This window comes from Butyricicoccus faecihominis (assembly GCF_014648015.1).
Classification (GTDB): domain Bacteria; phylum Bacillota; class Clostridia; order Oscillospirales; family Butyricicoccaceae; genus Agathobaculum; species Agathobaculum butyriciproducens.
The window spans coordinates 1-51,178 of sequence record NZ_BMQH01000003.1; the positions used below are offsets into that span (position 1 = coordinate 1).

Consider the following 51,178-nt stretch of genomic DNA (forward strand, 5'->3'; position numbering starts at 1 on the left):
AAAGCGAAATCCGTGTTTCCGACTGATGAGAGTCTGTTCAAAATGCTGTATCTGGCAATGATGGATATTACCAAAAAGTGGACCGGCCGCCGTCAGGACTGGAGTATGATCCATGCTCAGTTGGCAATCTACTTCGAGGATCGGATGCCAGACTGAGCGATTGGCGCAACTACGTGCCAGGCTTGACTTTCGCCATAATCGGCGTTATCTTGTTACAAAGGCGGTCTCGAATTACAATGCCGCCTTGTGAATATTTTACTCTGTTTTACATCCAATGCGGAGTTTACACAGAATTCGGGATAGAGCCTCAAAAAGAGGTTCTACAGATCTGCGAAAAACACTATTTCAGGTAATGGATGTTCTTATCAAGACGATGCCACAAGATGATCCGGTATATCAGTTCTTGGATAAGAAACGAGCCCAAGGTAAACCCTACTATGTCTACATGACAGCAGGTGCCAACAAGTTCCTACGAATCTACTATGGTCGAGTGAAAGAATATCTCTCTTCTCTTCCTGATTCAGAATAGCCTCATAAACTTTTTCAGACCAGCACTGGTGTGGTGGTCTTATTTTGATACCCATTTTTCAACCTGTATAAAATTTTCAATGTTCATCAATTTAGCCTTGACTTTTTATTTGCAGGCTTCATTTTTAACCTTTCATATTCTCGAGACAGCTTGTGCCAATCTCTTCAAATTTGTTTTAGCAAATTATTATTTTACCATTTGTAATTCCTCCTGTACATTTATTGTCCCTTGTGTTTGATACTGTTTTATCATATGCATAAGAAAAAATTTTTATCAAAAGTTAGACAGATCATTCTTCATATTAAGGTGTAGTTATTATATAACGCAAGTATTTCCCCTATTAAGTTTTCAATCTGTTAAGTCAGTGAATGTCAATGATTATAGACGATGTGACAAAACCTTGGAAATATCACATATGATATAAAATCTAAAAAACAGCTGCCATCCTCTTTTGGATCGCAGCTGTTTGTAAAACTTATTTATTTTTCAGCCCATTTTATTAGTTTACCCTCTCAAACTGAACAGGCTCTCTCGAAACCAATTCTTCCCGTTGCATCTCGTCGCTTTGAACAACACCTCTCCGGCTTCTTAAAATTTCCACATCCTTTTCGTGTTCTGTTTCAGTATACTTATAACCTAACAGCAACAGCATTCTGCACAAAGAACCAATGGCTGGCACAACACATACTGCCAAAAAGATACCGTTCAAGGTAAAGTCTGTCTGCACACCGTTGGGATTGTACTGAATCAATGTCAAAATCAAACCGGTGCCCGAACCAGCCAGAGCAACAGCCAGCTTACCTGTAAAGGTCTGCCCAGCAAAGGTGATTGCTTCGCAGCGCTTACCTGTCTTTACTTCACTGTATTCAATGGTCTCCTGCAGCATCATAGATACACAGGGAATGGTCAACGCATTTAAGAAAGCAGTCAGAGCCAGGATTACCATAGTTACCGCCAGATTCTCATAGCCCAATACATACCATACCAATCTCAGCACGATATCCAGGACACATACTGCAATAAAAATATCCTTTTTTCTAAACTTCTTGGTCAGCAGAGGCAGCACCACAATCCCCAGTGCGCTAACTGTTGCAATCACACCAAATACGGACATTAATGTAGCATTTCCCAAATTGTAAGTAAAGAAGAACACGATAATGGACTGTACTACATCATAGCAGAACTTGAAAATGAATACTGCCAAGATTCTAAACAGATGTTTGTTTACCTTCAGCGCATTGATAACATCTCTCACTTTTACCTTCTCGTTCTTGGGAGGTTCTACTCTTTCTGTAATAGTAGAGTAACCAAACATCATAAAGCCAAATCCAACCAGAGAAAGGATCAGAACTGCCAGAAAATATCTGGTTTCCACTGCCTGGTTAGAAAAGACCTGAACCAGCAGAGGAATCATAATACTTGCCAGGCCAATGCCACCGGCTACACCAATGTTAGCTGCACATGCCAGATTTGCTTTTTCTTTTGTGTCGCCCGAAATGACAGCCGATACAGACCAGAATGGAATATCAGAAATGGTATAGAAAACGCCCCACATAATGTAAGTAAAGCCTGCATATAATACTTTTCCCTGAAGAGAGATATCCGGTGCAAAGAAACAGGCAGTTGTTGAAATGACTACAAAAATGGGAATAATCTTTAAGTAGCCTTTAAACTTACCCTCCTTTGTTCTTCTCATATCCATGATGCCTGCACAGACAGGATCATTTGCAGCGTCCCACACACGTGCAATCAGAAAGATAATGCTAGCCGCCGCTGCCGAAATGCCCAATATATCAGTATAAAAGAATAGAATAAACGTGCCCACCAAGCCATAGTTAAAACATTCGCCAAATCCATAACAAAAGTACCCAAAATATTCTTTTTTCGATACTCTGCTTGTGTTAGTTGTCATGCTACCCATATCTTTTCTCCTTTCTTTTATAATGCATTTTGATAAATACAGTACATATCATCCTCGTGCAGTACTTTTGCTGACCCATGCGATCCGCCACATGCTCTGGCACACTTTTTTGCCAGTAGCCTACATTCTTCCTCTGATGGATGTAGACCCAGCTCGGATAATGTAGTTGGCATTCCAATCGAATGATAAAACTGTTCCATTGCTTCAATGCCCTTTAAAGCAATTTCTTCGTCGCTTCCATTCGGCGCAATACCCATTACATTTACTGCAAACTGAACAAATCTTGGAGTGATTTCTTTATAAACATAGCGCGCCCAACTTGGCCAAATTGCAGCAAGTCCAGCTCCGTGCGTGACGTTATACATCCCACCCAGCTCATGTTCCAGCATATGTGAAGAAAAATCACTTCCTGCGTTTCCACAGCTTGTCAGATTATTGTGAGAAAGCGAACCAGCCCACATAATTTCCGCACGTGCATCATAATTTAGTGGATCATTCCGTAAGATAATAGAATTTTTCATTACAGTTCGCATAATGCCTTCAGCCAATGCATCTGTTAGTGCCATATTGCCGCCCGAAGTGAAATATCGTTCCATGGTGTGCATCATGATGTCAACACATCCACTTTGTGTCTGATAATCGGGCAATGAATACATCCATTCTGGATTCATAATTGCAAACTTCGGTCTGCAAAGATCGCTTTCATATCCTCGTTTTTCCTTCGTTTCATCATTGGTCAACACAGATGCCGAACTACTTTCACTGCCTGCAGCGGCAATCGTTAAGATGCTCCCAACGGGCAAGCAAGCCTTGGCCTCGCGTTTATTCTCATACAAGTCCCAGATATCCTGCCCTTTTTCTGCTAATCCCATTGCTATCGCTTTGGCAGTGTCAATTACAGAACCTCCACCAACGGCTAAGAGGAAATCAGCCTGCATTTTCTCCCCCAGGCAAATACCTTCTCTCACCTTCGAAAGCAGCGGATTTGGAACAACGCCTCCTAAACACTGATACTGAATATTTTCCTGATTCAGTATAGCACAAATTTCATCCAGCAATCCTTTTTCTTTTACTCTCTTGCTACCATATACAACTAATACTTTCGTACCGCTGTACTTTTTGATACATCTTCCTACTTCTTTCAATGTGTCTTTACCAAACACAATTTCAGTAGGCGAGTAGTAATTGAAATTATGTACCATTACATCCCCTCCGTTCATTATTATATTATATTGTTATGACATTTTCTCCTTATCTTGCACCTGGCTATGTATCCCGTACATAGCCAGGCAAAGATTTCTAAATTTCCATTTATATTTTAACTCATCCAACAGAATGTTCCGTACGGGCAATCAGCTCATTTTGGGCTTTCAACCCCATCTCTACAAAATATGCACTATAACCTGTTACACGCACACATAAGCTGCGATATTTCTCCGGATTTTGCTGGGCTGCCTTTAAGGTTGCAGCATCCACCACGTTGATCTGGAGCTGCATCCCCCCTTGCTGCATATAGCTTTTAAACAATGCCGCAATGATCTGATCGCCCTGTTCTCCCGTCACCGCCGTTGGATGAAGTCTGACATTCAACGGACCTCCCGTGATTTTTGAGAACGGAACCTTACTCAGAGAATTCAACATGGCTGTTACACCATCTACGTCTGCACCTTCTACCGGAGACTGATTTTCGCTCAACGGCTCTTTCTGCTTTCTACCATCCGGTGTCGCACCCACCTGTTCTCCCATCGTTGTAAAAGCGCGGTCTGTCGAATAGGTTGGCCACATCTGATACAAGTATCTTGCTCCATTATTTTTATCCACCGCATCTGTAAAGATATCGGTGACAATCTTTGCGTACTTATCCACTTCTGCCACATCATTGCCAAATTTGGGATACTTCGTACGCAACTTCATGCGCCATTCTTCATGTCCTTCAAAGTTATGTTTCAGCATCTCCACCAGTTCTGCAAGGGTGAGTTCCTGATCAATAAACACTGCTTTTTCAATTGCGTACAGAGAATCGATAACTGTCGCCAACCCGCAGCCTTGGCAAACTAATTTATGATAAGGTGTTCCGCCCTCCGTCCAGGTGCACGCTTCCTCGATCGTTCCCTTCAGGAAACAATCTTCAATACGCATCTTGCCATAGGTTGTCTCTTTTTCAATGGACAGATCGTGTTCAAAGCCCTTTCGGAATTCTTTCATCAAGTATTCCACCTGGATTCGGAACGCTTCTATTACATCATCCATCGATGCCATTTCTTCCGGTTTCTTAGTCTGTACTCCGTAGTAAGGCCCCATCATCAGACCGATCATCCGATCTTCCATCGGCCAAGCACATTCTTCCTGATAGCCTTCCGGTTTTGGTTTCATGGGATAATCTCCACTATTTAAGGCCAACTCCAATGCCTTCGCCAGATTGAACCACAGCTGTCTTAAACCACCCTCATATCCAGGTACATTGGGATCATTACATCCCCAGAAACCGTACTCATACACTTCCGGTTCTTTGACATTGTAATATTTCAATGCCGGAATCATTGTCTCATCATTATACACGACTACAGTCGCATTTTCTTTCATTGCCTTGCAGCACTTCACCCAAAACTCTTCATCAATTCCTTCATAATATCTCACGACGGTGAAGGGATTTCTCAGCTTCATTTGTGCAGTCGCTTCCAACATTAAAAACGACAACTCATTCACTCCGCCTGTTCCATCTGCATTTTTCCCTGCGAGTGTCAGATAATTCGGGTCGTCAAATGCAAGTTCCAATGTCTGTGCTGTTCCGCTCACTTCCTCTGACATATGGTCAGTTTGCTCAAACATCGCGTTGGTGTAATAGAAAAATTCAACTGTCAGATCAAAGGCTTCTTCCTTGGTCATAATGCCCTCGGCAAGATCCTTCTGATAATATGGCAACAGGTATTGATCCATTCTACTATAGTTAAGTACCCCACAGCCACAAACCTTCTGCAAAATCAAGACAACCATCCACATTACCTGTAGCGCCTGTCTGTATGTCTTTGCCGGATTCTCAGACAGCCACATCAGATCCTGTGCAATTTCTTCTAAGCCGGCCGCCTCAGCCGCCTTTGCATAGCGTTGAAAGTATTTGATAAATGCATTTAGAGAAATGATAATACCTTCAAGAAATTCTTTTTGCTTTGCATCACAGCACTGTAGTTTTCTGTGCTCTGCTTTATTTCGAATACCGACAAAGCCCTTTTCAAGAATTTCTTCCCAGTCCAATGCCAGATGTCCGAAACTCACAAACCAGTATGGACGGCACTTGAGCCAGCCATTGGAATAATAAAACAGAACTTTTTTAAAGCGTTCTTCTATCGGCATATCCCACCAACGGTGATAGGTTTTTTCAATTGTTTCTCTTTCTTCCTGCGTCGGAACTCTTGACAGCAAGCCACCCTGAATCTTCAAATCCTTGTTGATCGGTAGAGTCAAATTGGAAAGAATATAGTCAAGTGTATGACCATATTTTACAGCATAAGATTCTCCCTCAAACATAAACTCCGTTTTAAGCAATAGCTGGATTCTTTCTATTGTGGCTTCCTCGTTGCTGCGAGCAAACATCTGGTCAATCCTAGCTTTGATATTCTCCTTCACCTGCATGCTTCTGCCTCCACTCTTTTGTTATTTCAAGTTATTTTCAATCAATTGCTGCAATTCTTTTATTCGTTCTTCCGATGGCGTCTGAAAAGTCATCACTTGGTTGCCCACCGCTATGCCCTTTTCAATGCCCATGGAATGATACGGCAACAATTTGACATGTGTTACATTCGAATAGCCTTTTAAAAATCTGGCCATCTGTATCATGTTTTCGTCGCTGTCATTGATACCCACAATAACCGGCGTGCGAATTTCTATTGGAATCCCGCTGTCTAATAATTTTTTAGCATTCTCCAAAAGTCTTTCATTTGGAACTCCTGTGTATTTCTGATGCTGAGCACTATCCATACACTTTAGATCTAAAAGTACCAGGTCCGTATCATCCAGAACCTTTTCAAACTCCGAATATGGCACATTTCCTGCTGTATCCAACGCCGTATGAATTCCACTTGCTTTCGCCTTTCGGAACAACTCTCTGACAAAGTCGGCCTGCAGCAGCGGCTCTCCACCGGAAACTGTCATACCCCCACCGGAATTATGATAATAGATCCGATCCTTTTTTACAATCTCCATGATTTCTTCTGTCGTTTTGATTTCTCCGGAAAGCCGAAGTGCTTTTGAAAAACAAGCTTCCACACAGCTGCCACATTGAAGACATCCTGTCCCCTCTTGATTGCTCTGTGTTTTTAAGCGCCATTCCCACTTCATTCCCGCCATTGCAAAACGCTCTTCTTTTGTTATACGCTGTGGACAAACGCTCTCGCAATGTCGGCAGTTAGTGCAAAGATCCGGAAACACTGTAAACTGCTTTTCGCTAACATAGGATTCCTGGTTGTGACACCATCTGCATCTCAGATTACAACCTTTTAAAAAAACAGTTGTGCGGATTCCTGGTCCATCGCTCACGCTAAACCTTTGAATATTAAATATTTTCCCTTCCAGTGTTCTCCCCTCGCTTTCCTTTCGACATAATTATGTTATAACATAACAACAAAATATTCCATTCATATTTTAAACGAAAAAATACTTTATTTTTATGAATACTTAACAAATAGTATACGATAAAAACAGTTTCTCTCTTGCTCTTTTTATATAAAAATCCCGTTCCGGCATAATGGCCGAAACGGGATTTTTCAGGTGCAAATAGACGAATACATCAAAACCTACATCATCATGTAGAACACAAGCATTCCCATGGTCCTCACTTTGCTCCAATATGTGATGTTTTTAATCGTTGATTGAATTCAATTTTTTCCCCATTTACGCCTTCTATGATACAATACGCTACACCATGTTCAAAAAATGACAGATACTCAATCCCAGATGTAAGCATAGAATAATGGTTTGCACAGAGCCATTCATACACTGTCTGAATATCCTCTACATCCAGTGCAAAGTGGTCAATTGCACCGGATTTTCCCTGTACATCATCACTTTCATATAATTCCAGGCACAAATTGCTGCATTCCAAAAAGCTCACGCGATTGGAAGAATGATCAAAGGTAGTATCTAATACAGGCTGAAATCCTAGTGCCTGATAGAACGCTTTACTTTCATCCAATTTGCCAGTGGGAATGCCGATATGAGAAATGCCATTTGCCAAACATAATGGCTGCCACTTCTTCTCACATTCCATATGCTTTGAAAAAAATCACTTATTTTCAGCAATGAACTGTTCCACAATGACGTCGCCCTTACTGGTGCCAATGCGGTTTGCACCTGCTTCGATCATAGCCATTGCCTGCTCATAGGTGCGAATGCCACCTGCTGCCTTGATGAGGATCTCATCACCCACACAGGCCTTCATCAGGCGCACGTCTTCCACAGTCGCACCGCCAGTACCAAACCCAGTGGAAGTTTTAATATAAGTGGGCTTTACACGCAGCGCAATTTCACACATATGACGCTTCTCATCATCAGTGAGATAGCAGTTTTCAAAAATCACCTTGCTGACAATGCCACGCTTTTTGCATTCTGCCACAATACGTGCCATCTCATCTTCCACATAGGCCCAGTCGCCAGACTTGATCTTCACCAGATTTGCAACATAGTCCACTTCACCGGCACCCTTTTCAATGGCATCCACGGTTTCGAATACCTTTGTCTCCACAGTGCACTGCCCCAGCGGGAAGCTTACTGCAGCATCGCACAATACATCGCTATCCTTCAACAGCTCCTTACACAGCGGGATCACGGCATTATTGATGGCAACTGTCTTAAAACCGTACTTCTTTGCCACTTCGCAATGTGCACGCAGATCGTCCTCATGTGCATAGGGGCTCAGCAGGGTGTGGTCAATCATCTTTGCAAGTTCTTTCGCATTCATCTCGTAATTCTCCTTTATTATTTTATAACAATGTAATGACATATTATTTTCTTTATTTCCCGGGTTCTTATATATCTGAAAAACCCGGGAAATATAATTCTATTTGTTTACAAATACTTTTGACCCATTAAATCTGCCAGCTTCATCGCATCAAAAATCATGCGTGCAGTGACAGGGAACGGCTCTACATCCCAATAGGATTTCAGAGATTCCTCTGCAACCTTCATGACATCCTCATCAGATGCATTGGGAATGCCCAGCATCTCAAAGGTATAGGGCAGACCTACTGCCTCAAAGAAGCGATACATTTCATCTACTTCTGCCTCATCTCTGCCTTCGATCAGCAGCTGAACCAAAATGCCAAACGCAACAGCCTCGCCATGCAGCAGACGACGGCAAGCAGGCAAAATGGTAATGCCTTCTGCAATAGAGTGAGAGCCTGCACAGCTGGAATTTTGCACACCCAGACCGGACAGCAAGGTATTTGCTTCGATGACATCTTCCACATCAATGGTGCACAGCTTTTGCTCCGCAGCCATTTTTGCGCGAACACCCTTGCTCAGGATGGTCTCATGGCACATCTTTGCAATGGCCTTGACAGCCAGTGTGCTGGCAAAACCAGAACTTACGTAATTGGGAGAGTGAGATTCAAAGTTTGCCCGCGCTTCCACATAAGTGGACAGAGCATCGCCCATACCTGCAACCAGAAAACGAATGGGCGCTTTGCTGATCACATCTGTATCGATCAGCACCAGATCGGGATTCTTCGCATAATGCCGTGCTCCCAGGTGATTGCCTTCATCATCATAGATAACGGACAGACCAATGGTAGGTGCATCTGTGGAAGCGGTGGTAGGAATAATCACCACTGCAGCATGGAACTTGTCTGCCACTGCTTTTGCAGTGTCCATGGTCTTGCCGCCACCCATACCGCACACGACAGTAGGAGCAAAATCCTTTACAGAATCAGCAATGGCATCGATCTTGGATGCAGTGATCTCTCCGGAAAATTCATAGGTCTGTACCTGACCGTCATACATTTCCTTGAACTTTGCATCATATTCCTGATAGAAAAAGGTATCAATTAAGATATACACCCGATCGCCATAAAGATCGGTGTACTTCTTCAGACAGTCGATCTCATATCGTCCCTGAATATATCTGCTAGGGGAACCAAAAGCGCGTGTTTGATGTTGAATCATGGACATGATCAATTCTTCCTTTCTTTTAACCTCTTTTTACATTTGCCAACTGGTGATATACCGGAGCCAGCGCCTGATAAAATGCTTCAAACTGTTCCTTATATTCCAAATATTTCTGCACAGATTGCGGATCAGGTTCCCGTTCTCCCTGAAATGCCAGGTACTGATGGATTGCAGATACATCCTGATACACTCCAGCACCCACACCAGCCAGCACAGCTGCTCCCATGGAGCCAGCTTCATCCAGCTGTTTTGGAATGCGAACCTTTACATTCCAGATATCCGCCATCATTTGCTGCCAAACAGCTCCCTTTGCACCGCCACCAATGACTGTGACTTCCTGGATCGGAACCTTCTGGCGAAGGATGTCCAGACAGATGGACAAATTCATTGTCACACCTTCTAGTACACTCCGCAGCATATCTCCTCTGGTATTTTCCGGTTTAATTCCCAACCAGCTTCCTCGCACATCCGGATCCCATCTAGGTGCACGTTCTCCCAGAAGATATGGAAGGAAGATCACACCATTAGAACCGATGGGGCTCTGCCCGATCTGCTGATCCATATAATAAAATGGTGATTTTTTCGTTGCTTCTGCCTGGTGGCTCTCCTGCGTACAAATCGTATTCTTCAGCCAGCTATAACTGCCCCCGGCGTATTGCATGGTCCCATTTGGTGCATACAGACCAGGAACAGCATGTGCCCAAGTCACAGTTCTCATCTGTTCGTCATAAACAGGCGCCGTAGTAGTGGTGGTAATCCACGCGGAAGTTCCCAGGCAGCAATAGGTCTTACCCGGTTCGATGGAGCCACAGCCCACGTTAGCTACAACGCCATCGCCGCCGCCCATCACTACCGGTGTTCCTTCGTACAACCCTGTTAGTGTCGCAGCGCTCTTTGTCACGCCCCCCACCAAATGGGTCGATGGCACAATATCCGGAAGCTTTTCCCGATCAATCCCAGAAATCGAAATCAGCTCTTGTGACCAGTTGCACTGTTTCAAATCGAAGCACGCCATGCTATTTGCGTCAGAGGGGTCTGTGTAGATCTTGCCCGTCAGTTTATAGACAATATAGTCTTTTGCATTCACCACAACAGCCGTTTTCCGATAAATATCCGGCTGATGCTCTCTCACCCACATGAGCTTTTGCATGCCATAAGAAGGTGTGTTTCTATGCCCCGTGATGTGGTAAAAATCTCTTTGGGAGATTTCTGCTTCCAGTTTTGCTCTCTCCTCTGTGGCTCTTTGATCTGCCCAGATAATGGAAGGCCGCAGGGGTTCGCCCTCTTTATCCAAACACAGGCATCCCATCATCTGACCACTGAAACTGACTGCGGCAATATCTTTTGCACAAATGCCCGTCTGCTCAATCAGCTGTTTGGTTGTATCACAAACCGCCTGCCACCAGTCATCTGCATTTTGCTCTACCCATGTTTCGTTAAAATAATTTGCAGGATAACTCTGAATCGTCGAACCCAGCATTGCTCCATCCACAGAAAACAGCGTTGCTTTATCTCCAGATGTGCCCAAATCATGAGCTATCAGATAAGTTCCCATGAGTTCTCTCCTTATTCATCAAATGTGATGATGCCCTTCTTCATGATCTTCTTGTTCAACAGATCTTCGTATGCCTGTACGGACTGATCAAATTGATAATAATCAGAAATAAAGTCCTTGATCTTCAGTTCGCCACTACGGATCCAGGCCAGCACCTGTTCGGTTGCTTCGCCTTCTTCCTTCTTACGGGGCATCTGCTGATAGATGACACGCCAGTTATAGGGAGCTCTGTGAAAATCAATTGTAATTTCTTCCTTTTCTGGCACACCATAGCAGAGCACTGCACCACGATCTGCAATGAGGCTCATGGCCTGATTGACCACAAACGGTGCTCCAATGGCATCCAGTACAAAATCCACACCATCAGGAAACAGCTTTCTTACTTCCTGTTCCACGTCTTGTTCCTTGCTGTTGATGATATAGGTAGCGCCATTCTGATGGACTGCCTGCAGCTTTTCCTCCACGATATCCACAGCGATCACATTTTTCACTCCCAGCAGGCTGAGGAATTTGATAAATGTAGAACCTACCGGGCCACAGCCAAATACCACGATGGAGTGCTCCGGACGAATGCCAAAATACCGGATATTGCTCAGCACTTCACGGAAAGTAACAAGCATTACGGAATCTACCGGGTCAATGTCATCTGGCAGAATGGTCTGTGCATAAGCACAATCAGGAGCCTTACCCTCATCGTAAGCCTGCACATCGTGCACCACACCATATTCGCTTAATGCGCCCCAGCCAGAACCCACATTCCCGATGGGATCGACAAACGGAAGTAGCACCTTGTCTCCAATATGGTATCCCTTTACCTTTGCACCGACTGCCACAACTTCACCAATTCCTTCATGCCCTAACATGATGGGATAGATGGATTCGGGAAAGCCCTTAAATGTGCGATGTAACAGCTTCACATCCGTACCGCACATACCACAGGCAATCATCTTTACCAGGGCCTGCTCATCAGTAATCTGCGGTTTTTCAATTTCCACAATGTGGTTTGTCCCATCTTTTTCAATGACAAATGTTTTCATACGATCGATCTCCCTTCTATACCGTACAAACAACTTCTACTTTATATTTTATGCTGTTTTGTTGCTTCGTACCTTTAATGCTATGTTACTACATAGTGTCAAATAATACAATGTTTATATCGCACAAATTTATTCCTTTATTTTTTATATCCTCATCCCACCCTCATCATCCCCTTATATTTTTACTTTGTCGCTGGAAGCACTGAAATCTCAAAGGAATTTCTATCTCCACGATAATGTGCAATCGAATATTCAATTGGCTCATTCATAATGTTATATCCAATTGAGGTGAATACCAAAATAGGCTTGCCCTTTTTCATCTCCATCCATTTTTCATCCTCAGCAGTAGCCTCAGTGGCCTCAATCTTACGCTTGATCCAGGCAATCTCTGTTTTCTTATCTTCTCTTAAAAAACTATATAACGATTGATGTACCAAATCTTCCTGCAACAAGTATCCACAACGATCAAAAGGAAGATATGTGCGTAGTCTTACAATCGCTTCCTCATCAGCAAATCGACGGCGATGCAGCAAAACAACTTTACTACCAACTTCAATTTGCAAAGCTTGCGCAACATCAGCAGATGCCTTTTCTTCTATCAACTCCAAGACTTCCGTTCTTGGCACCTTCCCCAGACGCTGCATTTGCTGCTCAAAGGACTCAATTTTTGTAGCAAAGTCCTGCTGCAGCTTCGGTTCAGAAACAAATGTACCTTTACTTTTGACACGGTACAACCAACCTTCTTGAACCAATTCCGTAATTGCCTGTCTTACGGTTGTTCTGCTTACATTGAGTACCGTAACAAATTCATTTTCTGTCGGAATCATGCTACCATACGGCGATTTTCCGCTCTTAATATCCGCCAGAATAAGTTCTTTTAATTGAAAATACAATGGAATTGGGATTGTTTTATTTAACATATCTCTATGCAGTTCCATTCTCTTTCCTCCTATCATTATTTTATTTTAAACATATCTGAATATATTCCTTTGTCATGATATTATCACAAAGGACAAAATATTGTCAAGTGTCATACTTTTTTCACAGTATGTAATATCTCTTTCCGAAAAAACTCATTCTTAATAAAGCCAGTTTGTACTATCGTCAAATAAAAAAGAGCGGTACATTCATTAAATACCGCTCTTTTTATAGCTTTTTTACAATATACTCTTAATACAGCAGAGGAAGTGCTGGATTGCTCACCATAAGACAAGTATATACAATCAAAAGTAAAATGATTGAAATACATCCTACAATATAAGGAACAATCGCCTTGGAAATCTTTCCAATAGAAACTCCCGAAATACTTGACAGTACAAATAACACCATACCAACTGGCGGTGTAACCAAGCCAACCATCAACCACAACACCAGAATAACACCAAATAAAACGGGATCAATGCCCATTGATGTAATCACCGGATATAAAATCGGCGTCATAATCAAAATAGCCGGAGTAGAATCCATAAACAGTCCCAGCACCAGCAAAATCAGAGAGATGATCAACATAATAACCAGAGGACTATCAGAAACAGACAACAATGCACGTGCCACCGTTTGCGGAATTCCAGTAAATGTCAATATCCAAGAAAACAGTGTGGAGGTCGAAATCAGGAACAAAACACCTGCGCAAATATCCAATACTTCTTTTAACGCCTTGGGTAACATACGAATGGTCATTGTCTTATACGCAAAGCTCAGCGCCAATGCGTAAGCTACAGCTACCACCGCTGCTTCTGTAGGGGTAAACCAGCCCATGGTAATACCACAGCGAATAATAACAACCAGCAGGCAGGACCAAAAAGCCAGACGGAAGCTACGCCAGATTTCCACCAGAGAAGCTCTCTTTCTAACAGGGATATTTTTATCCTTGCAAATGATATAGTTAATGCCTATCATAACAAGACCCAGTAAAATACCCGGCAGAATGCCTGCATCAAAAAGATCGGCAATTGAAACCGATGCTGTAACACCATATAATACCAGAGGTACGCTGGGAGGAATAACCGGACCAATCAAAGACGAAGCGCCGGTAACAGCCAGAGAAAAATCTTCCTCGTAACCGCCATCTTTCATTGCCTTTAGCTCAATGGCACCCAGACCACCAGTATCAGCAATGGCACTACCACTCATGCCTGCAAAGATAACGCTCGCCAAAACGTTAGCATGTGCCAAGCCGCCACGGAAATGTCCCACCAGATGTTCTGCAAAGGAGTGGTCCTATGTCAAGATTTAGTACAAGTTAAAATGAGAAATTTCTCCCTATTTTAACCTGCCAGAAACTCAGCCTCAGTGTGCGTTCTTTGATACACTCGTTCGAATTCGTATGGCGACATATAGTTGCAATGGCTATGAATTCGTTTCGTATTGTAGAAAGCTTCCAGATATTCAAAAATCAACTGGTATGCCTGCGTATAATCGCGAATTTTAAAGCGATTGAGCCATTCACGTTTGATAATAGAATGAAAGGATTCAATGCATGCATTATCCCACGGAAAAGTTTTCTTCGAGTAGCTACGCTGCATATTTTCGGTTGCTTTTTTATATTCCTTTGCAACATATTGGCTGCCACGATCCGAATGGATAATTAATGGTTGATCGATATTTCGGCGAGTTTTGGCCTTGTTTATAGTCTCAATCACGCAAGATACTTCCAGTGTTTCTGAAAGCGTCCAGGCTATGATTTTTCTAGAAAATAAATCCATAATACTGGTCAGATAGACAAATCCGTCTATTGTCCAGACGTATGTGATATCCGAACACCAGACAGCGTTCGGGCGGTCAGGGTTAAACTGTTCATCAAGGATATTTTGTAATTCTGTGCTGAAATCAGAATCTTTTGTAGTGATTGTCCATGGTTTGCTCCACTGAGCACGGATCCCCATTTGGTGCATATATGTACCAACGGTTCTTTCCGAAATGACTTCACCGGTTTTTCGCAGTTCTACAGTGATTTTCGGAGCACCGTAGTTCTGCTTGGAATCATCATAAATATCCTGTATTTTTGCTTTTACAGCTTCACGACGTTTTTCTGTATCAGAAGGTACGTGGTGAAGCCATGCAAGATATCCTGAGCGAGAGACACCTAAAAATTTCAACATTCCGGAGACGGAAACCCGGCGTCCAGCCTTTTTGGCAGTTTTCGTCTTCTCAGACACTTCGAGATAAATGGCTTCCGTCATTTTCCCAGAATGTTGATTGCTTTTTTAACACATCAAGTGCATCTTGGGCATCACGTAATTCACGTCTGAGACGGGCAATTTCCTTCTGCTCATCAGATGCATAATTACCAGAACCACGAACAGGAATATCACCTGATTCCCGAAAGTCTTTTAGCCACTTTGTTAATGTACTGTAGCCGATGCCGAGATTTTCTGCACATCCACGTACCCCGAGCTCTTTATGATCCTGATAGTACTGGACTGCATCAAGTTTAAATTGTTTGTCATGTTGCTTTGCCATATGAGATCCTCCTTCAGCATGTCTCTATTGTATCATGCTTATGTGTATTTGGAATTTCTCATTTTGGCTTGTACTATTTATATTCTAGCACCAGCCTGCATATAAAGATGAACTGCTGAAAGTCAGCAAATTCATCCGCAGAAATGTTTGGGGGCAGGTTGATGATAGGATTTTGATTGAGACTCTGCACGTTTTTAACACGTTGTACTCTTTAGCAGTCGATGCTATCGGTCAAGATTTTGAAATCATCTCGGAGTATGTGGTGCAGTTTTCACGAATTATGAGCGAGTATGCAAATCTTGATATCGAGGGGGCTGCGCAGATGCTTCTTGAAAAACTGTGGCAAGACCGGGTACAAAAGACTGTCCTAAATCAGTGGATTCAGTTAGATCCTTCCAGACGAAACGAATTTGATGAAAGTGAACTTTACAGAAAAAATCTCTTACAAATCATGGACGAGCTTTGGGATACACTGTCGCCAGAAGCAAAAGAAACATTTTGCCATCCACTCAAATCCTATCCAAAACTTGTTCGTGGGCGCAAGGGAACGATGACGCAAGCAAGTGAATTGGCAGCACCGTCGCTTGAAATCATCGAAAAGTTCCATATCCTTAATCGGTGGACACCGCCAGGGAAACGCTATCTTTACCTTGTTGACGCCAGTGATCCATCGCAGAATCCTGAGAAAGTTTGCATGGAAGAAATGCGGATTTCTGAACCGACGCTTGATGTTACGATCGCTAATTTTACAGTGTGCCCTGACGCTCAGAAGAATATGATCCTTGACCTTGACTACGAGGATATAACTGTCGAAAGTATCTTTGAGAATAGTGATGCCCTGAGAAAAACTGAAAGTGCTAAAATTATTCAAGAACTACGGACCGGCATTCCTGTTAGTGAGCATAGGATAAAAAAGCAGATTAAGCGGCATGAACCGGAAACAAAATATATTGCACAAGTATTCTGCGGGCAGCTTATATTTAAGCATATCTGTGCAGCAATATTTACTCCCCTTGACGATGACACAGACAGCGACGATGCTCTGAAAGAACGGTGCTATAAGTCATTCCACGTTTTTGCTGAATGGTGTGAGAATAAAGGTTTTGCAGGAATTCGTTATCCAAGCACGCGAATGAAACTTATCAATCAAAGAGGTTCGAATATCGTTCTGTTTGATGCCGATTCAGCTATAGCTGATGAATCAACTTTCAGAATCTGTAGAAATACTTGAGTACAACAAAATGTGCCCTCACAGATGAAACTCTGTGAGGGCACTGTGTTTTACTGGATGGCATCCTTCAGACCCTTGCCCGGCTTGAACGCAGGCACCTTTGCGGCGGCGATCTCGATCGTCTCGCCGGTGTGGGGATTGCGGCCCGTGCGGGCAGCGCGCTCCCGCACCTCGAAGGTGCCGAAGCCGGGAAGCTGTACCTTGTCGTTCTGCTTCAAGGTCTCCTGCACCGTGCTGAAAAAGGCGTTCAGTACCTGCTCGGTGTCCTTCTTGCTTACCCCAGCGGTTTTGGCCACAGAGGAAATCAGTTCAGTCTTGTTCATCTTCTCGTTCTCCTTGTATTTTTTACTTGCGCGTCGTTTCGGCTTCCCATTCTAATACAGCGCCGGTAGTTGCGTCAATGGTAAATTCGTACTCAGAGCCGTCGTAAATGATCTTGCCCTCATACTCGGGGCGGCCATCATCGTAGTCCAGCTTCCATTCGTAGATGTCCTTTTCCGTCGCGCCGGACACACGGGCAAGGGCGGTCTGCTTTGCTGTCGCCTCGCTGACGGTGGCGCTGTTGCCGGTGCCGACCACGGTTTTCGCTTCGTAGCCGGAGTTGACGATCTCGCCGGTAGCAACGGCAACCTCATAGTCGTATTTTGCGCCGTTTGCGTACCACTCGATCTCGTAGACCTGGCGGCCATCATCGTAATCCAGCTTGGATTTGGTGATGGTAGCGTCCGCCGCATTCACGCCCGCATGGGCAAGGGCGATCTCCTGCGCCTTGGCCTCGTCCACCGCACTGGAGGAGGTGCTGGTGTTGGGCGCAGTCTGCGCCGGAGTGGTGGTCACGCCGGATGCAGTGGCGTCTGTCTGAGTGCTGTCCACGGGCGCGACGGTCTTATCCCGGTAACTCGCCTCCAGCACCTCGCCGCTCTCGGCGTTGATGGAGTAGGAGTAGGTATGATCGCCCGAAGTGAACTCTACCTTGTAGCAGGTCACGCCAGCGACCTCGCTGAGGGTCGCGGAAGAAATGTCCGCGTCCGCCGCTTCGATGTTGGCAGCGTCCAGCGCCGCCTCCTGCGCCTGCTCCATGCTGATCTTCGCCGCCTGATCTGCCGCAGGCGTATTACCGCATCCGGCCAGCGCCGCCGCAAGCATCAGCGCCGTTCCGGTCAAAAGCCATTTTTGTTTCATGGGGAAAACCTCCAATCGTGAGTATTGCGTGAAGTGTAACAGATAAAAACATACCTTGTCAATAGGGAAAATGGAATCCGGTATGACCGTAAACCGGCAGCATCGCTTTCTTCAGAAAAAATCATTTTCCCGAGCATGGACGCACTTTTGCGTTTTCGTTTCCGGAATACTTCCATCAAAATTCTAATATATGAATTTTTTGTTCGCTTTTCGAGTTTCATATTGCTATTTTTAGAAAAAGTGGGTATACTGAATTTGGAGGTGGTATCTGTGAATGAAACTCCTATTGTTCGCATCCAGCGGGCAAGCATCAAAAATTTCAGAAATGTCGAATCCGGTGAGATCCGTTTTCCCTGCAATTATGGCGAAGATCCTTTTGCGCCGAAAGCTGATGTCCTCGGTATTTACGGTCAGAATGGCTCCGGCAAAACAACATTTATCGATGCACTGGAAATCCTAAAAACGCTGCTGTCCGGGCAAAAGGTCGGTGCAGAACTGTCAGACTGTATTTCCTACGGACAAGAGAAAGCAGAACTGCAATTTGAGTTCAGCATCCTCAAACTGAATGAGGGCAATGCTGCGTACAGACGGCGGTTTATTTATGCCGCCGCCTTAAGCAAGGACACGATTGATGAAACCATCAAATGTGTCACATTCAGCAGTGATCCTGAAAAAACTTCTCGGCTGAAAACCATCTTTGAGTGTACACATCAGGAGGAAGATGATGTATTTACGCCGCAGGTAAAATTGGAATCGCTGTTCGGCTCTAAGCAAAGCGCAAAAATGAATGAGCTTCGCGTGACCAAGCTGCTATGCCAGAAGGAGCACCGTTCGTTCCTCTTTGCTCCGGAGTTTTTGAAGATGCTCCATGACGCAGCGCAGGACAATGATGATGAAGTTGAGCCGCTGTATGAAATGGCGCTTTACGCCAAGACCTCGCTCTTTGTCATTCTAAACCGCAACAACGGACTGATCTCGTTGGATGCAGCAATCCCCGTGAACTTCCGAACGGAAACGGCCGGTGGTATGTTCACACTGCCGATCGACCAGCCGAAAACAATACCGACTCGGTTCTTGGAGATCATTCGACAGGTTATCTCAACCATCAGCACTGTCCTTTGCAAAATCATCCCCGGCGCAAAGCTGACGCTTGTGGAGCTCGGCACGGAGCTGATGGAGGACGGCAATCAGGGAACAAAAATCCAGTTAGCACGGGAGCTACTCTGTGCCAATGGTAAAATGCACCGTTTGCCCTTGAAGTATGAATCCGAGGGCATCAAGAAAATTACCTCGATCCTGCATCTGCTGATCGCCGCATACAACGATCCGTCTATTACACTTGCGGTCGATGAACTGGATGCCGGTATCTACGAGTATTTGCTGGGCGAGCTGCTGCGGATCATGCAAAACTCCGGTAAGGGTCAGTTGATCTTCACCTCGCACAATCTTTATCCGCTGGAAACGCTGGAGAGCAATTCCATCGTCTTTACAACGACCAACCCCAGCGCCCGCTATACGCGTATCAAAAGTGTGCGGGCAACAAATAATCTGCGTTCCATGTATCTGCGTGAAGTCATTCTCGGAAGTGATGATGACGCAGCACTCTATGAAGAAACCAATGTGTCTGAAATCGCACACGCAATGAGAGTTGTCGGCAAGCGTATGGAGAGCATTTCTTTGTCGGAGGATGCTCCCTCGGAGGTGTCCAATGGCTAAAAAGAAAGTGATGCTCTTTATCGTAGAGGGACCAACCGACGAAACCAGTCTTTCTACGGTTTTGAACCGTATCTTTTCTTCCTCAACGGTAAAATTTCAGGTCGTTCATGGCGATATTCTGACCCGCGATTTCACTTCGCCGGATAAGATCGTGGCTGCCGTTTGGGAACAGGTCAAGGAGTTTATGGGCAGTATCTACAGAAAGAGCGATATTTGCCGAATCGTTCATCTCACCGATATGGATGGTGTATTCATACCTGATGATGCTGTTGTCGAAGATGATTCAATGAAGATCGATGATTCCCCTTATTACACGGAAACGCAAATTCAAACGCCGAACCGCGCTGGGATTCTTAACCGCAATCAGCGCAAACGGGACAATATCGACCGGCTCTCTGCCTGCCCCAAAGTCGCAGGCATTCCATACAGTATGTACTACTTCTCTTTGAATTTGGAGCACATTCTTCATGGGCGAACAAATCTTTCCGACTGGGAAAAGATTCGGTGCGCCGAGGAATTTGACTTGAAGTACGGCGATGACCCGGATGGATTTACGCTGTTCATGAAGGAATCTTCCTTCTCCGTATGTGATGATTACCGCAGTTCGTGGGCGTTCATCAAAACAGAGTTACATTCTCTGGAACGGTATAGCAATTTCGGCATAGAATTGCCGCCTGTAAAAGTCACAGTTCCCGACCCCATCAACTGATTTTTAGTGAGAAGAACCGAAACGAAGGATTAGCAAGCAATGGAAAGGGATATCCTTTTGGACAATTTTGCTTCGCTCATTGTCCGACAGGCTATCCGCTTTCCGCTTGTTGGGGAGCACCCCAAACCCCCGAAAAATCCTAACGGATATTTTCGATTGCCGTCCAAAGTCCGACAAGCCCTGCGCCGGTCGGCGCAAAGAAACGCCGCAGGCAGTATCGTGAGGATACCGCCTGCGGCATAGTTTTTATCTCGCCTGCGATTGTTCGCTCCGGCTCTTTTCCGCTTCACGCTCCTGCTGTGCAGCATCGATTTGAAGCAGGCTGTCTACATTCTTTTTAACATTTTCCAGCTCCTGCGCCTGCTGCTTCAGCGGACGATATTCCGCATAGGCAACACGCTTTTTCCCCAGCAGTTCCTTGTACTCAGCCTGCAAATCCTTTATTGCAGGCAGCTTCTTCTCTCCGTATTCCTCAAACGCCTGCTTCGCCGCGCGGTGCAGCATCAGTTCATCCTCATGTGCTGAGGCAAACGCCGCCTTCTTCGCGGCTGGCAGCTTGCGGTATTGCAGATAGATGTCGCGGGTCTTGGCATAGTTCACGATATGCGTCCGCAGATCCGCAATGCGCTCCATGCGCTGCTCATATTGCCGGATCGTTGTCACTGCCGCATCCCGCTTTGCGATCTGCTCCGCCGCCAGTTTTTCCAGTGCGGCATACTCCGTGATTCCGTGCTCGGTGAGGTAGGTCAGCGTCTTTGCCGCTTCTTTCAGATTATGGACCTTCAGCCAACGCTCATACCCCGGACCGCGCCCGCGCAGACGGCTCTGAATATCCACGATGAGGTTGATTTTCGCAGGGTCAGCCGTTCGCCCGGTGCGGTGTTTTGCGCGAATCGGAGGCTTGCCGACACGCTCTCGCAGCGCTTCTTCCGTATAGTCTGCGCCCAGCGTTTTTGCGCGTGTATACCGTTCCTGTCCGGCACCGACTGCGCGGAATTTCAGGTACTTGCCGTCCTGCCGGACTTCGTATCCCTCGCGGCGCATTGCAGCGAGAAAATCATCAAAAGTGCGGACGGTCGGGAGAACGCGGTCAATGGTATTTTTGAGCGCCGCCTTCCAGCTTGTTCCTCTGCGCTCATGCGCCCATTCCGCATAGTGCTGTCCCTTTTCCTTTGGTTCGGAAATGACAGACAGACCATGCTCCGCGCACAATCTGTCGCTGATTTTCCGAATTGTCCGGTAGGTGTCTTTGTAATTGTTGAACTTGTGGGTACAGTCCAGCGTCGTGCTGTTGAACTCGATGTGACAGTGGATATGATGCCGGTCCGTATGGGTCGCAACAACAAACTGATGCTGTCCCTCGGTGAACTCCATCGCAAGCTGATACCCCAGCTCCGTTGCATCCTCCGGTGTGATCTCTCCGGACTTGAAGGACTGGATCAGCAGATAGGAAATGACATCCTCTTTTGGCTTACGCGTCCGCCCGGTGATGGAGGTGTATATCTGCTTGCTGACGGTAAATTCCTTCCAAGCGGTATCAGCATTGCACTGATAGGTTTTCACCAGCAGACCATCCCGCGTCTTGTCTGGATTTTCATTGTAGTCCAAGCGGTCTTTGAGTATCTGCGCGATGGTTTTTCCCTCGCTGGCGTGTCGGGGTTTGATTTTGGATATTGCCACATGGGACCTCCTATAGTATTATGGAATCACAAAGTAGCGCGCCATCGGATATGGCGCATTGTAGAAAAGGAGTGGGCGGTCGCTGGGACCGCCCACTCCTGCTTTTCTTATATCGCTGCAATCGCGTCTTTTACATTTTCTACCCGGTCAATGATCCACTCCGCTGCCAGCGGCAGGCCGAAGGGACTGAGCAGCCATGCGGTGATGATTCCAACACCTACATTGAAATAATCCTTTTCAAACAGCGCCAAGATGCCCAACGCAAAGAACACAAAGGACACAAGGCTCAGGACGCCAGACGAGAACCAGCACATTGCGCGGCAGAACCAAACCAGCATCGACAGAACAAATACAACCGGGAACAATAAAATTTTGAATACGATCTTCATCTCTCCAAACCTCCGATCACTGCTCTATGCCCTTAATATACCACACTAAAGCGATAAAGTAAAGCTTTTTCAGAGATTTCCCATCCTGCTTAGAATCGTACTGACCGCATTCCACAGTTCACCGTACCGGATTTGTAGATCCGCTACATCCTCGGCGTAGAGGTTGCCGGTGCTGTTGACACGCTTTGCGATCTGATTGAGGTTGTTGGAGCAGATCCGCAACAGGGATACCAGCGCCTTAAAGTCTGCCATGTCGACTCGGACTGCATAACCGTCCACTGCCATCTTCCGCAGGTAAGCACGGCGGTTGTGGATACCGAGCTGTTCCATCTTCTCGTCGATCCTGGCCTTTTCTTCGGGAGATACCTTAAAGTAGAGTGGGATCGTGCGTCCGCTGTCCGGTTTCATGCAAGTTCCGCCTCCTGACTGTGGGATTGTCCCGGTGCAGCTGCCGTTGCCGCAGATTCCATGCCCATGCGTTTGAGCATTCCGCGAATAGACGGCTTTTCCTCCGTGTGCTCCGGCTGCGGTTTCTCGCCGTCATCCATGTGGAGTGCCAGTCGCAGCACATTCAGACGGTTGGTCTTGTCGGTCAATTCCTGCTCCTGTGCAAAGGGGCGCTTTACCTCCTCTTGTGCTTCTTGCTGCTGGGCGGTCAGGTTTTCCAGCGCTGTCTTGTGCTTTTCCAGATTCTTTGGGATCTCGTCCAGTACATGGTCGATGCGGGTCGTGTTGCCTACGGCATCTGCTCCCAATTCTACCTCTTGAGACAGCTTGTGGTGGAGCGTAAGCTGGAATTTTTGCGTCTGCACATTCGCCCACAGGGTAATGGGAAAGCCGCGATATTCGCCAATCGTGTGCTTTTCGGAAACATCCTGCATGGCAGTGCAGGCATCCAGAATCGCCTGACCTGCGGCTTTGCGTTCGGTGCAGGTCACACCGCCGATCTGCATGGAAAACTCGATGGGCGTATGCGCCTGAAGGTGGGCGCTGTCCTCGGTGAGTGCCCGGATAAACTCCTGCTCCCGCAGGATGGACTGCGGGAAGAATTTCAGCAGCTTGTCCTCCAGAGCGTACTTCTGGCTTTCAAAGTTCGCCTTGACCAGCTTCAGCTTCGTGACCTGTGCGTCCAGTTCCGTGTACTCGATGATGCGGGGATCGCCGGAGGCAAGCGCCTTGACCTCAGCGTAGCTCAGTGCCGCAGCGTCCACATCCTCGCAAGTACGGGACGGATTTTTGCTGCTCATCAGCTGACCGATGAACTTCTGCTTGTTCTCCAAGATGCTCCAGTTATAGGCGTCAAAGGTGCCCTCGGTGACATACTTGAACAGCTTGACTTTTTTGAACGAATTTCCGCGCCGCAGGATGCGTCCCTCGCGCTGCTCGATGTCAGCCGGCCGCCACGGGCAGTCGATATGGTGGAGTGCCGCAAGGCGTGTCTGCACATTCGTGCCAGCGCCCATTTTTGCCGTAGAACCCAGCAAAACGCGCACCTGACCCTTGCGTACCTTTGCGAAAAGTTCCGCTTTCTGGTTTTCTGTTTTTGCATCGTGGATAAACGCGATTTCTTCGGGCGGCACGCCTTTTTCCATCAGCTTTTGCTTGATGTCCTCATACACATTGAACGAGCCATCGCCCTTTGGTGTAGACAGGTCAGAGAAGATGAGCTGTGCGCCGTTCTGCTCCGCCGTGTCCTGCCAGACCTGATACACATTCTGAACGCACACATTGACCTTGCTTTCCGGGTCGTCCGGCAGTGTCGGGTCTGCAAGGCGCTGATCCAGCGCCAGCTTGCGTCCGTCCGATGTGACCTTGAGCATATTATCCTCTTTGGGTTCCACCATGCGGCGGCGAATGGCTTCGGCGCGTTCACCTAATTCGGCTACCATGTCCTGCTGATACGCGCTGGGCTTCGTCACGACCGTGATGCTCTCATGCTCCGGAACGGGCAGCTTCAGCATTTCTGCTGTTTGGATGTCCGCCGCTTCGCGCCACATTGCCATCAGCTCCGGCAGGTTAAAGAATTTCGCAAATCGGGTGCGGGACCGAAACCCTGTGCCCTCGGGGGCGAGTTCCATTGAGGTGACTGTTTCGCCAAAGTTCGCCGCCCAAGAATCGAAATGCAGCAGTCCGGTCTCCTCCAGCAGATCGTATTGCAGATACCGCATCATGGTGTAGAGTTCCGACATGGAATTGCTGACCGGGGTTCCGGTGGCAAAGACAACGCCCTTTCCGCCGGTGATCTCATCAAGATAACGGCACTTTGCGAACATATCCGAGGACTTCTGTGCGTCCGTCTGACCAATGCCGGCAACATTCCGCATTTTTGTTGCGAGGAACAAATTTTTGAACAGATGCCCCTCATCCACAAAGAGCTTATCCACGCCAAGTTCCTCAAAGTAAATGACATTATCCTTACGGCTCTGGTCATTCAGCTTTTCCAGACGGGTCTCCAGCGTTTTTCGCATCCGTTCCAACTGCTTGATGGTATAACGCTCGCCGTTCTGACTTTTCGCCTCGTCAATGCTCTCAAGGATCTGGTCGATCTGATCGTGGATGACCGCCTTTTGCCGGTCCGGTGAGAGTGGAATCTTCTCAAACTGCGTGTGACCGATCACCACGGCGTCATAATCGCCGGTGGCGATCCGGCTGCAAAAGGTCTTACGATTTGCCGGTTCAAAATCCTTTTTCGTTGCTACAAGAATGTTTGCACCGGGGTACAGCCGCAGGAAATCCGCGCCCCACTGTTCGGTCAGGTGATTCGGCACTACTACAAGGTTTTTCTTTACAAGTCCCAGCCGTTTGGCTTCCATTGCGGCGGCAATACACTCGAAGGTCTTGCCTGCACCCACGCAGTGTGCCAGCAGACTGTTGCCACCGTAGAGCATACGCGCCACCGCATTTCGCTGATGCGGCAGGAGGGCAATATCCGGCGTCATACCGGTAAAGCGCAGGTGCTCACCGTTATACTCACGGGGGCGAATGGCGTTATAGAGGTCGTTGTATTTTTTGCATAGCGTTTCCCGACGCTCCGGGTCCTTCCAGATCCAGCTCTTGAATGCTTCCCGAATCAAGTCCTGCCGCTGTTGTGCCAGGATCGTTTCCTTGGTATTCAGCTCCCGCGTTTCCTTGCCGCTGGCGTCGGTCACGGTATCATAGACGCGGCTGTCCTTAAGATTTAGGCTGTCCTCGATGATAGTGTAGGCATTACGGCGTTTGGTGCCGTAGGTCACATAGGCAAGGGAGTTATTTTCGCTGTCTGCTGTCTTTCCGGTCAAGCGCCACTCGCCGGTGGCTTCGGAGTACAGCACACGCACCTCCCGTTTCGCCCAATGAGAGGGTTTCAGCAGCTCATGCACAAACTGTGTGTAATATTCCGGTTCGATCCATGTTGCGCCGATGCGCACATCGATCTCCGCCGCTGTCAGATCCACAGGCTGTGCCTTCTCCAGCGCCGTCACATTTCCGGCAAAGGCAGGATCGCGTTCCGCTGCTTCACGGGCGGCAGTCAGCTTCTTTCGGACATTGCCGGACAGATATTCGTCTGCCGTCTGCCAACCGGCAAGAGGATCTTCTCCGGCCGTAGGGTCTTTGTAGATGACCCCTTGCAGCTCTGCGATGATGCTCTCGGTATTCTCGCGCCCCAGCAGACTTGCCATAAACGGCAGATCCACGCAGGCACGCTCTCCAATGGATACCGCCAGCGCTTCGCTTGCCGTGTCTACATGGTCAATGACGATCTCTCGGTTGATGGTGCGCTTGGTGAACATATCTGCCTTGCGTTCCAGCTTACCGGTGTCCTCATCAATAATTTCCAAAGACCGCAGCAGGCAGTAAGACGAATCCTGCTCAAAGGCTCGCTTGTTCGCCGTACTGCACAGCAGTCCGTACTTTGCGGTGAAGGTATCATAAGCATCGTTCAGGTCTGCTTGCAATTCATGGATCTCTGCATCGGTGCCGCCACGCATCTGGAGGTCGATCAGGCTGCGGGTAATATCCCGAATGGAAATCATCCCGCGAATGCGCTCCATCGTGGTCGTGGCTTCGCTGACCGGTTCCAGTTCGGTCGCGTTCTTGTAGTACAGAACGCCGTCCTGCTCGGTATAGCTGAAGCTGCGAACCGGTTCCGCTTCTTCCACAGACGGTATCACAATCTCCGGCAATTCGGCGGTGTCAGTGGAAAGAAGCTGTGTATCCGGCTGGTCGAGGTGCTGAATCGCTGTTGCAAGCTGGCTCCCCAAATCGGCACCCTCTACCGGCAGGCAGCGGGTTTCCAAATCGTTGCTGTACATCTTCTTGTCCCAGACCATCGTGCCGAGGATCATTTCCGGGTGCTGCTCAAAATAGCGGTTGACCGGCACACCGTCTGCGGTCTGGCCCAGTTCCACCCAGTCCGGCAGCTGCTCCGGCGGCTGCTCCCGTTTTTGGAGAAAAATGATGTCCGAGGTGACTTCTGTGTTGGCGTTCTTGGCAAAGGCATTGCTGGGTAAGCGGATCGCGCCCAGCAGGTCGCCTCGCTGCGCCAGATACTCACGCACAGCGCAATCCTTTTTATCCAATGTGCCTTTGGAGGTGATGAAGGCAACGATGCCTCCAGGATGTACTTTATCCAGAGGTTTTGCAAAAAAGTGATCGTGGATCAGGAAATTGTTCTCGTTATAGCGCGGCTCGGACAGCTTGTAGCTGCCGAAGGGCACATTGCCGATGGCAAGGTCAAAGGCGTTGTCCGGCAGTTCGACGCGCTCAAAGCCGTCCACAGTGATATTTGCCTCCGGGTAAAGCTGCTTTGCGATCCTACCCGTGACGCTGTCCAGTTCGACACCGTACAGCTTGGCGCTGTGATACTGCTCCGGCAGCAGACCGAAGAAATTGCCGATGCCCATCGCCGGTTCCAGCAAGGTGTTCGGCTTGACGCCCATGTGCTCCAGCGCGGCATACATGGCGCGGATCACCGTAGGCGAGGTGTAGTGGGCGTTCAGCGTGGAGCTGCGGGCGGCGGCGTATTCCTCCGGTGTCAGCAGAGTTTTCAGCTCAAAATATTCCTTTTCCCATTTTTCGTTCTGTTCGTCAAACGCCTGCGGGATGCCGCCCCAGCCAGAGTAGTGGGCAAGGATAGACTGTTCATCTGGTGTCGCTTGGCGTTGCTCTGTTTCCAGCTCTTTCAGCAGTCTGATCGCCGCCACATTGTCCTGATACTTGCTTTTTTGACCGCCAACATTGATGTCGCCGTCCGTCAGATGAAAATTTTCAGACTGTTCCGGCTCCTCCGGGAAGTCTGCCTCATGAACCGCTGTCGAATACAATACATCGAAGTCCAGAGTTTCAAGCTCGTTGTGGATCAGCTCCTGCAGACTGTCCCATTTCTCCTGTAGCACCAACACGCCGTCTGCGTAATAATTGATGGCATAGTCAATGAGGTCGGCTTCTACCTGTATTTCATGCTCATCGTTATCTCCCGCCGTGGAGTAGGCGAGCCCTACATGGTGCAGGTCGGTTTCCGGAGGAAATTCCGTTTTATCGGATCGATATTCTTCGCTCCAAAAGTCGAGGATCAAGCCTTTTGCCTGTTCCAGAAGCGCGGCATTCAGTGCGTCCTCTCCGGTAAGGACCGGGTTCAGCGGCTCCTTGCCCTCTGCGGCAGCAGTCAAGTCTGCATCCCTTTGCTGCTCCACCCATTCCCGCACATACGACACCGGCTCATTACGGAAGATAGGAAATCCCCGGTGAGATACAAAGGTATCATCCCGCAGCTCCACCTCGCCGGCGCTGTAATCCACGCTCTCCACGGTGAAGATACGCCCGTCTTCCTCCAGCTTCATCCGCAGGGGAATATACTCGCTGATGTCCAGACTTTGAATGACCTCATACTCTCCGTCTTTCTCCTGCCCAAAGGTGACGCTGTGTCCCCGCTGCTGGAGCTTGCTGCCCACAGCCTGCCAGCCCTCGGCAAAGCCGGTGACAGGGACCTTACCCATGCCGGGAATGTCCTGTTCGTAGACCTTGCGGGGATAATCGGTGACAATCTGCGTGGCATCTGCGCCGCAGAACAAGATGTACTGACCGTCCTGCACACCGATCATGTGCGTCGAATATTCTGCTTTCAGACGGAGATATGCTTCACCGTTGATATGGAACTCCGGTTCGTCTGCTGTTTCTTCGGATCGTACAGCTGATTCACTCTCGTTATTAGGAATTATTATCGTTTTATTTTCGCCCTGCTCCGTAGGAATTTCTCCATCCGACTCCTTTTCTGGTTCTGGTTGAGCCGATGTGGAGAACACTGGGGCATCCTGCGTTGCGGAAACGGTCATTTCCGTGGTGCGGGCGATCTTTTCGATCTCCGATCGCACAGCGTCCGGCACATCCTCGTAGAAAGTCACGGTCCTGTCCGGCTGGATATGTGCCACAGTCTTGTAATCGCCATCGGCCAACTCTGCTTTGTTCCAGACGGTCATGCCGTTGCCAAGATGTCCATAGCCAAGATCGTACTGCTTTTCCGTTTTCTTGCTCGGTGCGGTCAGATCGATGGTAATGGTACGCAGTTTCGGTGGTTCTTCGGTCGGCTCTACGGACGGCGTCGGCTGCGGGGACATATCCAAGGAAAGCTGATCTCCGTCCGCCAGCGGTGCAGTTCCTTGAAACAGCTTGCGGGCGGCTTCATCCAGTGCAGAGGTCGGCTTTTGTGAGGCTGTCTGCGCTTTCTCTTGCTTGGCCTGTGCGGAAACTGCCGGATCGGACTTCCAGAGGTCAAAGGTGCCGTTTCGGTAGGCAGTCAGGCTGTCATAGGCGCGGATACAGGCATCGTAGCCGCGATCCTCCGGCGTCATGCCTTGCAGAACATTCTGCATAGCCGCCTGCAAGCACTCGGTTTCCTTCGGCTCCGTGAGCATTGCCACGATCTCCGGGGTATTGTCGGAAGAAATATCGCCTCGCTGGTAAGGACACTCTGCGGTCGCCGGGGCGCAGGCAAACAGACGGTCAATGCGCCGTGCCAACACATTTTTCGTGTAGCCGGGAATCTGCTGCTTATCATCGTCTGTGAGGAAGCGGTCTGCGGCGATCAGTTCCGCTATGCGCTTTTCCACCTGCGCCCAGCGGAGCAGGACAGCATCATATTTTTCTCCAGCCGACCGTTCCAGCTTCATTCCCTTGCTGTCACACCAAATATTTCGGACAATATCGCTCTGACCGCTGAGTCCAAAGCGATTTTTCATCGAATCCTGACGCTCTTTTCGGTCCGGATGCAGCGCGAAATAGCTGGATACAGAAAGGCGATATTTTGTGTTGCCTGGATACTCCGAAATCATCGCATCTACTTCATCCTGCGTGATAAAACTGACCTTGACCGGCTGAAAATCAGGGTCAGCCGCAAAGACTCTCGCAGGCTGCGCCAGTTCCTCCAGTGTCCGAAGCTGGCGCACCGGAGCATACCGCTTCCATCGCATAAGCTCAGGATCTGCGGCGTAGGCAGAGTAGAACACGCGCACTTCATCCGTAATGGTTTTCAATCCTTCCGGCGTTTGCAGCGTGTCCAAAATGCGCTTCGTTGCATCCGGGAACCCATACGGCGGACCGTCGTACAAGTCAGACAGCACCGGCATCAATTCCTTGATTTTAGGACCGCTTTCGGTGTCCTGCATCATGTACCACAAGTTTTGTGAGAGTTCCTTATACTCATTGCCTCGCGCCCAAGGAACTTGATCGGCGGGCAGGTATGTGCCACGCTCTACCAGTTTTCGGATGCGCTGCTCCGCCTGTTCCCAGGTGAAATGCACCGCAGACGGCGCAAATCGCGCCGACTTTCCGGCAGCGATGCAGATACCGGTCTCATCGAACCACAGTGAAAACGGTGCGCCGTCCACAGTGAAGCCGCGACCGCCGACACCGTATTCTTTTTTCAGAAATGCCGCAATATTTCCGGCACTGTCCGCCGCCTGATACCGGGCATAGATCCGCAGGCTGCTGTTTCGATCATTTCCTCCCGCCGCTAAGATGCGGTCCGTGATGGAATCCGTCAGACGGGCAGCAAAAAGCGCAGGGGCCGGTGCCTCTGCGCTGTCTGCGATCTGTTCAATTTGTTCCTCCGGGGTACGGAACAGGGATACCTGCCCGTAGTCTGCCGGTGTGGAAAACGGTGTGTCGATTTCGGTTAAGCGTAGATCAGGTCGCTCAGTACGCTTTCCTCTGCGGAGTGGCGGATGTTGTTCATCTGCTGCACCCACGCCATCTGGTTTTCCGCTTTCAGCTTCTCGGTCACGCCCATCGTCTGTGCCTGCTGCTCCGTCACGCGGTCCAACATCTCCACCGCCTGCCGGTCGATCTCCGTCAGATGCGTCCACAGCTTGCCGGTCATCAGCATCGAGCTGTACAGTCCCTTGCGGTGCTCCATCAGGTACTTCTCCCGCAGCTTCCCGAAGCGTCCCAACTGCGTCTGCTCCGGCATCTCGTCCATCGTCAGGTCCGGCACCAGAAATCCGTTCTGTTCGGTGTAAGTCAACTTCTCCATGTTCCATGCTCCTTTCACGCGCTAATGTGGTAAAGTTCGTGTTTTCATTATAGAGGACTTGCGGTGGTTTTGCAAGGTCTTTTTTTCGCAGGTCGAGTTCTGCTTGGCGCACCGTGCGTCCGACTTCCAGAAGTGCGGTACGGCTTGCCTGTGCGGTTGCTGTGCCAAGGTAGGCAAGGACGGCAGGAGTATTGAAGTCCGTCACGCCCCGCAGATCGTCCTCATCCAGATAGTCCGCAGGGTCTACGCCGCAGCGGATCAGCAGTTCGTACTGGGTGCTGGCGCGAACCAGATTGCGGAATGCGACCTCGATGTTGAGATCGTCCAGCTCCTCCAGAAAACTGTCCGTTTTTTCATAAATGAGGTCCTGTGTCATATCTGCACAGACCTCCAGCGCCAGCTTTTCACCGGTATCCATCAGCAGAGTGCCGAGGTCTGCGCCATTACCGTCAAATTTCTCTCGCAGCATTTCGCAGACTGCCGTTTCATGCTCCGGGCGCATTTGCCAGATCCACGGCGTTTTGCCGTCCTTGACCGGGTGGGTATCTGCAATATCATGGACATAGGACAGATACGGCTTGCCGCCGTAGCCTTTGCGGATGAGAGCGATCGCTGTTGTTCCGGCATTGACCCAGCGGCGCATTTCATCATTCCAGAACCCGATGTCCGCGCAGGCAGTGGCGTTGGGGCGCTGGGCGTAGATGAGGAGCTGATCGTCAAAATCATACGCTTTGTAGAACCGGGATGCTGTGGTGAGGAACTCCATCCACGCCTGCGGCGAGTGTGTGACCTGTTCACAGGTATGTGCGAACAGACCGGAGATCGTTTGCATTTTAGACACTGATACCCCTCCTTTGATTCTGGATTTTACCGTCGATGATCGCTTCCACTTCTTCCAGCGTTTTCCCGTACTTACAGCCGTGCGAAACAACATTTTCCTCTGCGTTCAGTTTCCGCAATTCCTCCCACAGTTCCGGGTACTCCATTTTGATATGCGTCAATTCCGCATAGCCTTGATTGGGACAAAACCAGCACCCACCGCGCCGCGAAAAATTGTATATCGGCGAGAGCAGCCCATATTCTTTGCAGAGGTCATACGCCATTTGCTCTGTAAATCCGAAACGCGCAAGAAGGGATATTCTGTTAGAGCCTTTCAAGCGCTTTAAGCGCTTCGGTTCGTCAAGCGCAATACCGATGTATTGGGTATAATCCGTTCCAGTCAAATCGAGTTTTTTGAAATAATTGCGGACCGGAGCGATCTTCAAATCACGATTTGCCGAACATTTTCCTCCAATGAGCCATCCGCTGTATTTGCCATTGCGCTCTGGGATCTTACTTTTCTGTGTCACATGGTAGAAAAGATCAAGGTAATCTTTTTCCGCGCGGACAATCTCGACTTCGTATCCCCAGATTTCAAAGAGCGGCTTTGCCTTGCTGCGGATGAAGTCGATATGTTCCGGCGGTTCTCCGCTGATCTCACGCTTTCTGTCAAACATCACTTCTGAAAAGATGATTTTGGATGGCGGCAGACCGTGAATGTGGTCCAGAATGATGCTTGCTGTGCTGTCTTTGCCGCCGCTCCAAGAATGAAAATATAACATTCAATTCCTCCTGTGCATTGGTTGCTGTACAAATATGGGCGGTGCGTTCGTTCCGCACCGCCCATAAAGTCCTATTTATCGTTCTTCCTGCGCTCTTGCAGGTTTTGAGGAAGATGCCGTTTTCTGCTCCTGCTGCATCTGAGCAAGCTGCGCACGAACAGAAGTCGGCTTTTCCTCGGTATTCAACCGGATATACTCCTTTGCCCGGTTTTTCAGGTCTGCTTTTGCTTTGTGGTAGCTGCCGAAGTAATGCCCCCAATAGAAGTCCGTAGACGCATCCCCGATGATGTGCCGCCATGTGACATAGGGCTGCGGCGCTCTGGGGTTTTCGCCCAGCACGAACTCTACGGCTCCCGCCTGCATCCGGTCGATGATGGCGTATCCCTGATGGACGATCTGTTTTTCACGCTCCGGCTCCTGTGCCATAAATGCGATGATACTGCCGTTTCCGTCCTGCACCGGCTGAAAGACCTGACCCGTCATCATGTACATCCCATCCATTCCGGCACCGGCTTTGTAGCCACCATCCGGGGTGCGCTCACTGTTCAGCAGCACATAGCCGCTGTCCAGCACAAAGCCGGGTTCCTGCCGCTGCCCGAATCCGGGCAAGCCCATCGGGACGGTCGTTGCCGTAATGCGGGACAGAGACATCAGCGATCCAACTTCGTCAAAGGCACTTGGCTGCAAGTCGGAGGGAGAAGCATAGGCCGGCACATATACTTTGGGGATCGCCGCCTCGCCGGTGGCAAGATGATCCGCAGACTGGTACAGTCCACGGACATCCGGCATGGATGTCAGCATCGTGCCGTCCCGCAAGATATACTCTGCGTCCTGTGCCTTTTCATATCGTGCGCCCAAGTGCGCCGCAAAGGTGTCAAACGGCACAGGCTCTAATCGTTTGGTTTTGTTATTCATGTGCGCTCCTTTCCAGCCTTGTTTTGTTTCGGCTTGTTCTCAAACTCCAGCTTATAATTCACATATCTCCCGGTGTCCGTGAGCACGATGGTTGCGTCATAGGTTGTGCCCTTCTTTTCACTGAACAGGCCAGACATCTTCACGCGCCCCTTTTTCAGCAACGCGGTTGCCGCAGGTTTCGTCAGCTCCTTGTGCTTGTCCTTGAAGAACCGGTCGTTTTTCCACATGGTGAAGCCGCAGCCCTGCCGGGTACACTGGAAACTCAGCTTACGCTCCATGACGCTCCCGCCGCATCGAGGACACGCACCGATGCTCTCGCGCTCATCAAACAGTTCGGTTTCCACCTGCACATTCTTATAGCACGCCACCAGCTCGGACACCTGCTTTTGAATGCCGGTCAGAAATTCCTCCGGGGATAGAGCGCCATGCTCGACCTCTTTCAGCGCAGACTCCCATTCTGCTGTCAGCTTTGCGGACTTGATGCTCTCCGGCAGGATCACAACGAGGTTGTGACCCTTTTTCGTGGGGAGAAGCTGACGGCCCTTTCGTTCCAAAAAACCGCCCTTTACCAGCTTTTCCAGCACACCGGCGTGGGTCGCAGGTGTACCCAGCCCGGTGCGCTCTACGCCCTCGATCTCAGCAAACTCCTCTGCACTGGCGTGTTCCATTGCGGAGAGCAGCGTGTCCTCCGTAAAGTGCTTGGGTGGTGTGGTGGAACCCTCTTTTGTCACGGCACGGGAAACGAATACGGTCTGTCCCTGTGTCAGCGTCGGCAGCGTATCCGGCGGTTCGCTCGCCTCCGGTTTTTGTTTCAGCGTGGAGAGGAACGCTTTCTCCGTTGCCCTCCAGCCGGGCTCTATCACCGTGCGCCCGTTGGCGGTAAAAACTGCGCCGTCCTGCTCCAGCCGGACGGCGGTATCCTCATACTGATGGATTTTACCAATGGCGCACAGCAGCCGCACCATCACCAGCGTCAGCACATTGCGTTCCCCGGCAGGCAGCGCCGCCAGTGCATCCTCTGTGACCTGCATAGTGGGCAGCAGCGCGTGGTGATCGGATACCTTACTGCTGTCAACAACGCGCCCCACATCCGTGATCGCATAGGGCGGCGCAAACGGCAACAGCTTTGCAGACTGCTCGGCAAGAGCCGGAACGCCATCTGCCATATCTTCGGTCAGGTAATTGGAATCCGTGCGCGGGTAGGTCAGCAGCTTCTTCTCATAAAGCGCCTGTGCGTAGTCCAAGACCTGCTGGGCGGTATAGCCGAACAGCCGGTTGCCGTCCCGCTGCAAGGAGGTCAAATCATACAGCTTGGGTGGCTTTGCGGTCTTAACGGTCTGCTCTACGCCGGTCACGGTAAGCGTCTGCCCCTCGCAGGCGGCACACAGCTTATCTGCGTCCTTGCGCTGTGCAAAGCGGTCTGACACCACGCGAAAGCCGCAATCCAGTTCCACCGTGTAGAACTTCTGCTTTTTGAAGTTCTCGATAGCGTTCTCACGCTCCACCACCAGAGCAAGAGTGCGCGTCATCACGCGCCCCACATTCAGCGTCCGATGGTACAGCGTGGAAAACAGGCGCGTTGCATTGATGCCTACCAGCCAGTCTGCCTTGGAACGACAGAGCGCCGCCGCATAGAGCGAATCATACTCTGCACCGGGACGAAGATTGGCAAAACCGTCCTCGATGGCGCTTTCCTCCATTGAGGAGATCCACAGGCGCTCAATAGATTTGCGGCAGTTCGCCATTTCATAGACCAGGCGGAAAATCAGCTCGCCCTCGCGTCCGGCGTCGGTGGCACACACGATGCTCTCCACATCGTCCCGCTGCATGAGGTTTTGCAGTACGGCAAACTGCGCCTTTTTGTCCGGCGTCACAACATATTGCCACGGCTCCGGCAGAATGGGCAGATCGTCCATCTGCCATTTGGAATAGGTGGGGTCATAGGCGTCTGCCGCCGCCATTTCCACCAAATGTCCAAGGCACCAGCTTACGAGATAGCCGCCGCCCTCCAGATAGCCGTCCTGCCGCTGCCGCGCGCCCAGCACAGAGGCAATGCTCTGTGCCACGGACGGCTTCTCCGTTACGATCAATTTCATGCCTGTTTCCTCCCAAAGTGCTGTTCCATGAGTTCTTTATAGCAGATCCCGATGCACGGGCGCTGTCTGCCATAGCCGCAGCCATGGCAGGGATGCTCCGGCGGGAGAGCCGGGGTTTCCGGCTCTTTCCCACCAGCAGGCTTCTGCTGCATCATGCGCTCCATGCCCGGGCGGTTACTGAACAGGGGCATCGCTGTCACCGTCCATATCCTCGTCCTCATCTACATCTTCCTCATAGCGTCTGCGGCGTTCGGCTTCTTCCTCGGCGGTGAGTTCAGAAAAGTCCTCCTCCACGGGTTCGTCCTCCGGTCCGGCAAACTCGATCTCGTCCCAATCCTCCGCGTCGTCCAGTTCATGCTTCGGCTTGTAAATCTTCACATAGTAACCGACACCGCCTGCGGCAAGCACCACGATGCCGATGAGCAGCATCATGCCCGTGCTGATGCCGGTCTTAGCAGGCTGCTCCGGCTGTGTGGGTTCGTCTGCCGGTTTTTCCGGCTCCGGCGTGGGTTCCGGCTTGACCGGTGTAGTCGCAGCGGAATCGTCCTTTTTCGCCAGCGCCATCAGGTCGCTTTCCGTGACGGCGTTCAGAAAATACACATTCTCTGTGCCGCGCTGCTTGTCGATAACGAGGTAGAACACATTTTCATCTGCGGTCTGGATGGTGTAAAACTCCTTGCCGTCCTCATCGGTGGCGTTATCCACCACCGTACCTGTGCCGTTGGGGGTAAAGGGATTGGACGAAGTGCCGGTTTCTGCATCAGCGGGCGTAGTCGCCTCTGCGGGAGATGTAGCGGACTGCGCCGGTTCCTCGCTCATGGCGAAGGCGGGGACGCAAAAGAGCGTCATGCAGAGGGCGGTCATCAGTGTGACTGCCAAGGTACGGAATTTAGTTCGCATGGTTGTTGTCCTCCTTGTTCAGATGGTTCTGCGGCAGCGGTGCGCCGCTGCGAAGCGCACGAAGTACCTCTGCCAGCTCATCCGGTGAAACATCCATGCTCCGCACCACGCCGACGATCTCCGTGTTCTCCAGTTCGCGCTTCTGCTGTTCCAGCTCTCGGCAGCGCGTCTGATACGATGCGACCTTGCCCTTGAGCTTGTCGATTTCCTGTTCGATCTTCTTGATTCTGGGGTTCATACAATGCCTCCTAACAAAAAAGACAGGCTCACAGCCTGCCAAATGCGTAAAAATGTTCCTGCCAGTATGAGGTTTCGATGCTGGCGTATTTGATGGGCGAACCGGCGTGGATCATCATGCCGTTGCCCACATAGATGCCGATATGCGACACCGGACCGTCGCAATCGTAAGTTTTTGTGAAGAACACAAGGTCGCCCGGTTTTGCTTCACTTTTCGAGATGACAGTACACTGATTATAAATGCCGGTCGCCGTGGTACGCGGCAGATTATGAACGCCGCTGGCCGTGTAGACCCAGCACACGAAGCCGGAGCAGTCAAACGAGGTGGACGGACTGCTTCCGCCCCACACATACGGCCAGCCGAGATACTTTTCCGCTTCCGTGATGAGCGCCTTGAACGACGGGTCAGACAGTGCTTCACCGGGGATCTCATACTTCGGTCCCTCGGACGGGTTTGCGTAGATGTTGTCCCCGAAAATATCCGGTCGGTTGCCTTTCTGCTGAAAGATCACCAGATACCGCTTGTACTCATCCTCGGTCAGCAGCTCCCGCACGACGGTTCCCAACGAGCGATTGCGGACGGTCACATACAATATCTTGTAGGTGTATGCCACACGTCTTGAACTGGTGGTGCCGTCCTTGTTGGTGTGGCTCACGGTTTTATACCGCGTTTCGGATACCGGCGTCAGCGTGACCGTGTACTGCTGCTCAAACAGGTCTTTGAGTGCCGTCTGCACCTCATCCGGCTTGAAGTCGCCAAATTTCACAGTAAGGTAGGCGATCAGCTCATTGGGATCATGCCCGATGGTGTCCACATCGTAGCGGTATTCATCGTAGCCGCTTTGCGTCTGCTCGATGCTGCCCATTTCACGCTCCAACTGCTTTTCCAGAGCCGTGTAATCTGCCTCTGCCTGACGAATATCCGGGTCCTCGGCAGTGTAGGAGGTGCTGGTGATTGCGCCGGTCACACCCTCCAGCATAGCTGAACAGGAGGACAGGCCGGACATCAGCAAGCAGATCATCAGAGCAAGGATACCTGCCATGCACAGTGCGCCTTTTCGGTGCTGCACGATAAAATTACCGGCAGTCTGCGCCGTACCGGTCACGGCGTTCTTGGCACGCTCCCACACGGTCGCACCGCCTGCCGCTTGCTGCGCCTTGCGGAGTTCCTTGGCATATTTCCGTTTCAAGCGCCGTTTCTGAAGCTGCGCCTTGAAGGTATGCTCCTGAAGCTCCGGTGTATCCCGAATGGCTTCGCGGTATCTCGCCTCCACGGTCGCCTTGGTGCTTTTGCGCTCCAATTTCTCTACCTTGCGGTAGGGTGCGTCTTTGATATAGCGATGCCCATGCCGGACGGCACTGCTTACTGTGCGCTCGGTCACAAACTCCGTCTTGTGCGCAGCTTCGGTGCCTACATTTTCCTGCTCCACCTGCCGCAGCTTGCGGTGCAGCTGTCTATTTGCCATGCGCCCGGAAGCCGTTACTACGCGGCCGGCTGTACTGCGCCTGCCGCGGGGCTTTACTTCCTCCGCCAGATAAACACTGTGCTTTACCTTGCCGGTTTCCGGGTCTGCGGTGCGCTTGAGGGCAGGACGGCGCTGTTTGGGCAAATCTTGCTTTGCCTGCCCCAGCTTACCGCCCAGCACCTCGGCTTTTTTCTTGGCGTTTTCCGCCCGTTCCTCCGGCGTGAATTTCAGGCGCTTACTGCGGGCGGCGTCATCCGCATCGTAGATATTGCGCTTCCAATTCATGCGGATGCCTCCTCGATCCGCTTCTGTGCCAACTTGCAATACTCCGGGTTCAGCTCAATTCCGATGTAATGTCGTGCAAGCTGCTTCGCTACGGCACCGGTGGTGCCGCTGCCGAAGAACGGGTCCAGAACGATCCCGCCCTCCGGGCAGCCTGCCAGGATGCAGGTTTCCGCCAGCTTGGGCGGATAGGCAGCAAAATGCCCGCCGCGATAGGATACCGTGTTGATGTCCCACACATCCCGCTTATTCCGCATGGTGGGTTCCGGCTTGTCCGCATAGTATGAGCCGGTCCGCATCATATTGAGTCCCTGCACATTGTTTTGTCCCGGCACCTTTTCGGCATACTTGCCGCCGCAGCACCTACGCCTATACCGCGCAGCAGAGGACGGAGCCATCGGCTCTGCGATCGCAGCTGCATCGTAAAGATACTTTCGGGATTTTGACAGCAGGAAAATATGTTCATAGCAGCGAGAAGGACGGTCTTTGCAGCTCTCCGGCATGGGATTGCCCTTTCGCCAGATGATGTCGCTGCGGAGATACCAGCCGTCTGCGCGAAGCGCAAAGGCAAGCATCCACGGAATGCCGATCATATCCTTGGACTTGCAGCCCTCTACCGTGCGGTTCAGTGCCACGGTCTGACCGGTCCTGCCGTTGGGATACTTCGGGTCCAGCGCATCACCCTGATCGCCTTTTCCGGCAAAGGTATCTGAAATGTTGAGCCACAGCGTCCCGTCCGAACACAGAACGCGCCGGACTTCGGCAAACACCTCGGTCAGACGCGCAACATACTCGTTGGGCGTACTTTCCCGCCCGATCTGTCCCTCCACGCCGTAATCCCGGAGGGCATAATACGGCGGCGAGGTCACGCAGCAATGAACGCTTTCGTCCGGCAAGCTGCGAAGTGCTTCCAGTGCGTCCATGTTGTAGATCACATCAGTCTGCATGGGGACCTCCTTTCGGCTCCTGTTCCGCAGGCTTCGTTGTCATAAGCTGATACAGCTTAGTATTTTTCGGGAAACGGTCCTCAAATGGAATGACCTTATCCCCAAAGAACAAGAGTCCCTGACCCTCGCCGCTGTTGGTGACATGAGCCAGCTCGTCCGGTGCGATGGAGAGCCGCTGCGCCAGAATTGCGCGGTCGCTGGCACCCTGATTGAGCATGAGCACAAAGTCGCTGTTTTCCAGAATATTTTCAATTTCAGGACTGGCAAGCAGGTCCTTGACATTCTGCGTCAGGGCGGTGGGGATACCATTCCATTTGCGAAACCGCTTATAGATTTCCGCCGTGTACGCTGCCGTCTGCGGCTCTTTCAGCAGCAGATGGAACTCATCCAAAATGATACGGGTCGTTTTACCGGCGTAACGGTTCGCCGTGGTGCACTGCCATATATGCTTCTGCACATTGCTCATGACCAGCTTTTTCAGTCCTTGTCCCAACCGGCTCGTGTTGTAGCACACAAGGCGGTTATGCAGGTCGATGTTCGTGCGGTGATTTAAGTAGGACAGGCTGCCGGTCACATAAATCTCCATCGCCGTAGCGAGATCGTCTGCTCTGGGGTCGTGCTGTTCTTTCAGCACACGGTACAGATCACCCAGCACCGGCATTTTCTCCGGCTTGGGGTCCTTCATATATTCCCGGTACACCAAGCCGATGCAGCGGTCCAGCAGGGATCGCTCAATGGGCATCAGGGTATTACCCTGATTTGCCATCATCAGCTCACACTGGGACATGATGAAATCCGCCTGCATCAGCATGGGCGATTCGCCCACATCGGTGCTTAGATCAAGGTCCATCGGATTGAGGTAATATTTGCTGTCCGGTGCGAGGTAAATGACCTGCCCACCCAGCGCTTCGGTGAGTGCGGTGTATTCGTTCTCACTGTCCAGCATGAGCTGATCATCGTCCGTTGTGAAAAAGGTGTGGACGATCTCACGCTTGGCGAAGAACGATTTACCGGAACCCGGCGTACCCAGCACGATCCCATTGGGACATTTCAGGGTCTTGCGGTCTGCAATGATGATCTGATTCGTCAGGGCGTTCACGCCGTAGTACAGTCCACCCGGCTGATACACCTCGCAGGTGCGGAACGGCAGGAAAATCGCCGTTCCGCTGGTGGTCATGCCACGCTGGATCTCCACCAGATTGACGCCCAACGGCAGCGCGGACATATATCCCTGCTCCTGCTGATAGTCCAGCCGAATGAGTTCGCAGTTCGCGGCGCTGGCGATGCCGCCCACAGAGGTCAAAATGTTTTCGAGCTTTTGTCTGCTTGGTGCGATATGCACCATGAGGATCGTCACCATAAAGAGCTTTTCATCGTGGCTCTGCAATGCCTCCAGCAGATTTTCCGCTTCTTTAGCGTAGGTTTTGAGGTCCGGTGGGAGAATATCGTAATCGTAGCCGGTGCGGGTTGCGCGTTTCTGCTCGTCGATCTTCGTCTTATCCAGATCGGACAGCTTACGCTTGACAGCTTTCAGCGCCGCGCCATGCTCCAATGCCTTTGCGTGGATGGTGAAAATCTGGCAGGCATCGCAGTCCAGCAGTGAATTGAGTAAGGTATGGGAAAGGCGGCTTGCATCGATTTGCAGGAACGATGCCGTGCCATAGGACGCGCCCACGCGGAAATAGCGCCCGTCCTTGAACTGAAATGAGCTGGGCGCGATAAAGTCCTTACTGGAAAGTCCGGTCTGGATCAAGGCATTCCAGTTAAATTTGAACTGCTGGGGCGTATCCAGATGCAAGCACTGATGCAGCGCCGCCAGACGCTCATAGCCATCCATCGGACGGGCGGTGCTGCCAAGTGACCGGAACGCCGCGATGACATCGCTCTCGATCTGATCCAGACGGGACAGTGCCCGCACCAGACCTTCCGCCTGCACGGTGTAGGTCAGGCACATCCGGCGCTCGACCTTGCACTTTGCCGCCTGATGCAGCAGGAAATCGCTGAGTTCCTGCCGCACCGGGTCCAGTGCATCGCCACTCGGCGGGATGCTCAGATCACGCTCATAGGTTTTGAGGTCCGGGTAATAGCAGATGACGGACAGCTCCAGACCCACAGAGGGTCCGAAGTAATTGAGCAGATCGCAGTAGAGGTCGAAAATGACCACCTGTTCATCGTCCGACACCTCGGTATATGCGCGATCTTCAAACTGGACGCTCTTGCTGTACAGCCCGCCGCCAAGGTCGCACATACCGTTGCGGTACATTTCCACATAGGGAATGGTCTGCTGGGCGGTGGCGGCAATCTTACCGTCGCGTTTTGCCCGCTTTACCGTTCTTGCGAACTCTTTGCGCTGCGCGTTTGTCAGCGGCGTGTCCGGTCGGACGATCAGGTCGCTGCTCCAGCCGACGCTTTTTCGCACAGGCCGGCTGCTTTTTCTGTTCATAGAGAGCAATATGCTCCACCTCCTCGTTGATTTTTGCCTGCCGTTCCAGTGTGGCAAGGCGGTTGTTGGTCTGATACGGACGGTTTCGGGGTGTCAGGAAACGAACGCGGGCATAGTTTTTCAGGCATCGTTCCACCGGCTGACCGTTTTTCCTGTACAGCGCCGTGAAAAAGAACGGCAAGGCCGAAACGATCAGCAGCACCATCGCCGTATCGCCGCCCAGCGGCTTGCGGGTCAGCAGATAGATCGGAACCGACACTACTGCCGCAAGGCTGAAACACACAAGCTGGCGGCGGGTCAAGCCGAATATGACCTTGTTCTGCACCTGCGTCAGATCCTTTGGGATATAAACTTCCGGCAAAATCAATTCCTCCTTTTAATGGGCGTGCAGAATGCTCTTTGCAACGCCGCCGGACTTGAATAAGCTGAAACACAGCAGCATGGTGTAGGCGGCGCATCCCCAGATCGCAGCGTGGATATTGCCGCCTGTAAGGGATAGCGTCTTGACCAGTGCGGCGTAGATCGCCACGCAGACCATGATGAGAAACCCCTGTAAGCCTAATGCCGCAAGTCCGCGCACATAGTTCGTGCCGATGTTGCCCCATTCCCGGTTGGCGAAGGTGGCAAACGGCAGCGGTCCGACACTGGCGTAAATGAAGATCTCGATCATTCTGCCATAGAGGATGATCATGATGCACACGCCCATCACGGTGAGGGCAAAGCGCATCAAGAAGGTTTCCATCATGAGGCCGAACAACTCGCCTGTGCCCATCGCTTCCAACTCGGTCGTGATAGACGCAAGTGCCGCTGTAATGTCGATGCTGGCTTGCGCATCTATGACGCCGGTCGCTTTCTGCACCATGTTTTGTGTGACATCGAAAATCGCCATGATGAAGTCAAAGGTATGATTGATAACGAAAATGGCGATCCCAGCCTTGAACACCCACTTGACGAACATCCATGTGTCGATGTCGTGCATATTGTTCTTGTCAATGATCATGCTGATCAGCTCATAGCTGAGGATCGCCGCGATGACCAGTCCGGCAATCGGCAGGACCGCCGTTTGGGACAAGCTGCGGATGATGGAGAAAACGCCGGAGTTCCATGTCTCCGGCGTTTTTCCTACTTCGCCCGCGATCTCGGCAACGCGGGTGTTCACGCCATCAAACATACCCGACAGATTTCCCTGAATGGCTTCGATCAGGAACTTCTTGATCCATTCATTGATCGCGTCGAATATGAAATCCATAGGCGCTCACCAATTACACGGTGATGAGCGTGGTGATGAGGGGGATGACCTTCACGCCCAACAGCATGATGCCGCCGCCAGCTGCGAGCTGTTTTATCCCCAATTAGGTGTAAAATTCTGCTCGATGGCGGGCGGCGGCGTACAAAAATCTATATGGTGTTTTTAAGAGAACCATCCAGGCGGGACAGGTCAGGCAGTGACCTGTTCCACCTCCGGGATGGGTTTGAGATTAAAATGAATTTCGATAGAAATGTGTCTTGTTTTATCTTCGTCAATGCGCTCATGCACGACGATTTCTTTGATTAAGCGGTTAAGGGTGGCTGCATCCAGCTCTGTGATGTTGGCGTATTCCTGAATGGCTTCCACCCATTGTTTTGCATCATTGGCAAGCTGGACTTCATCGGACAGCCGCTTTCTGCCCTCGGACACTTTTGTTTTAAGCTCCGTCTGCTCGGTCTGCGTCTTTTCCAGCATGGTGTTGAAGTTCTGCTCACTGATACGCCCTGCAATCATATCCTCATAAAGCCGCATTACCATTTTGTCCAGAACCTCAATCCGTTCCTCGTCCCTTGTAAGGGAGCGTTCCATTGCTTCCCGCTGTTCCCGCTGCTCGGCTTCACAGGTATTGGTCAGGCGGTCGGCAACCGCTTCTCCGTCCATCAGGGCAGCTCTGGCACATTCCCGGATTTTCCGCAGCACATGACTGTAAAGGGTGTCATAATCAATCCGGTGCTGGGTGCAGTGGTTCTTTCCAAAGGCATTGTAGGTCTTGCAGGAGTAAATCCGCTGGGGATGTTTTGCGTTTGTGTAGCGTATCGTCAGCGACTTCCCACACTCGCCGCATTTTATCAGTCCGGCAAACAGGCTGATTTCATTGGTCTGCCCCGGACGCTGGCGGGATTTCAGCTTGTTCTGCACAATATCAAAGCTCATGCGGTCAATCAGCGGTTCGTGCTGTCCCTCAACCACAACCCAGTCCTCCGGTTTCTTTTCCCCAATCGTGCCGATTTTGAAGCGGTAGTCTTTTTTCTGGGAAGCAATCGCCCCGGTGTAGACGGGATTCATCAAAAGGTCTTTGATAACGGAGAAGTCCCACATATACCGCCCGTTTTCCGGGTCTTTCTTTTCCCATTTGGTGCGGGTATTGCGAAGCCCCCGTTCCCGGTTCCACCATGTGGGGCAGGGGATTTTTTCTTCCTCCAGCCGTCTGCGGATATAGTTCGGACCATGACCGTTTAGGGCATATCCGAAAATCAGCCGCACAATCGGGGCGGTTTCCTCGTCAATGAGCAGATGGTTTTTGTCCTCCGGGTCTTTCCGATACCCAAACGGGGCAAGACACCCGGTAAACTGTCCTTTCTGCGCTTTCAGAAGATAAGAGGAATGGACTTTCTTGGAAATATCCTTGCTGTACATCTCGTTCAGGATATTCTTGAACGGGGCAATGTCGTTGTTATCCCGTAAGGTGTCGATACCGTCATTCATGGCGATATAGCGCACCCCGTTTCTTGGGAAAAAGTCCTCAATCAAATGCCCGGTTTGCAGATAGTTACGCCCCAGTCGGCTGAGGTCTTTCGTGATAACAAGGTTGATTTGCCTGCGCTCAATGGATCTCAACATTCTCTGTAAATCAGGACGCTCCATATTAAGACCTGTGAAGCCATCGTCCTGATAGACTGCCACAACCTCCCATCCCTGCTTTTCGCAGTATTTTTCCAGCATATCACGCTGGTTTGCGATACTGGCACTTTCGCCTTGCAGGTCATCGTCCTTTGACAGTCTGCAATAGACCGCTGCACGATAGCCCCCGGCAAGTGCCGAACCGATTGTTCTGTATTCCATTTCGTTCATCATAGCCATTTACCCACACAATCCAGACGGTATCCGGCTCTTTTGAACCTCATCTTCATTATACTTCAATTCTTTCTTTTTAGCAAGATATTCTTTTGTATTTGTCTTGCCGTATTTCTGGGAAATCAGGCTGACGAACACATCGGTGGCGTCCAGCTCCCCGTCAAATACAGTGGTCACATGAATCTCTGTTTTGTTTTTTGCCATAGGCAGTTATCCTCCATACATGAAAATAGCCAGACAGAGGGTGTCGGCAACGAAGTCCGGCAACGGGCTTCAAAAGACCTTGCAAACAATCTCAATCTGGCGGTGGTTACTATTTATACTTTTCTTTTATTTTTCTGTTGTTTTGGTTGTCATAGGGGAGAAAAGCCCGCAGTTATGGGTTTTTCCCCGGCAACCGGCTCGGCAACGGGATAGCAACGAAGTCGGCAACGGGCTGTCATTTTCAGAATGGAAGCTCCATCTGCTCCGTGACCTCCACAAAACCGTCCATAGATTTTTCGGGCGGGTTGTCGGTGTCCGTTGCCGGGATTTCACGCTCCCAGCCCTTTTGTCTGCCATATTCCGCAAACATTCTTGGATTGGAAAAGTAGTTCCACCCGGTAATGCACTGGTTCATTATCTCGTTGATTTCCCGGATTTCCCATTGCTTCGGCTCGTCAAAGGTGTGATTTAAGGCTTCCTTGTAGAGCTGCTTGGAACAGATCGTTTCCCCGGTGTACTTATCAAGGTAAGCCTGTATCATCCCGGCTTTGGTGTCCTCCGGCATAAAATCCCGCTGGTGTTCTTTGAGATACCGCTGCATGGCTGGGCTGAATGACAGCTTGTACCTGCCGCTTCGGTAAATCTCCATTGCTTCCGCCCACATCTGGCTGATATAGGCTCTGGAAGCGGCTTCGTCCTCCAAAATGTGAACCTCGGCTTGCTCCGGGTACACCATGACCGGGATAAATCGGCGGTTGCCGGAACGGTCAAGGGGGAGAAAGTCAAGGGCGTTGGAAGTACCGCCGAACACGCACTGACGGGGACGGTCTGCCGGGTGGGTTTCATAGGGTATCTTATAAACCTCTTTCTGTCGGCTTAGAAAAGACTTGATTTCCTCAATGCTCTTGGCATTGGCGGTTGCCATCATTTCCGACATTTCAATTATCCAGTGACCTTGCAGCTTGCGGTACACGTTATCATCGTCCAGCTTCCGCAAATCATCGGAAAACCACTCGTCCCGGACTGCCAGCAGACGGAAGAAGGTGGACTTGCCAGCCCCCTGACCGCCTACCAGACACAGCATGATTTCAAACTTGCTTCCGGGCTTAAATGCCCTTGTAATCGCCCCCAAAAGAAACAGCTTTAGGGCTTCATAGGTGTAATCGTCCACATCCGCCCCCAGAAAGTGCCGCAGACAGAAGCGGATGCGCTCCGTCCCGTCCCATGCAAGGCTGTTCAGAAAATCCCGGATGGGGTGGTACTTATTCTCATTCGCCACAATCCCGATGGCGGTTTCAATCTTTTTCTCACTGGTCAGCCCGTAGGTTTCCTCCAGATAGAGAAGCAGATACTTCATGTCTGTATCGGTCAGGGCTGTGCTTTCTCTGTGAAAACCGATGGGCTTTATGATGTCCTTTCGGTCGGTCAGGATGTTATAGGCGATTGCCCCGGCAAGCACCGGGTCACGCTGGAATACGGTCAGGCAGTTCCGTATGCTCTGGCGGACACCGCCTTTCTCGGTGGTTTCCAGAGTTGCCTTTACTTCCTCAACGCTCTGGGGCGGCTGCATGGCGTTCATGGTGTTTTTTAGTTCTTGCTGCGTCTGCGGCGGCAAGCTCTGCCATTCGCTGTTCAAGCTGTATCACATCCTTTCCATGTTCCGTAATCAGTGAAGCGATTTCCTCCGTATCCCCAAACAGCAGCACATCCAGCAGATATTCCACATGGGCTTGCTTCTGCAAGGCTTCCACGAACCGGGGATGAAACGCTTCCTCCGGGGAGTGCGGGGCATAGTCGGTTTTCCATACCCGTAAGAGGTGTAGATAATCGGCAAGGACACGGAAGCAATGTGCCTTTGCTTCCCGGAACTGTTCTTCCGGGGATTTCTGCCGGGGCTTGGGCTTCCTTGCCCTGCCCGGTGGCTTCCAGTCCTCATAGGCAAGCCCGAAGTCACTCGCCAACTGTGCGGCGGCTTCCTTTTTCCCCAGCCCGTACAGGGCAGCTACAAAATCAATCACATCCCCATCTGCACCACATCCGAAGCAGTGGAAACGCTTGTCCAGCTTCATGCTGGGGGTCTTATCGTTGTGGAACGGGCAGCAAGCCATCCCGTTTCTGTTTACCCGGATTCCGTAATGCTCCGCAGCCTGTCTTGTCGTAACGGACTGCTTCACAGCTTCAAATACATTCAAATCAATTCCTCCTTGTAAAAAAGAAAAGGCACTTATCATTCTCAATCTGAAAATGGTAAGTGCCTGTTAAAGTTCCATATCCTGTTGTTTGTGTTTCGTCTGCGCCGGGGCGTTTTTCTGTGCTCTCTTCTCGTCAGCCTTATCCTGCAAGACTTCTTTGAGGGGCTGCTTCTTGGGCGGCTCTTTGCTTTCCTCTGTGCCGGGTGTGGCTTTCCGTACCCAGTAGCGGATGTCCCACAGCTTCTTCAAATCTTCCTGCACCTCGGTCAACGGTACTTTCAAGTCTGCGATTTCGTCCACAAGCTTCGCCTGTTCCTGCAAAAGCTCCTTTTTCGTGCTGTCCTTATCGTCCGGGTGCTTGGCAAGGTAGGCACTGGCTTTCTCAAACCGGGCAACCTCCGGGTGTTCCAGCTTGAATTTTTCCTTAGTTTTCTTGAAAAATATCTTCTGGTATTTCTCATAAACGGGCTTACATTCCTTACAGTCCGTCCGGGCGGCAAGGATAGCGTCAATCACGTTGCTGCGGGTTTCCTTTGGCTTCATCTGCTTTCGGTAGTCGGCGGCAGATTTCCCGGACGTTTCTATAAAGTTTTCCAAATCCTCCACGGTGGAAAGTCCCTTTCTCTGGAGATAGGACAGGGCTTCGCTGACTGCCTTTAAGTCTTTGGAAGTCCCCCGGCTTTGTCCCGCCCGTGTCCAGCTGCTCCGTTCTGCCTTTCGTATCTCCATATACTTCATCAGCAGATTGGGAAGAAAGACCGCTTCCTCCGCAGCTTTTTGGGCAAGCAGTTCATTCCGCTTTTCGCTAAGCTCCGCAATCCAGCCTTTGAGATTTTTAATAAGCTGCCGGATGGACTTCATCAAACTATTGGCGGCTTTGATTTCTCGGTTCAGGTTGCCGATGTTCGTCTGAATCCCACGCTTTTCCATCTGCCGGACAGCAGCCCCTTCATGGACGGTAGGGATAATATCAAGCCCCTGTCTTTCGTAAGAACGGAGATCTACTCGTTCCGGGCGGTTGTTGGCTTCCAGATAGCGGTTTTGGATGACCTCCCATTCATGCCGCCAGATTTCGCCATATTTGCGGTCGTTCCAGTCAACCGTATCTTCCTTGTGGCTTTTCCACCTGCCGGACGGGAGCTTGATTCGTTCCCCGTTCTTATCAAGTTCATAGACCTTGCGGCTCTTGGGAAGCCATTTCCCACGCTCATCCATTGCCCGCATGGTCAGCATGACATGGGCGTGTGGGTTTCCGTCCCCTTTGTCATGGATGGCAAAATCCACGCACATTCCTTTGGAAACAAACTGCTGGCGGCAGAAATCCCGTACAAGGGCGGCGTACTGGTCGGGCGGTATCTCTCTGGGAATGGAAAGCACCCACCGCCTTGCAAGCTGGGAGTTCCATTGCTTCTCAACAGCTTCGGCAGCGTTCCAGAGGGTGTTGCGGTCTGTGTACTCCAGGGGAGCGTTTGCCGGGAGCAGGATTTCATTGTGGACGATACCACGCTTTTCCGGGTAGTGTTTTACTTCCTGGTCATATTCACAGAACAGCTTTTCGCCGCTCTGGTAAGCAGCGGCGGCAACCGCAGACTGGCGGTGGCTGCGCTGCACAATAGAGATTTCGTTGTGTGGACAGGGCATTTTGTGTTCCTCCTTTCCGTTTTTGGACATAGAAAAAGCAGGATACCTTTTCAGATTTCCTGCTTGTTGTGCCGCTGGGGGCGGCGGGTATTTAGTAATACATTTACATAGTTTTGTGCAAGTACCAAAGTCGCACAATAAATACAATTTGTCCAATAGCATAAGCCCCAATAATAGTGAAACATGGGACTACTGTCATATATCCGGTGAAAATCAAAGCAAAAATAGAAACAGCAATCGTAACATTCATTACCTTGAAGCCACTTGCCATAGCAGCATTACTAAGCGAAATATTTCTCTCGTCATTTTCCTCTATTTCCATTTCTTTGGTTTTCTTAACGAACAAGTCGCACACACCAGATACAATCAGCAAAATTCCAATGAGAGATGTACCTACTACTATTAAGTCGGGACGTGGCACAGGTATTATTTCATGTACTCCCAAACCGTATGTTAGCAATCCTCCCAGTAGAATAATCATTCCTGTAACTGTCATTAAAATCAACAACCTTTTTTTCATAATCAATCCTCCTCGTAAATAAAAATTTCTTCAATACTCATGTTGAAATATCTGGCAATCTTAAATGCCAACTGAATAGATGGGTTATAGCGTCCGTTTTCCAAAGAGCCGATGGTCTGTCGTGATACTTCCAATGCATTTGCTAAATCTTCTTGCTTTATGCCTCGTTGCTTTCGTAATTCTTCCAGGCGATTTTTCATGTCATCCTCCTCTCTTATGGAAAGTTAACTTTCCATGCTTCCATTATATCACATAGTTCTTTTATGTCAAGTTAGCTTTCCATTTGCATTATATTTTATGAAACTTATCGGCTGGGAACAGCTTGCAACGCAAGGTGTCCCCAGATGGCAAGTCCACAAAAGGGTAGCTGGCGGCAGCCAGCGCAGGGGAAGTGTAGCGTCCCCTGTTTGATTTGGAGCAGACCGTGGCTGCGGAAAATCACAGCCCTCCTGCAAGGAGCCTTCGGAGAACGCAATGCACCAACCTCTGGGTGGTGTATAATTGCGCCCTTAGTAAACTAAGGGGTTTCCGGCTTCTCCCGTTCCAGCAGTTTTTTCAATATATCTTGCGTGTCCTGCCTGTGAAAAATGAGTTTCAGCAACAGCATGACATCATCGTCCGTCAGGCGTTCCGGCTCTTGTAGAAAACTTTCCAGCATACCGCCACGAGTACAGAGCCGGTGCGTCCGTTCCTTTCGGGTAAGCTGCTTCAACTGGTGCTGCAATGCCTTTTCATCATTGATGGCTTTCCGCAGTTTCTTTTCGCTTTTCTCCAACTCCCGGTTGAGCTTTCCCAGCTTTGAGGTATCAGGCAAGGGTAGCGCCCTCCTTTCCCGGTATCAGCACATAAATCCTGTTCGGTTCTCCCACGCCCTGACGCACCCGCATGATAAGTCCGGCGGTTTCCAGTTCATTCAAAGAACGCTTGACCGTCATGAGGCTGCGGGACAGGACTGCGGCAATGGCTGTGATAGGGAAGCAGACAAAAAGAATCCCGTTCTCGTCCGCCTGCCCTCTGAAAAGCATAGCGTCCAACATCCGGCAGTACATGACCTTTGCGGTGCTGCTGACTGGAAATCCTGTCAACGCTCTGGGAAATGGCATACAGGGCGGCAATGGTGTGTCTATCGTCATAAATTCAAAATTCATTCGGTGTGTTCCTCCTTTTTCTTTGCTCGTTTGGATAAATAACGGGGGCAGTCAATCACAACCGCCCGGAAGCTCTGCTTGCACCCATGCTGGCATTTCCGGCATAATTCGTTGTAAGTGACACGCCCCCGGTCATTGAGGTAAAAGGAAAGCTCATGCTTCCGCTTTTTACTCATTCTCGGCATGTTACGTTTCCTCCCGTTTTCGTGTATGGTTTCGGGGCGATTTTCGGCAAAATTACAGCCATAGAGCCGCTTAAAATCTCCCGAAGTCTCAGCGATAGGGTAGACTATCTCCCTATCAAATTGTCGTGTTTCGGTATCATTTCGGTGTCAGTTCGCCAGTTCTCCCCGGTGTCGTTCCTCCCCTGAATCTCACAGCGGCGTATCGCTCCCTTTGGTACGCTCG

43 protein-coding genes and 3 pseudogenes are annotated in these 51,178 nt (G+C 50.2%); 5 read left to right on the forward strand and 41 right to left on the reverse strand.

The genetic code is table 11. From position 1 onward, the window contains the following. Both IEY11_RS14765 and IEY11_RS14630 read left to right on the forward strand, forming a co-directional pair. A pseudogene (locus IEY11_RS14765) lies at positions 1 to 156 on the forward strand (IS256 family transposase); the annotation flags it as partial. A 136-nt stretch (positions 157 to 292) separates the two neighbouring features. After that, positions 293 to 529 (forward strand): annotated as a pseudogene (locus IEY11_RS14630) (IS110 family transposase); the annotation flags it as partial. Between the two features lie 499 nt (positions 530 to 1,028). Here the strand turns inward: IEY11_RS14630 and IEY11_RS03235 are convergent. From IEY11_RS03235 to IEY11_RS03295, 13 genes and pseudogenes are all read right to left on the reverse strand, one after another. Next, complete coding sequence (locus IEY11_RS03235; RefSeq protein ID WP_188885780.1) at positions 1,029 to 2,450, reverse strand: MFS transporter; 1,422 nt, start codon at positions 2,448 to 2,450, stop codon at positions 1,029 to 1,031. A gap of 17 nt (positions 2,451 to 2,467) precedes the next feature. Beyond that, positions 2,468 to 3,652, reverse strand: coding sequence for an iron-containing alcohol dehydrogenase (locus IEY11_RS03240; RefSeq protein ID WP_188885781.1), 1,185 nt, complete (start codon positions 3,650 to 3,652; stop codon positions 2,468 to 2,470). A gap of 121 nt (positions 3,653 to 3,773) precedes the next feature. Then, positions 3,774 to 6,080 carry a pyruvate formate lyase family protein gene (locus tag IEY11_RS03245; protein WP_188885782.1) on the reverse strand — a complete coding sequence of 769 codons (2,307 nt, stop codon included), beginning with the start codon at positions 6,078 to 6,080 and terminating at the stop codon, positions 3,774 to 3,776. A gap of 21 nt (positions 6,081 to 6,101) precedes the next feature. Then, a complete protein-coding gene (locus IEY11_RS03250; protein WP_308743903.1) occupies positions 6,102 to 7,019 on the reverse strand; it encodes a glycyl-radical enzyme activating protein in 918 nt (305 codons plus the stop codon). 259 nt (positions 7,020 to 7,278) lie between these two features. Beyond that, positions 7,279 to 7,680 (reverse strand): VOC family protein, encoded by a 402-nt coding sequence (locus IEY11_RS03255; RefSeq protein WP_194461857.1) that lies wholly within the window; start codon positions 7,678 to 7,680, stop codon positions 7,279 to 7,281. A gap of 48 nt (positions 7,681 to 7,728) precedes the next feature. Then, positions 7,729 to 8,403 carry a deoxyribose-phosphate aldolase gene (deoC, locus tag IEY11_RS03260; protein ID WP_188885785.1) on the reverse strand — a complete coding sequence of 225 codons (675 nt, stop codon included), beginning with the start codon at positions 8,401 to 8,403 and terminating at the stop codon, positions 7,729 to 7,731. A 107-nt stretch (positions 8,404 to 8,510) separates the two neighbouring features. Then, entirely contained in the window at positions 8,511 to 9,611 is a 1,101-nt protein-coding gene (locus tag IEY11_RS03265) for a glycerol dehydrogenase (protein WP_188885786.1), read from the reverse strand. A gap of 19 nt (positions 9,612 to 9,630) precedes the next feature. Next, the gene (gene xylB, locus IEY11_RS03270) at positions 9,631 to 11,163 is read right to left on the reverse strand and encodes a xylulokinase (RefSeq protein WP_188885787.1); all 1,533 of its coding nucleotides are present in this window, start codon (positions 11,161 to 11,163) and stop codon (positions 9,631 to 9,633) included. An 11-nt stretch (positions 11,164 to 11,174) separates the two neighbouring features. Next, a complete protein-coding gene (locus IEY11_RS03275; protein ID WP_188885788.1) occupies positions 11,175 to 12,200 on the reverse strand; it encodes a zinc-dependent alcohol dehydrogenase in 1,026 nt (341 codons plus the stop codon). A 182-nt stretch (positions 12,201 to 12,382) separates the two neighbouring features. Further along, entirely contained in the window at positions 12,383 to 13,138 is a 756-nt protein-coding gene (locus IEY11_RS03280) for a GntR family transcriptional regulator (RefSeq protein ID WP_188885789.1), read from the reverse strand. A 232-nt stretch (positions 13,139 to 13,370) separates the two neighbouring features. Then, positions 13,371 to 14,402, reverse strand: a pseudogene (locus IEY11_RS03285) (TRAP transporter large permease); the annotation flags it as partial. A 65-nt stretch (positions 14,403 to 14,467) separates the two neighbouring features. Further along, the gene (locus IEY11_RS03290) at positions 14,468 to 15,382 is read right to left on the reverse strand and encodes an IS3 family transposase (protein ID WP_188885790.1); all 915 of its coding nucleotides are present in this window, start codon (positions 15,380 to 15,382) and stop codon (positions 14,468 to 14,470) included. Continuing rightward, entirely contained in the window at positions 15,351 to 15,662 is a 312-nt protein-coding gene (locus IEY11_RS03295; RefSeq protein WP_188885791.1) for a transposase, read from the reverse strand. Before IEY11_RS03295 ends, IEY11_RS03290 begins: the two co-directional genes overlap by 32 nt. Before the next feature lie 172 nt (positions 15,663 to 15,834). On the opposite strand from IEY11_RS03295, the gene IEY11_RS03300 reads away from it, so the two are divergent. Beyond that, on the forward strand, positions 15,835 to 16,893 hold the full coding sequence (locus IEY11_RS03300; protein WP_188885792.1) for a hypothetical protein: 1,059 nt from the start codon (positions 15,835 to 15,837) through the stop codon (positions 16,891 to 16,893). Between the two features lie 50 nt (positions 16,894 to 16,943). Here the strand turns inward: IEY11_RS03300 and IEY11_RS03305 are convergent, their stop codons facing one another. Together IEY11_RS03305 and IEY11_RS03310 are read right to left on the reverse strand one after the other, a co-directional pair. After that, positions 16,944 to 17,216: an HU family DNA-binding protein gene (locus IEY11_RS03305; protein WP_188885793.1), complete on the reverse strand. Its 273-nt coding sequence runs from the start codon at positions 17,214 to 17,216 to the stop codon at positions 16,944 to 16,946. A gap of 22 nt (positions 17,217 to 17,238) precedes the next feature. After that, positions 17,239 to 18,075, reverse strand: coding sequence for a PepSY domain-containing protein (locus IEY11_RS03310; protein ID WP_188885794.1), 837 nt, complete (start codon positions 18,073 to 18,075; stop codon positions 17,239 to 17,241). 135 nt (positions 18,076 to 18,210) lie between these two features. Here IEY11_RS03310 and IEY11_RS03315 point away from each other — a divergent pair, with 135 nt between their 5' ends. Both IEY11_RS03315 and IEY11_RS03320 read left to right on the forward strand, forming a co-directional pair. After that, a complete protein-coding gene (locus IEY11_RS03315; protein WP_188885795.1) occupies positions 18,211 to 19,791 on the forward strand; it encodes an AAA family ATPase in 1,581 nt (526 codons plus the stop codon). Then, complete coding sequence (locus tag IEY11_RS03320; RefSeq protein ID WP_188885796.1) at positions 19,784 to 20,500, forward strand: hypothetical protein; 717 nt, start codon at positions 19,784 to 19,786, stop codon at positions 20,498 to 20,500. Before IEY11_RS03315 ends, IEY11_RS03320 begins: the two co-directional genes overlap by 8 nt. A 246-nt stretch (positions 20,501 to 20,746) precedes the next feature. On the opposite strand, the gene IEY11_RS03325 is transcribed toward IEY11_RS03320, so the two are convergent. From IEY11_RS03325 to IEY11_RS03455, 26 genes are all read right to left on the reverse strand, one after another. Then, positions 20,747 to 22,180: a relaxase/mobilization nuclease domain-containing protein gene (locus tag IEY11_RS03325; protein WP_188885797.1), complete on the reverse strand. Its 1,434-nt coding sequence runs from the start codon at positions 22,178 to 22,180 to the stop codon at positions 20,747 to 20,749. Positions 22,181 to 22,287: 107 nt separating this feature from the next. Next, a complete protein-coding gene (locus IEY11_RS03330; protein WP_188885798.1) occupies positions 22,288 to 22,569 on the reverse strand; it encodes a CD1845 family protein in 282 nt (93 codons plus the stop codon). A gap of 69 nt (positions 22,570 to 22,638) precedes the next feature. Beyond that, positions 22,639 to 22,977: a plasmid mobilization protein gene (locus IEY11_RS03335; protein ID WP_188885799.1), complete on the reverse strand. Its 339-nt coding sequence runs from the start codon at positions 22,975 to 22,977 to the stop codon at positions 22,639 to 22,641. Continuing rightward, entirely contained in the window at positions 22,974 to 31,907 is an 8,934-nt protein-coding gene (locus IEY11_RS03340) for a helicase-related protein (protein WP_243183954.1), read from the reverse strand. Before IEY11_RS03340 ends, IEY11_RS03335 begins: the two co-directional genes overlap by 4 nt. Before the next feature lies 1 nt (position 31,908). Continuing rightward, entirely contained in the window at positions 31,909 to 32,676 is a 768-nt protein-coding gene (locus IEY11_RS03355) for an adenine nucleotide alpha hydrolase family protein (RefSeq protein WP_188885802.1), read from the reverse strand. 75 nt (positions 32,677 to 32,751) lie between these two features. Beyond that, positions 32,752 to 33,591, reverse strand: a complete 840-nt coding sequence (locus tag IEY11_RS03360) for a hypothetical protein (protein ID WP_188885803.1) — start codon at positions 33,589 to 33,591, stop codon at positions 32,752 to 32,754. Then, entirely contained in the window at positions 33,588 to 35,687 is a 2,100-nt protein-coding gene (locus tag IEY11_RS03365) for a type IA DNA topoisomerase (protein ID WP_188885804.1), read from the reverse strand. The genes IEY11_RS03360 and IEY11_RS03365 overlap by 4 nt, the downstream gene beginning before the upstream one ends. Then, positions 35,684 to 35,878: a hypothetical protein gene (locus IEY11_RS03370; protein WP_188885933.1), complete on the reverse strand. Its 195-nt coding sequence runs from the start codon at positions 35,876 to 35,878 to the stop codon at positions 35,684 to 35,686. The genes IEY11_RS03365 and IEY11_RS03370 overlap by 4 nt, the downstream gene beginning before the upstream one ends. Continuing rightward, on the reverse strand, positions 35,862 to 36,587 hold the full coding sequence (locus tag IEY11_RS03375) for a DUF4366 domain-containing protein (protein WP_188885805.1): 726 nt from the start codon (positions 36,585 to 36,587) through the stop codon (positions 35,862 to 35,864). The genes IEY11_RS03370 and IEY11_RS03375 overlap by 17 nt, the downstream gene beginning before the upstream one ends. Next, complete coding sequence (locus IEY11_RS03380) at positions 36,577 to 36,825, reverse strand: DUF4315 family protein (RefSeq protein ID WP_118760679.1); 249 nt, start codon at positions 36,823 to 36,825, stop codon at positions 36,577 to 36,579. The genes IEY11_RS03375 and IEY11_RS03380 overlap by 11 nt, the downstream gene beginning before the upstream one ends. Before the next feature lie 28 nt (positions 36,826 to 36,853). Beyond that, entirely contained in the window at positions 36,854 to 38,575 is a 1,722-nt protein-coding gene (locus IEY11_RS03385; RefSeq protein WP_188885806.1) for a C40 family peptidase, read from the reverse strand. After that, on the reverse strand, positions 38,572 to 39,519 hold the full coding sequence (locus IEY11_RS03390) for a DNA-methyltransferase (protein ID WP_188885807.1): 948 nt from the start codon (positions 39,517 to 39,519) through the stop codon (positions 38,572 to 38,574). The genes IEY11_RS03385 and IEY11_RS03390 overlap by 4 nt, the downstream gene beginning before the upstream one ends. Then, positions 39,509 to 41,938, reverse strand: a complete 2,430-nt coding sequence (locus IEY11_RS03395; protein WP_201309122.1) for a VirB4-like conjugal transfer ATPase, CD1110 family — start codon at positions 41,936 to 41,938, stop codon at positions 39,509 to 39,511. Before IEY11_RS03395 ends, IEY11_RS03390 begins: the two co-directional genes overlap by 11 nt. Further along, a complete protein-coding gene (locus IEY11_RS14770) occupies positions 41,823 to 42,323 on the reverse strand; it encodes a PrgI family protein (RefSeq protein WP_201309120.1) in 501 nt (166 codons plus the stop codon). Before IEY11_RS14770 ends, IEY11_RS03395 begins: the two co-directional genes overlap by 116 nt. Positions 42,324 to 42,338: 15 nt before the next feature. Next, entirely contained in the window at positions 42,339 to 43,211 is an 873-nt protein-coding gene (locus tag IEY11_RS03400; RefSeq protein WP_188885809.1) for a VirB6/TrbL-like conjugal transfer protein, CD1112 family, read from the reverse strand. A 13-nt stretch (positions 43,212 to 43,224) separates the two neighbouring features. Next, positions 43,225 to 43,314: a Maff2 family mobile element protein gene (locus tag IEY11_RS03405; RefSeq protein ID WP_158576731.1), complete on the reverse strand. Its 90-nt coding sequence runs from the start codon at positions 43,312 to 43,314 to the stop codon at positions 43,225 to 43,227. An 86-nt stretch (positions 43,315 to 43,400) separates the two neighbouring features. After that, on the reverse strand, positions 43,401 to 45,071 hold the full coding sequence (locus IEY11_RS03410; RefSeq protein WP_005335872.1) for a recombinase family protein: 1,671 nt from the start codon (positions 45,069 to 45,071) through the stop codon (positions 43,401 to 43,403). Further along, on the reverse strand, positions 45,072 to 45,269 hold the full coding sequence (locus IEY11_RS03415) for a hypothetical protein (protein WP_002595102.1): 198 nt from the start codon (positions 45,267 to 45,269) through the stop codon (positions 45,072 to 45,074). It abuts the gene before it with no gap. Between the two features lie 241 nt (positions 45,270 to 45,510). Further along, a complete protein-coding gene (locus tag IEY11_RS03420; RefSeq protein ID WP_117831474.1) occupies positions 45,511 to 46,848 on the reverse strand; it encodes a virulence-associated E family protein in 1,338 nt (445 codons plus the stop codon). Further along, on the reverse strand, positions 46,817 to 47,461 hold the full coding sequence (locus IEY11_RS03425; protein WP_002595104.1) for a CHC2 zinc finger domain-containing protein: 645 nt from the start codon (positions 47,459 to 47,461) through the stop codon (positions 46,817 to 46,819). The genes IEY11_RS03420 and IEY11_RS03425 overlap by 32 nt, the downstream gene beginning before the upstream one ends. Positions 47,462 to 47,527: 66 nt before the next feature. Continuing rightward, complete coding sequence (gene mobQ, locus IEY11_RS03430) at positions 47,528 to 49,102, reverse strand: MobQ family relaxase (protein WP_002595105.1); 1,575 nt, start codon at positions 49,100 to 49,102, stop codon at positions 47,528 to 47,530. Between the two features lie 103 nt (positions 49,103 to 49,205). Continuing rightward, on the reverse strand, positions 49,206 to 49,622 hold the full coding sequence (locus IEY11_RS03435) for a hypothetical protein (protein WP_002595106.1): 417 nt from the start codon (positions 49,620 to 49,622) through the stop codon (positions 49,206 to 49,208). Positions 49,623 to 49,624: 2 nt separating this feature from the next. Next, positions 49,625 to 49,822 (reverse strand): helix-turn-helix transcriptional regulator, encoded by a 198-nt coding sequence (locus IEY11_RS03440; RefSeq protein ID WP_002595107.1) that lies wholly within the window; start codon positions 49,820 to 49,822, stop codon positions 49,625 to 49,627. A gap of 317 nt (positions 49,823 to 50,139) precedes the next feature. Next, positions 50,140 to 50,436 (reverse strand): DUF3847 domain-containing protein, encoded by a 297-nt coding sequence (locus tag IEY11_RS03445; protein WP_005335898.1) that lies wholly within the window; start codon positions 50,434 to 50,436, stop codon positions 50,140 to 50,142. Beyond that, complete coding sequence (locus tag IEY11_RS03450; protein WP_005335900.1) at positions 50,429 to 50,770, reverse strand: DeoR family transcriptional regulator; 342 nt, start codon at positions 50,768 to 50,770, stop codon at positions 50,429 to 50,431. The genes IEY11_RS03445 and IEY11_RS03450 overlap by 8 nt, the downstream gene beginning before the upstream one ends. Next, positions 50,767 to 50,955 (reverse strand): hypothetical protein, encoded by a 189-nt coding sequence (locus IEY11_RS03455; RefSeq protein WP_002304353.1) that lies wholly within the window; start codon positions 50,953 to 50,955, stop codon positions 50,767 to 50,769. Before IEY11_RS03455 ends, IEY11_RS03450 begins: the two co-directional genes overlap by 4 nt. Between the last annotated feature and the right edge of the window lie 223 nt (positions 50,956 to 51,178).

Bases quoted from the DNA above. Each gene is read 5' to 3' on its own strand.
- IEY11_RS03235 (WP_188885780.1), bottom strand. From the start codon at position 2,450: ATGGGTAGCATGACAACTAACACAAGCAGAGTATCGAAAAAAGAATAT.
- IEY11_RS03240 (WP_188885781.1), bottom strand. From the start codon at position 3,652: ATGGTACATAATTTCAATTACTACTCGCCTACTGAAATTGTGTTTGGT.
- IEY11_RS03245 (WP_188885782.1), bottom strand. From the start codon at position 6,080: ATGCAGGTGAAGGAGAATATCAAAGCTAGGATTGACCAGATGTTTGCT.
- deoC (WP_188885785.1), bottom strand. From the start codon at position 8,403: ATGAATGCGAAAGAACTTGCAAAGATGATTGACCACACCCTGCTGAGC.
- IEY11_RS03265 (WP_188885786.1), bottom strand. From the start codon at position 9,611: ATGTCCATGATTCAACATCAAACACGCGCTTTTGGTTCCCCTAGCAGA.
- xylB (WP_188885787.1), bottom strand. From the start codon at position 11,163: ATGGGAACTTATCTGATAGCTCATGATTTGGGCACATCTGGAGATAAA.
- IEY11_RS03275 (WP_188885788.1), bottom strand. From the start codon at position 12,200: ATGAAAACATTTGTCATTGAAAAAGATGGGACAAACCACATTGTGGAA.
- IEY11_RS03280 (WP_188885789.1), bottom strand. From the start codon at position 13,138: ATGGAACTGCATAGAGATATGTTAAATAAAACAATCCCAATTCCATTG.
- IEY11_RS03290 (WP_188885790.1), bottom strand. From the start codon at position 15,382: ATGACGGAAGCCATTTATCTCGAAGTGTCTGAGAAGACGAAAACTGCC.
- IEY11_RS03295 (WP_188885791.1), bottom strand. From the start codon at position 15,662: ATGGCAAAGCAACATGACAAACAATTTAAACTTGATGCAGTCCAGTAC.
- IEY11_RS03305 (WP_188885793.1), bottom strand. From the start codon at position 17,216: ATGAACAAGACTGAACTGATTTCCTCTGTGGCCAAAACCGCTGGGGTA.
- IEY11_RS03310 (WP_188885794.1), bottom strand. From the start codon at position 18,075: ATGAAACAAAAATGGCTTTTGACCGGAACGGCGCTGATGCTTGCGGCG.
- IEY11_RS03315 (WP_188885795.1), top strand. From the start codon at position 18,211: ATGGACGCACTTTTGCGTTTTCGTTTCCGGAATACTTCCATCAAAATT.
- IEY11_RS03320 (WP_188885796.1), top strand. From the start codon at position 19,784: ATGGCTAAAAAGAAAGTGATGCTCTTTATCGTAGAGGGACCAACCGAC.
- IEY11_RS03330 (WP_188885798.1), bottom strand. From the start codon at position 22,569: ATGAAGATCGTATTCAAAATTTTATTGTTCCCGGTTGTATTTGTTCTG.
- IEY11_RS03335 (WP_188885799.1), bottom strand. From the start codon at position 22,977: ATGAAACCGGACAGCGGACGCACGATCCCACTCTACTTTAAGGTATCT.
- IEY11_RS03340 (WP_243183954.1), bottom strand. From the start codon at position 31,907: ATGCAAACGATCTCCGGTCTGTTCGCACATACCTGTGAACAGGTCACA.
- IEY11_RS03355 (WP_188885802.1), bottom strand. From the start codon at position 32,676: ATGTTATATTTTCATTCTTGGAGCGGCGGCAAAGACAGCACAGCAAGC.
- IEY11_RS03360 (WP_188885803.1), bottom strand. From the start codon at position 33,591: ATGAATAACAAAACCAAACGATTAGAGCCTGTGCCGTTTGACACCTTT.
- IEY11_RS03365 (WP_188885804.1), bottom strand. From the start codon at position 35,687: ATGAAATTGATCGTAACGGAGAAGCCGTCCGTGGCACAGAGCATTGCC.
- IEY11_RS03370 (WP_188885933.1), bottom strand. From the start codon at position 35,878: ATGCCCCTGTTCAGTAACCGCCCGGGCATGGAGCGCATGATGCAGCAG.
- IEY11_RS03375 (WP_188885805.1), bottom strand. From the start codon at position 36,587: ATGCGAACTAAATTCCGTACCTTGGCAGTCACACTGATGACCGCCCTC.
- IEY11_RS03380 (WP_118760679.1), bottom strand. From the start codon at position 36,825: ATGAACCCCAGAATCAAGAAGATCGAACAGGAAATCGACAAGCTCAAG.
- IEY11_RS03385 (WP_188885806.1), bottom strand. From the start codon at position 38,575: ATGAATTGGAAGCGCAATATCTACGATGCGGATGACGCCGCCCGCAGT.
- IEY11_RS03390 (WP_188885807.1), bottom strand. From the start codon at position 39,519: ATGCAGACTGATGTGATCTACAACATGGACGCACTGGAAGCACTTCGC.
- IEY11_RS03400 (WP_188885809.1), bottom strand. From the start codon at position 43,211: ATGGATTTCATATTCGACGCGATCAATGAATGGATCAAGAAGTTCCTG.
- IEY11_RS03410 (WP_005335872.1), bottom strand. From the start codon at position 45,071: ATGGCTATGATGAACGAAATGGAATACAGAACAATCGGTTCGGCACTT.
- IEY11_RS03415 (WP_002595102.1), bottom strand. From the start codon at position 45,269: ATGGCAAAAAACAAAACAGAGATTCATGTGACCACTGTATTTGACGGG.
- IEY11_RS03420 (WP_117831474.1), bottom strand. From the start codon at position 46,848: ATGAACGCCATGCAGCCGCCCCAGAGCGTTGAGGAAGTAAAGGCAACT.
- mobQ (WP_002595105.1), bottom strand. From the start codon at position 49,102: ATGCCCTGTCCACACAACGAAATCTCTATTGTGCAGCGCAGCCACCGC.
- IEY11_RS03435 (WP_002595106.1), bottom strand. From the start codon at position 49,622: ATGAAAAAAAGGTTGTTGATTTTAATGACAGTTACAGGAATGATTATT.
- IEY11_RS03440 (WP_002595107.1), bottom strand. From the start codon at position 49,822: ATGAAAAATCGCCTGGAAGAATTACGAAAGCAACGAGGCATAAAGCAA.
- IEY11_RS03450 (WP_005335900.1), bottom strand. From the start codon at position 50,770: ATGAATTTTGAATTTATGACGATAGACACACCATTGCCGCCCTGTATG.
- IEY11_RS03455 (WP_002304353.1), bottom strand. From the start codon at position 50,955: ATGCCGAGAATGAGTAAAAAGCGGAAGCATGAGCTTTCCTTTTACCTC.